The organism is Paenibacillus sp. OAS669, from assembly GCF_014873645.1.
Classification (GTDB): Bacteria; Bacillota; Bacilli; order Paenibacillales; family NBRC-103111; genus Paenibacillus_S; species Paenibacillus_S vulneris.
The window spans coordinates 1-57,671 of record NZ_JADBDR010000011.1 but is presented as its reverse complement, the minus strand read 5'-3'; the positions used below and the strand labels follow the sequence as shown (position 1 = coordinate 57,671).

The 57,671-nt window shown below is 47.6% G+C and carries 47 protein-coding genes and 1 riboswitch (1 of these 48 running past the window's edge); of the genes, 7 read left to right on the top strand and 40 right to left on the bottom strand.

The window, feature by feature from the left end:
• From GGC63_RS22390 to GGC63_RS22325, 14 genes are all read right to left on the bottom strand, one after another.
• A protein-coding gene (locus GGC63_RS22390; RefSeq protein WP_192704209.1) for an HAD family hydrolase crosses the window boundary here: on the bottom strand, positions 1–406 show its 5' portion. 365 nt of this gene lie to the left of the window's left edge; only the first 406 of its 771 coding nucleotides appear in the window; it begins with the start codon at positions 404–406; the stop codon falls past the left edge of the window.
• Positions 406–1,227, bottom strand: a complete 822-nt coding sequence (locus GGC63_RS22385) for a carbohydrate ABC transporter permease (RefSeq protein WP_079909494.1) — start codon at positions 1,225–1,227, stop codon at positions 406–408. The genes GGC63_RS22390 and GGC63_RS22385 overlap by 1 nt, the downstream gene beginning before the upstream one ends.
• 79 nt (positions 1,228–1,306) lie before the next feature.
• Positions 1,307–2,272 (bottom strand): carbohydrate ABC transporter permease, encoded by a 966-nt coding sequence (locus GGC63_RS22380; RefSeq protein WP_079909493.1) that lies wholly within the window; start codon positions 2,270–2,272, stop codon positions 1,307–1,309.
• Positions 2,273–2,351: 79 nt separating this feature from the next.
• Positions 2,352–3,659 (bottom strand): ABC transporter substrate-binding protein, encoded by a 1,308-nt coding sequence (locus GGC63_RS22375; RefSeq protein ID WP_192704208.1) that lies wholly within the window; start codon positions 3,657–3,659, stop codon positions 2,352–2,354.
• A 177-nt stretch (positions 3,660–3,836) separates the two neighbouring features.
• Positions 3,837–4,220 (bottom strand): VOC family protein, encoded by a 384-nt coding sequence (locus GGC63_RS22370; RefSeq protein ID WP_192704207.1) that lies wholly within the window; start codon positions 4,218–4,220, stop codon positions 3,837–3,839.
• A 66-nt stretch (positions 4,221–4,286) separates the two neighbouring features.
• Positions 4,287–5,645, bottom strand: a complete 1,359-nt coding sequence (locus tag GGC63_RS22365) for a sodium-dependent transporter (protein ID WP_192704206.1) — start codon at positions 5,643–5,645, stop codon at positions 4,287–4,289.
• A 211-nt stretch (positions 5,646–5,856) separates the two neighbouring features.
• Positions 5,857–7,029 carry a MalY/PatB family protein gene (locus tag GGC63_RS22360; protein WP_192704205.1) on the bottom strand — a complete coding sequence of 391 codons (1,173 nt, stop codon included), beginning with the start codon at positions 7,027–7,029 and terminating at the stop codon, positions 5,857–5,859.
• Positions 7,030–7,147: 118 nt separating this feature from the next.
• Positions 7,148–9,634: a trypsin-like peptidase domain-containing protein gene (locus tag GGC63_RS22355; RefSeq protein WP_192704204.1), complete on the bottom strand. Its 2,487-nt coding sequence runs from the start codon at positions 9,632–9,634 to the stop codon at positions 7,148–7,150.
• A 189-nt stretch (positions 9,635–9,823) separates the two neighbouring features.
• Complete coding sequence (locus GGC63_RS22350) at positions 9,824–10,627, bottom strand: hypothetical protein (RefSeq protein ID WP_144027786.1); 804 nt, start codon at positions 10,625–10,627, stop codon at positions 9,824–9,826.
• A gap of 198 nt (positions 10,628–10,825) precedes the next feature.
• Entirely contained in the window at positions 10,826–12,589 is a 1,764-nt protein-coding gene (locus GGC63_RS22345; protein WP_192704203.1) for a methyl-accepting chemotaxis protein, read from the bottom strand.
• A gap of 307 nt (positions 12,590–12,896) precedes the next feature.
• Entirely contained in the window at positions 12,897–13,073 is a 177-nt protein-coding gene (locus tag GGC63_RS22340; protein ID WP_179135926.1) for a hypothetical protein, read from the bottom strand.
• 106 nt (positions 13,074–13,179) lie between these two features.
• Positions 13,180–13,701 (bottom strand): hypothetical protein, encoded by a 522-nt coding sequence (locus GGC63_RS22335; protein WP_192704202.1) that lies wholly within the window; start codon positions 13,699–13,701, stop codon positions 13,180–13,182.
• 129 nt (positions 13,702–13,830) lie between these two features.
• Positions 13,831–15,288 carry a catalase KatA gene (katA, locus tag GGC63_RS22330; RefSeq protein WP_192704201.1) on the bottom strand — a complete coding sequence of 486 codons (1,458 nt, stop codon included), beginning with the start codon at positions 15,286–15,288 and terminating at the stop codon, positions 13,831–13,833.
• 193 nt (positions 15,289–15,481) lie between these two features.
• Positions 15,482–16,432: a D-2-hydroxyacid dehydrogenase gene (locus GGC63_RS22325; protein WP_192704200.1), complete on the bottom strand. Its 951-nt coding sequence runs from the start codon at positions 16,430–16,432 to the stop codon at positions 15,482–15,484.
• 341 nt (positions 16,433–16,773) lie between these two features.
• On the opposite strand from GGC63_RS22325, the gene GGC63_RS22320 reads away from it, so the two are divergent.
• Positions 16,774–17,010 carry a hypothetical protein gene (locus GGC63_RS22320; RefSeq protein ID WP_192704199.1) on the top strand — a complete coding sequence of 79 codons (237 nt, stop codon included), beginning with the start codon at positions 16,774–16,776 and terminating at the stop codon, positions 17,008–17,010.
• A gap of 255 nt (positions 17,011–17,265) precedes the next feature.
• Here GGC63_RS22320 and GGC63_RS22315 read toward each other — a convergent pair whose 3' ends face one another.
• From GGC63_RS22315 to GGC63_RS22290, 6 genes are all read right to left on the bottom strand, one after another.
• Positions 17,266–17,631: a rhodanese-like domain-containing protein gene (locus GGC63_RS22315; protein ID WP_179135925.1), complete on the bottom strand. Its 366-nt coding sequence runs from the start codon at positions 17,629–17,631 to the stop codon at positions 17,266–17,268.
• Positions 17,632–17,922: 291 nt separating this feature from the next.
• The gene (locus tag GGC63_RS22310; RefSeq protein WP_192704197.1) at positions 17,923–18,090 is read right to left on the bottom strand and encodes a hypothetical protein; all 168 of its coding nucleotides are present in this window, start codon (positions 18,088–18,090) and stop codon (positions 17,923–17,925) included.
• A gap of 103 nt (positions 18,091–18,193) precedes the next feature.
• A riboswitch (cyclic di-AMP (ydaO/yuaA leader) is annotated at positions 18,194–18,344 on the bottom strand.
• Between the two features lie 158 nt (positions 18,345–18,502).
• Positions 18,503–19,093, bottom strand: coding sequence for a GNAT family N-acetyltransferase (locus tag GGC63_RS22305; protein WP_192704196.1), 591 nt, complete (start codon positions 19,091–19,093; stop codon positions 18,503–18,505).
• Positions 19,094–19,122: 29 nt separating this feature from the next.
• Positions 19,123–19,704 (bottom strand): hypothetical protein, encoded by a 582-nt coding sequence (locus GGC63_RS22300; RefSeq protein WP_225948417.1) that lies wholly within the window; start codon positions 19,702–19,704, stop codon positions 19,123–19,125.
• Between the two features lie 230 nt (positions 19,705–19,934).
• Positions 19,935–20,705 carry an AAC(3) family N-acetyltransferase gene (locus GGC63_RS22295; protein ID WP_192704195.1) on the bottom strand — a complete coding sequence of 257 codons (771 nt, stop codon included), beginning with the start codon at positions 20,703–20,705 and terminating at the stop codon, positions 19,935–19,937.
• A 194-nt stretch (positions 20,706–20,899) separates the two neighbouring features.
• Positions 20,900–21,967, bottom strand: coding sequence for an FUSC family protein (locus GGC63_RS22290; RefSeq protein WP_079909475.1), 1,068 nt, complete (start codon positions 21,965–21,967; stop codon positions 20,900–20,902).
• Between the two features lie 195 nt (positions 21,968–22,162).
• Here GGC63_RS22290 and GGC63_RS22285 point away from each other — a divergent pair, with 195 nt between their 5' ends.
• The gene (locus GGC63_RS22285) at positions 22,163–23,185 is read left to right on the top strand and encodes a HoxN/HupN/NixA family nickel/cobalt transporter (protein ID WP_192704194.1); all 1,023 of its coding nucleotides are present in this window, start codon (positions 22,163–22,165) and stop codon (positions 23,183–23,185) included.
• A gap of 144 nt (positions 23,186–23,329) precedes the next feature.
• Here the strand turns inward: GGC63_RS22285 and GGC63_RS22280 are convergent, their stop codons facing one another.
• The 9 genes from GGC63_RS22280 to GGC63_RS22240 all read right to left on the bottom strand — a co-directional run bounded on the left by GGC63_RS22280 (position 23,330) and on the right by GGC63_RS22240 (position 39,210).
• Complete coding sequence (locus GGC63_RS22280) at positions 23,330–24,037, bottom strand: YoaK family protein (RefSeq protein ID WP_192704193.1); 708 nt, start codon at positions 24,035–24,037, stop codon at positions 23,330–23,332.
• A 189-nt stretch (positions 24,038–24,226) separates the two neighbouring features.
• Entirely contained in the window at positions 24,227–26,569 is a 2,343-nt protein-coding gene (locus tag GGC63_RS22275; RefSeq protein WP_192704192.1) for a PHP domain-containing protein, read from the bottom strand.
• A gap of 82 nt (positions 26,570–26,651) precedes the next feature.
• A complete protein-coding gene (locus GGC63_RS22270; RefSeq protein ID WP_192704191.1) occupies positions 26,652–27,338 on the bottom strand; it encodes an ImmA/IrrE family metallo-endopeptidase in 687 nt (228 codons plus the stop codon).
• A gap of 5 nt (positions 27,339–27,343) precedes the next feature.
• Positions 27,344–27,682, bottom strand: coding sequence for a helix-turn-helix domain-containing protein (locus GGC63_RS22265; RefSeq protein ID WP_192704190.1), 339 nt, complete (start codon positions 27,680–27,682; stop codon positions 27,344–27,346).
• A gap of 132 nt (positions 27,683–27,814) precedes the next feature.
• Positions 27,815–32,287, bottom strand: a complete 4,473-nt coding sequence (locus tag GGC63_RS22260; protein WP_192704189.1) for a DEAD/DEAH box helicase — start codon at positions 32,285–32,287, stop codon at positions 27,815–27,817.
• Positions 32,288–32,407: 120 nt separating this feature from the next.
• Entirely contained in the window at positions 32,408–33,547 is a 1,140-nt protein-coding gene (locus GGC63_RS22255) for a phosphotransferase (RefSeq protein WP_192704188.1), read from the bottom strand.
• Between the two features lie 350 nt (positions 33,548–33,897).
• Positions 33,898–35,853: an ABC transporter ATP-binding protein gene (locus GGC63_RS22250; RefSeq protein WP_225948431.1), complete on the bottom strand. Its 1,956-nt coding sequence runs from the start codon at positions 35,851–35,853 to the stop codon at positions 33,898–33,900.
• Positions 35,854–35,981: 128 nt separating this feature from the next.
• Positions 35,982–37,742, bottom strand: coding sequence for an ABC transporter ATP-binding protein (locus GGC63_RS22245; RefSeq protein ID WP_192704186.1), 1,761 nt, complete (start codon positions 37,740–37,742; stop codon positions 35,982–35,984).
• A gap of 478 nt (positions 37,743–38,220) precedes the next feature.
• On the bottom strand, positions 38,221–39,210 hold the full coding sequence (locus GGC63_RS22240; protein WP_192704185.1) for a zinc-binding dehydrogenase: 990 nt from the start codon (positions 39,208–39,210) through the stop codon (positions 38,221–38,223).
• A gap of 135 nt (positions 39,211–39,345) precedes the next feature.
• Here GGC63_RS22240 and GGC63_RS22235 point away from each other — a divergent pair, with 135 nt between their 5' ends.
• A complete protein-coding gene (locus GGC63_RS22235) occupies positions 39,346–40,212 on the top strand; it encodes a LysR family transcriptional regulator (protein ID WP_192704184.1) in 867 nt (288 codons plus the stop codon).
• Positions 40,213–40,297: 85 nt separating this feature from the next.
• On the opposite strand, the gene GGC63_RS22230 is transcribed toward GGC63_RS22235, so the two are convergent.
• Together GGC63_RS22230 and GGC63_RS22225 are read right to left on the bottom strand one after the other, a co-directional pair.
• A complete protein-coding gene (locus tag GGC63_RS22230; RefSeq protein WP_079909465.1) occupies positions 40,298–41,041 on the bottom strand; it encodes a DUF975 family protein in 744 nt (247 codons plus the stop codon).
• 767 nt (positions 41,042–41,808) lie between these two features.
• Complete coding sequence (locus GGC63_RS22225) at positions 41,809–42,771, bottom strand: hypothetical protein (RefSeq protein ID WP_192704183.1); 963 nt, start codon at positions 42,769–42,771, stop codon at positions 41,809–41,811.
• Between the two features lie 226 nt (positions 42,772–42,997).
• On the opposite strand from GGC63_RS22225, the gene GGC63_RS22220 reads away from it, so the two are divergent.
• The gene (locus GGC63_RS22220) at positions 42,998–43,999 is read left to right on the top strand and encodes a hydroxyacid dehydrogenase (RefSeq protein ID WP_192704182.1); all 1,002 of its coding nucleotides are present in this window, start codon (positions 42,998–43,000) and stop codon (positions 43,997–43,999) included.
• A gap of 58 nt (positions 44,000–44,057) precedes the next feature.
• On the opposite strand, the gene GGC63_RS22215 is transcribed toward GGC63_RS22220, so the two are convergent.
• Positions 44,058–44,663, bottom strand: coding sequence for a metalloregulator ArsR/SmtB family transcription factor (locus tag GGC63_RS22215; protein ID WP_192704181.1), 606 nt, complete (start codon positions 44,661–44,663; stop codon positions 44,058–44,060).
• Positions 44,664–44,922: 259 nt separating this feature from the next.
• On the opposite strand from GGC63_RS22215, the gene GGC63_RS34585 reads away from it, so the two are divergent.
• Positions 44,923–45,015, top strand: a complete 93-nt coding sequence (locus GGC63_RS34585; protein ID WP_225948416.1) for a YjcZ family sporulation protein — start codon at positions 44,923–44,925, stop codon at positions 45,013–45,015.
• Positions 45,016–45,248: 233 nt separating this feature from the next.
• On the opposite strand, the gene GGC63_RS22210 is transcribed toward GGC63_RS34585, so the two are convergent.
• The 3 genes from GGC63_RS22210 to GGC63_RS22200 form a co-directional block, all read right to left on the bottom strand.
• On the bottom strand, positions 45,249–45,842 hold the full coding sequence (locus GGC63_RS22210) for a YdeI/OmpD-associated family protein (RefSeq protein WP_079909461.1): 594 nt from the start codon (positions 45,840–45,842) through the stop codon (positions 45,249–45,251).
• Between the two features lie 336 nt (positions 45,843–46,178).
• The gene (locus GGC63_RS22205; protein ID WP_192704180.1) at positions 46,179–46,397 is read right to left on the bottom strand and encodes a hypothetical protein; all 219 of its coding nucleotides are present in this window, start codon (positions 46,395–46,397) and stop codon (positions 46,179–46,181) included.
• Positions 46,398–46,518: 121 nt separating this feature from the next.
• A complete protein-coding gene (locus GGC63_RS22200; RefSeq protein ID WP_192704179.1) occupies positions 46,519–47,301 on the bottom strand; it encodes a helix-turn-helix domain-containing protein in 783 nt (260 codons plus the stop codon).
• Positions 47,302–47,431: 130 nt separating this feature from the next.
• Here GGC63_RS22200 and GGC63_RS22195 point away from each other — a divergent pair, with 130 nt between their 5' ends.
• A complete protein-coding gene (locus GGC63_RS22195) occupies positions 47,432–49,681 on the top strand; it encodes an FAD-dependent oxidoreductase (RefSeq protein WP_192704178.1) in 2,250 nt (749 codons plus the stop codon).
• Positions 49,682–49,828: 147 nt separating this feature from the next.
• Here GGC63_RS22195 and GGC63_RS22190 read toward each other — a convergent pair whose 3' ends face one another.
• The 5 genes from GGC63_RS22190 to GGC63_RS22170 form a co-directional block, all read right to left on the bottom strand.
• Positions 49,829–50,683, bottom strand: a complete 855-nt coding sequence (locus GGC63_RS22190; RefSeq protein WP_225948415.1) for a carbohydrate ABC transporter permease — start codon at positions 50,681–50,683, stop codon at positions 49,829–49,831.
• A gap of 22 nt (positions 50,684–50,705) precedes the next feature.
• Positions 50,706–51,587 carry a carbohydrate ABC transporter permease gene (locus GGC63_RS22185; protein ID WP_192704177.1) on the bottom strand — a complete coding sequence of 294 codons (882 nt, stop codon included), beginning with the start codon at positions 51,585–51,587 and terminating at the stop codon, positions 50,706–50,708.
• Between the two features lie 83 nt (positions 51,588–51,670).
• Complete coding sequence (locus GGC63_RS22180; protein ID WP_192704176.1) at positions 51,671–53,002, bottom strand: ABC transporter substrate-binding protein; 1,332 nt, start codon at positions 53,000–53,002, stop codon at positions 51,671–51,673.
• Positions 53,003–53,373: 371 nt separating this feature from the next.
• Complete coding sequence (locus GGC63_RS22175) at positions 53,374–54,150, bottom strand: response regulator (protein WP_192704175.1); 777 nt, start codon at positions 54,148–54,150, stop codon at positions 53,374–53,376.
• Positions 54,151–54,158: 8 nt separating this feature from the next.
• The gene (locus GGC63_RS22170; protein WP_192704174.1) at positions 54,159–55,916 is read right to left on the bottom strand and encodes a sensor histidine kinase; all 1,758 of its coding nucleotides are present in this window, start codon (positions 55,914–55,916) and stop codon (positions 54,159–54,161) included.
• A 207-nt stretch (positions 55,917–56,123) separates the two neighbouring features.
• Here GGC63_RS22170 and GGC63_RS22165 point away from each other — a divergent pair, with 207 nt between their 5' ends.
• Positions 56,124–57,485, top strand: coding sequence for a hypothetical protein (locus GGC63_RS22165; RefSeq protein ID WP_192704173.1), 1,362 nt, complete (start codon positions 56,124–56,126; stop codon positions 57,483–57,485).
• Positions 57,486–57,671: the final 186 nt, after the last annotated feature.

Here is a 57,671-nt window from a genome sequence, read left to right as displayed (position 1 = left end):
GTCCTAGCTGCCGCATGACCGGATATTGATATTTGTAGAAGCCGTTCGTGACCGTTGCCAGCGAATATCCCTTCTCTTTCAGCTGCCTTAATACTGCGATGGAATCTTGCTCGAGCAAATAGATTTTGGGCTCTACGGAATGCTCATGAACCAATTGCTCTACGTTAATCTCCAGGTTGAGCCCCAGCCCGTTCAGCAGCTGCCTTACCATATCGTCCCAATCATAGGCTTCCACCGTGCGGTTCTGCTGCATGCGCAGCTCATGCTCGCGTACTAGCGCTTCCGTTGACTTGAAAGGTTTGTCTAAGGCATTGGAGATCAGCTCTTCGATCACAGGGAAAATCCATTTGCCGAACGGATTCTGCATCAGCGTCCCGTCCAGGTCGAATGTAATCCATTTTTTCATTATTTCACCGCTCCTTGCGTCATTCCCTCAATGAATTGTCTGGAAGCAAACAAGAATGCCACGATTAACGGCAGTGAGGACAGAGTCAAGCCGCAGAACAGCAAGTTCCAATCCGTATCGTATTCACCGAACAAGGTAAGCATTCCGAGCGGGATCGTCCCGAGCTCCGTGCTTTTAATAAAGATCAGAGGGTAGAAAAAGTCGTTCCATATGCCGATTGAGTCCACAATACTGACGGTAGCCAGCGCCGGTCTCATCAGCGGCAGTACAATCTTATAATAAACCTGAAAATCGTTGCAACCGTCGATCCGCGCGCTTTGATCCAAATCCTTGGGCAGTGTCCGGAAAAAACCATAGAAGACGAACACGGCAAAGGAAATATGTCCCGCTACATAAACGATGATCAGCGAGGTATGCGTATCCAGCAGCTTCAGCTTCAGCATCATCATGTATAACGGAGAGATCGCCAGCTTCATGGGCAGCATAAGCCCTAGCATAAAGAAGAACAACACGAATCCGTTCCACCGGAATTGGTACCTGGCCATGTAGAATGCCGCCATGGAGGAAACGAGCAGCACTAACACAACCGACAAGGCAGTTATATACAAGCTGTTCAGGAAATACTCGGAAAAATGTACCTTTTCCCATACCGTCACATAGTTTTCGAATGAAAAGCTGGTCGGCAGCCCCAAAGGATGGGTTGTTATTTCCTGCTTCGTTTTAAAAGACGAAGTCATCATTAGAAAAACGGGATAGATGGCAATGAATGAGAATAAGATCAATATCCCATATTTTACGCTTTGCTGCAGTCGAAGTGCCATGAGTTACCTCCGATGTAGTTTTACCACGTTCCTAAGTTACAAGAGAGCATATGTTAGTGAGTAACGGTCAACACCAGAACTAGTGCTCGACTTCCTTGCGCTTGAAGAAGAACATCGAGACGGCCGTTGCCCCTGAGATCAGGAGCAGTAAGATCACTGCCAGCGCGGAGCCTAAGCCTATCGATTCCCCTCCGCTCACAGAGCCGAATGCCAAACGATAAAAGTACAGACCCAGCACATCCGTTGAAAAATAAGGTCCGCCGGAAGATCCCTGCATAGCGAAGATCAGCTCAAAGGTTTCAAACGCGCCGATAAAGGTCAGGATCGTCATGATCATGATGGAGGGCATAGCCAGTGGAATCGTAATTTTCCAGATCATTTCAAGGCCCGAAGCTCCGTCGATTCTCGCCGCCTCATAGATTTCAGGAGAGATCGCTTGAAGTCCGACAAGGAAAATCAGAATCGCAAAGCCGAATCCGTACCAGCTGTTCACTAATATAATCGTATAGAGCGCTGTATTGGGATCTCCAAGCCACGGTTTGGCCAGCTCCCCCAGCCCAATAGCGTTCAAAAACGTATTAAGAGCCCCATAGGTCGGATTCAATATCAGGCTGAACAAAAAGCCGACCACAATTACGGAGAGCAGCTTGGGTACGAAGAACAGCGTCTTGAATAACTCTTTTCCCCGTATTTTGCTGTTAATTAGCAGAGCTAACAGGAAGGCAACGACAAGCTTAGAGAGCATCGTCCCGATAAAAAACACCACATTATGCCCAAGCGCGCGGATAAAGGTCTCCTTGAAGGGAGATTCGGTAAACAGACGGACGAAATTTTCCAGACCGATAAATTCCCCCCGCACCAGCCCTTTCCATGAGAAAAAGCTGTTCAGTAGCGCTTGAAATATGGGATAGATCATAAAGCCAACGTAAAAGATCAACGCCGGAAGCAAGAACAGATGAACCAAATGCTTCTTGAAGCTCCTTCTCTTCTTGGCTTGCGACTGCAGAACGGTCCTTTCCTCGTGTTGAACACTTGTACCTGTCATAGTTAGCTCCTTTGTCAAATGACGCGCAATCGATGCAGCGTTAATCCCTCAGAGGGGCAGGTTGAGCATCGGCATGTCGTTATTTTTGCGGCTTAAACCATTTGTCGGCCGATGCCTGTGTATCCTCTGCTACCTTCTCCGGCGTCAGCTTGCCGATGTACATGCCCTGCAGCGAGTCCTCAAATGTAGTCTTGGTTGTAGGTGTGCCTTGGCTGAAGCTGGTCAACAGCAGGTACGGCGTGCTGTTCTTCTCGCTGAAGGCGGCCATTTTTTTGAGCTGCGGATGTTTAGGCTCCACTCCCTTCACAGGGCTTACGCGGGTAAGCTCATCGCTGAACATTTGGCCGAATTTCTTGGAGGCCAAAAATTCAATGAATCGGGTGGCTTGCTCCTGGTATTTCGAGCTCTTGGCAATCCCGTAGGAGCCGTCAACCCAGGTGGCGATTTGCGCCTGCTCCCCTTTTTTAGCGGCAAGTCCCGGTATGAATTCCACAGGGAACGACAGCTTATTCGCCTCAAATGTTTCCAGCCTTTGGCTGCCGTTAATGTACATGGCCGCCTTGCCGGTATAGAACAAGCCTTGCGCATCCTTATCTTCTATGGCAACAAAATCTTTGGGGAAATAAGCTTCCAGCTGCTTCATTCTCTTGATAGAATCCAGGAATTTAGGATCTTTGAAGTTGGTCGTTCCTTTTAAAAGCGCTTGCATAAATTCGGTTCCTCCGTAGGCGCTTGGACCAATTACCGTATGGGTGGTGGACAAGAGATAAGCCGCTTTGCCTGCCTGGGCAATAGGGATAATATTTTTCGCTTTCAAGGCTTCACAGGTTTTCACGAATTCATCCCATGTTTCCGGAGGCTGGAGGCCGTTATCATCAAATAGCTTCTTGTTATAAAAAATAACTGCATTGTTCAGCATTAATGGAATGCCGTAGACCTTCTTATCCGAGCCTCTGGCTGCATCCAGATAGCTGTCAGCAAAATTTTCAATCCCCTTCACCTTATCGAGCGGGGATAAATAATTGGCATCCGCTAGAGCTTTGGCGCCGTCATACGGACGAAGCTGCAAAATATCGACTCCTGTACCGGACTGCAGCGAGTTAGCAAGGATCGTATTGTACTCCGTCGCTTTGAATGGCTTGAACTCCACCTTGATATCCGGATTATCCTTCTCGAATTCCGCGATAAATTTGGCGTAGCCATCCTTATCCTCCGGTCTCCAGCTGTACATGACGAGCTTTACCGGATCTCCCTTTGGCTTCGTTACTTCTCCATTCGCGGCAGGGTTGGTATCCGTCGTCTTGGTAGCGCTTCCACCGCTGCATGCACTTAATATAGTGCTTAAAAGAATCAACATGGAACTAAAGACCAGTGGTTTTCTTTTCATTGTATCATGCTCCCTTAGTTATATTTACAAAATCTTAACAAAATTATATTAAATTTTATGTCATAATGTAAACCTTTTTTTGAAATTTTATTTCACAAATCTAAAAAAAGCATAGAAAAAAGGAGCCTGCATGCAAGCTCCTTCCATTTCGCGAAGAATAATTGACACTTTATTGCCTTAGAACTGTCCCAATTGAATAAGATTGCCGCAGGTATCCTTTAATAAGGCGATAGTGACAGGCCCCATGGCAGTCGGCTCCATCGTGAATTCGACTCCGAGTCCCTTCAATCGGTCATATTCCTTGTGGATATCCTCGACGGCAAAGGATGTTGCCGGAATTCCCTGTGCGAATATAGCCTTCTGGTAGGTCCCAGCCGCCGGATTATTGTTCGGCTCCAATAACAGTTGCACCCCATCAGGCGCTTCGGGAGAAACCACGGTAAGCCAGCGGAACTCCCCGGCAGGGACATCCACTTTCTTAACAAAGCCAAGCTTGTCGGTGTAAAACTGCAGCGCCTTTTCCTGATCGTCAACAAATACGCTAGTCAGATGAATTCTCATCCTATACCTCCATTGGTTTCCATTCAGTAAAAAGTATGCCCACCATTTGGTGTTTCACTGCATGAATTAAAAGGAAATGATACCGATGGAATACAAGAAAATCAGCAGGATCAGGATCGGATTCACAATTCGCATAAGGAACATCCACACTTTGTACCAGAACCCTGTCAGCCCTGCTTCCTCTCCGGCCCGTTTCCAGGCGTAGCCGGTAAACAGTGTAATGATAAGGCCTCCAAGCGGCATCAAGATATAGGATGTCGTGAAGTCGACCATGTCAAATATCGTCTTCTCTCCGAACTTAAACGGGTTCAACACGCCTGATACCGACAGCGCACAAGGAACCCCCACCAAAAAGCAAAGAATCGACGTATACAAGGTAGCTTTCTTTCGGTCAAGCTTCCATTTATGCATAACATAAGCAACGGGAACTTCCAAAATCGATACGGCCGAGGTTAACGCGGCTATAGCTAGCAGCAAAAAGAATAATCCTCCGAAGAGAAGGCCGAACGGCATCTGGGAAAATGCAACCGGCAGTGCCATGAATGCCAGCCCTACCCCTTCTCCCGGCTGAAGGCCATAGGAGAATACCGTAGGAAAGATGACCAGTCCGCCGATAAAGGCATATATCAAATCTCCGAGTCCGATAGCCAGTGTAGCTGCACCCAAGGATTGCTTCTTATCTACGTAAGACCCATAAGTCAGCATGCAGCCAAAACCAATGGACAATGAAAAGAAAGCATGTCCGAGCGCAACCAGCGCAGCTTCCGAGTCCAGCTTGGAGAAATCCGGCTTCAGGAAAAAACTCAGCCCTGCCTCGGCGCCGGGAAGCGTTACTGAACGGAACATCAGGATGATCAAGATGATTAAAAAGCCGGGAATCAAAACTTTATTGAACTTTTCGATTCCGCCGGAAATGCCTCGGGCCACAATCCAGCCCGTCAGCAGCATAACAATTCCCTGCCATACAATCGGCATGGAGCCGCCTGCAAAGCTGACAAATTTGTCCTTATAATCGATTCCGGGCATATACAGCATCCCGGTGAAGGATTCAACGGCGTAGTGTATGGTCCAGCCTGCCACAACCGCATAGTACGACATCGTCAGGAAGGCGCACACTATAGGGAGCAAGCCCAGTGCACCCCAGTATTTTTTACCGCTCAAATTGAAAAGAGAGCTCGATGCATTGCTTCTTCCGCCGCGTCCAATGGTCATTTCTGCAAGAAGAATCGGAAGGCCGACAATCAGCAAGCAAATAATAAACAGGAGAAAAAATGCCGCACCGCCGTGCTTACCGGTAATGTATGGAAACTTCCACATATTACCAAGTCCGACAGAGCTTCCTATCGCTGCAACAATAAAGCCTGAAGTGCTAAACCGATCTTTGGTTCCTTTCATTTGAGATTTCTGTGATGAATGATCGCTCATGATGTAATCTCCTGTTCTTGTCTTTCATGTATGATGGTCTAAGAATGCTTGTAAGGTTTTCCTTATTATGCGCAGGTTATGCTTCCTGAATCCCCCCTAAGCCCTGATCAGCCCGATCCGCACGTTGAAAAGACGGTTCAATATGAACCGTCTCAAGCAACCCTATGAAACGAAGCCCTGCTTGTCTCATTCTAAGAAGTCGATACCGGCACTAATGGGCGTTAGCCGCATCACAAAATTGTTTCAGCGCTTGCTCCAGAATGGACCTAGGGCATGCCAGATTCATTCTAAGCCAGCCTTCACCCTCGGTACCGAATACCGAGCCTTCGTTGAATGCGACCTTCGCCTTATGATACATGAGGTCCTTTAATCCTTTAATATCCAATCCCAGCTCCCTGCAATCCATCCATAGCAAATAAGTGCCTTCCGGACGCAGCGGCTTCACTTGAGGAAGATGCTCGGCCAAATAAGCTATCGCATAATCGAGATTCCCTTTGACGTACGCCATCATTTCTTCAAGCCATTCGGCTCCCTCCCGATATGCAGCTTCAACCGCATCCTGGGCAAAATGCTGAGCCATATGCAGGCTGAGCGTTTTAAGTCTATGCTCGATTTTCCGGCGCAGATTCGCATTCGACGCAACGATGTAGGAAGTATGCAGACCCGGCAGGTTGAATGTTTTGGTTGCCGCGAGGCAGCTCACGGTAATATTGGCCAGCTCCGGCGATAAGGAAGCGAATGGAATATACGTATAGCCGGGAAAGGTCAAGTCGCAATGGATCTCATCCGAGATGACGGTAACTCCGTATCGTAAGCACAGCTCACCCAGCTTAAGCAGCTCTTCCCGATCCCATACGCGCCCGCCTGGGTTGTGAGGACTACAGAACAGCAGCAGCTTGGCACCGTCTTTGAACAACGACTCCAGATGGTCGTAATCCATTTCGAAATGTCCATTCCGCAGAAGAAGCGGATTTTTGGCTACTTTGCGCCCGTTACTTTCAATAACATCGTAGAATGGATAATAGACCGGCGTTTGAATAACAACAGGGGCCCCGGGCTCACTGAACAGCTCTACGGCCAAGCTCAATGAGGTTACGATACTTGGCGAATCGGTGATCCAGCCTGGTTGAATCTCCCATTGGTGACGTTCACGAAACCATTGAACAATACTGTCAAAATAGCTGTCCGTGCGAACAGCATAGCCGTACAAGCCCAGCTCCGCCCGCTTCTTCAGAGCTTCCTTAACGGCAGGAGGGCTTGGAAAATCCATGTCGGCTACCCATAACGGAAGCACATCGGGTTCCCCGAACAGCTTCTCGCTTTGATCCCATTTATAGGAACGGGTGTTGCGACGGTTAATAAATTGATCAAATGAATAACTCAAGACGAACCACCTCAAATGTATATTGTATGACCGGGATAGTAGATTGAATTGTACCTAATGTAGTACTTTTATGAGGTATTTGTCAATGAATCGCTTGAAATTCGGCATGAAAATGCCGTTATTTCACTGAAAATTGGATGGAATTCAAGACTTCATTTAACCGCTGCCATTGCTTGTCCGTCTTCACCGCATCATTAATTCTCAGGCGAATGGTGTATACGATACCGTTTTTCTCAAAGACGTACTCGTTCAGCGTATACGGGATGTTTTTGCTTTTATATTGAACGGCAAACTTCTTTACATCCGTGCCGAACAAGGATTCATCGGTTTCCGTATATTTATAATTCGCGTCATTTTCCGAATTTTTCTTATACTCCTGCTCAACCCGGTTCAACACTTCATCCAGACCCGAACGATCGTCGGCGGATAGGGTCATGCTGCCGCCCGTGAACGGGAAGAACTTGCTCGGATTATCGGAGCTTCCGTCCAGCTCGCCTTCAAACCAGAGCTCAGGCAGCTGTAAGGAGTAGCCATACTTATTGTTCGTGTAGGTAACTGTCCTGTCCGGATCGATCAAGTCGTCCTCATCCTGAATGATTCCTAACGACCGGTTTAAGCCTTCTTTGGAGAATTGAATCGAGCCGGTCCAATCGGAGATCTGCTTCTCCAGCGTCTCATTGTTGGATGCCTTCGGGTAAGACATGGTGAGCTCATATTTATACTTGTCCTTGATAATATAATATACGTATGTTTGCTTCCATTTATCGCCCATGGTCCAGCTGTATGTATTCTGAATGGCAGGAACGCCGCCAACGGTCGTCTCTTTCGGCCCTTGAGTCTCCCGGTATTCCTCCACGTAAATGTTCTTGAACTCCTTTTCCTGCCGTGCCGCCCAGTCCGCCAGCGTATCCCCTGACGCAGCAGAGCTGATTCGCACATAGATCCTCTGCTCTCCGTCCTTGCTGCTGTAGTCCATTTCCGAGCCGTAATCGGATTTATTCCATTCCTGCGGCAAATCAAAGCTCAGCCCGTATTCGGTCGTCACGGTATGTTTGTCTTGATATACCGAAATATCCTTTAACGATCCGTTCTTCGCATCGTAATCGAGCGAGAAGGAATCGAGCACATCGATAATGCTGTTACGCTGCGCCGCGCTGCTTTTGTTATCACTCGTATTTACTATTAACGTCACCATATAAATTTTATCGTCCTTTAAAAACGCGCGCGACTGGTAATACATGACATTGGCATTTTCACCGACCAGTTTAGCATAGGGCCGGGTACCGGAGCCGTCATTCACATATCGTTTCTCCAATATGGTATCGATTTCGGCCTGTCCATCCAGCTTTTTAAGTAATGCCAGAGGAGACAGGTCTTTGCTTTGTTTCTCTTGAACACGAATCATCACAGCATACTGCCCTTTTGCATCCGAGAACATCACCTTGTCCCCTGTGGACGACTGGTTCGTCTGAACCAGACCTGACGGGTATTTCATCGACCAGCCGAAATGGCTGTCCCCTATCATCGTTTTGCCTTGATCCGCATCAATATAGGAGCCGTCCGAATCAAGCGCAGAATTGGAGCTTCCGGACTTGTCTTCTCCAAGGACAAAATCAATTGTCTTCGTGTCGGAGCCCGATTTCAGCTTCAGCTGTACTTTATCCTCCGGCAAATATTTCTTCAGTGCTTCGTTATACTCCACCATATTATGTATTTGAACGGAATTGATGGCGAGCAGTGTGTCCCCTTGCTTGATCCCCGCCTTCGCCGCTGTCGAATCCGGTTCCACATAGGTAACCTCGAGTCCGCTGCTGGTTGGGAGGCCCACTACCGCTTCCCAGCTTTCTGCCAGCTCCAAATGTAACGTTGGACGCTTCACTTTGCCATACTTAAAAAATTGATCCAAAACATATTGCACGGTGTCAACCGGGATCGCAAAGCCAAGACTATCCACTCCATACTCGACATATTTCATGGTATTGATCCCAATTACCTCGCCCTTCATATTGACGAGAGCGCCGCCGCTATTCCCCGGGTTAATGGCCGCATCCGTTTGAATCAATCGGTACTTGGATTGTACCGAACGTTCCATTCCGCTTATGATCCCTGACGTGACTGAATTCCTTAATGCAAAGGATAACGGGGTACCGATCGCCATAACCGACTCGCCGACATGGATATCCGAGGCAGAAGCAAATGTAGCCGGGGTAAGTCCCGTTGCTTCAATTTTTACAAGCGCCAGATCACTTTCTTCATCGTAGTGAGTCGTTTTTCCAGAGTAGGATTTACCGTCTGAGGTCACAATGGTCAGGTTGCGCATGTTTTTTACGACGTGAGCATTGGTTAAAATATACCCGTCGTTCCGAACGATGACACCTGTCCCATGAGCAAGCTGGTATCTATCCGATTGGGATATTTTTTTGTCATCGCTCGGTCTGCCGATGATAGCCACAACGGAGGATGTGGTTTTCTCTACCAGGGTGGGGATAGAGGTCCCGTTAGGCAGTGAATCCGCGTATACCGGTGTTGTCATAACGGCAGCTGCAACCATGACAGCCATGGAGCCTTTCATAACTCCCTTGCTCAATGTTTTCAATTTCTTCATGCTGTTTCTCCTATCAACAGTTTGCATATCCCCTAAATCTTACCTACTCTATTGCCAGAGTGCAAGAAAAAAATAGTAGATTCTAGCAGCAATGACTTAACCTTCCGCATAAGAAAAACGATCCTATCACCAGCATAGAATGCTGAATAGGATCGTGAGTACGTTGACGCTATAGATTCCGCTATTGAATTAACTGCTAGAGCTGCTGGAGCTGCTGCCAATACCGCCTTTGGAAGCCGATGATCCACTCGATATGCCGCTGCTCGATGACTTGCTGCTCGAAGTTCCTGTACTGCCCGAAGAAACAGAGGAGCTTTTGGATGTCGTTGAGCTTGACGATCCCGAGGAGCTTGTAGATCCTGAGCTTGACGTACTTCCGGTACTCTTTGGAGCGGCTGTAGAGCTTTTATTTGTGTTATTCGTTGCGGCAGACGACCCTGACGTAGTAAATGAACCCGTACGATTGGAAGTCGAAGGTGTCGGTGCCGGAGTAGCCGTTGGAGTGCTGGTAACGGCAGGCGGGACGTTTCTGACATCCGTTGCGGTATTCGGCCGGGTATTGGTGACAGGCTGTTGTCCCGATTTGCTCAAGCTGCCTGCAGCCGCACCGATGACTGCTCCCGCTATCGCGCCTGCAAGTAGTCCGGAAGAAATCGAGGACTCCCGCCCATAATATGTTCTTCCGTCATGAGTGTACGCGTAATCCTTGTTATACGTATCGCCTGAATCATCACATTTATTGTCGTTATTATCATCCTGACAATAGTCCTGGGCCGTTCCGCCGTAAGGAGGAGCGTCAGGATCTGCCGTTTGCTGGCTCGGGGCCGGGGACTGGGTAGCGGCTACCTGCCCGTTCGATGCCACCGGTGCCTGTGGAGGCTCTTGACCGCAGCCGGCCAGAGCTGTCGCCATAAATAAAGATACTACCAATGCGGACTTGGTAAGTGGTGCACCCTTCGCTTTGTTGTCGTTGGTTTGTTGTTTTTGTAACAATGTAATTCACCTCATTTTGACGTCTGACGATACCGTCGAACACCTTTTTCGTAACCATTGTAACGATTTTTACACTTTCAAAAAAAGAAAATTACTATTATTTTACTATAAATCTACAAAATAGTCTCGTGTTAGAAGAAAATTGACATTTTGTCGGCCGATTACGTTGTCGTCTTATGGAGCCATGATGATGGGTTTCTACACTTTGATTTGTTTTATAGCTTCTCTCATATCCTGGGTCATTTTATTCAAAGCAACGGCGGAATCCGCCATTTGCCGGACCACATTCAGCTGACTGTCCGTCAGCTCGCGAATATGACGCGTCTGGTCGGACGATACCTTGGCAATATCCGCTATGCCCATTACCGAGGCGGCTACTTCCTCAGACCCCGCGGATATTTGTTCCGCAGCGGCGGAGATATCCTGAATCTGATCCGCTACAAAACGGAATTGGTCCACGATCGCGGTCAGATACTCTTCGGCATGCTCCGAAAGAACGGTTCCCGTCTGCACTTCCTGCGCCCCTGTGCTCATCGCTTCATGGATGCGCTCTGACTCATTCTGCACATTATGGAGCAGGACGCCGATGTTCAATGCAGAGCCTGCCGCATGCTCCGCAAGCTTCCTGATCTCACCCGCAACTACGGCGAATCCGGCACCATGCTCACCGGCCCTTGCAGCCTCGATGGATGCGTTAAGTGCCAGAAGTTTCGTCTGATTCGCAATGTCGGCAATCCCGCTTAGCGCGCTCTCAATCTCCTGGAAATAGCCTTGAAGCGCCTCCACTCTTTGTGCGGCTTCTCCTGCGGCGGCGGAAATCGTATAAATTTGAAGATTCATTTGATGTATCGCCTTTTTGCCGGATTCTGCATGGTTGAGCACCTTGTGGGATGCGTCCGCTGCGGTTAGTGACGCCTCGGAGATTCGCTGAATCGCCGTCGTTATTTCTTCCATAGAGCGGCTGCTTTCATCCGTGCTCAGGCTTTGGGCTTGTGCCCCTTCCGCTACTTGGCTGACTGCACGGTTAGCCCTCGTATGGATCTCGAGAACCTGCTTCGCGTCGGAAGTGAATCGGTCAGAGGATAAAACCAGCTGTTCGGATGTCTGGACAACGCGGGATACCATCCGGCCAATGATCGTGTTCAAGCTGACGGACATTTGAACCATGGCCTGATAGACCGCACCAATCTCATCCGAAGACCTGACCGGATGATCCGTTAACAAGCGGTTGGCATCGGCGAGCTCTCCGGATGCGATATGCCTGGACGCCGCTACAATCCACTGAAGCGGCCTTAATGAACGCACAAGCACCCATGTAATCAATAAAAGAATCAGGATCAGTATCCCCGCCATCAGGCTGTAGAAGGGAATACTTTGACGAATCAAATCGCGGCTTATAGAATCCGTAACCGAAGCTTCCGTATCAATGCCAAGGACCCCGATCATCGTGCCGTCCGCTCTTTTAATAGGAGCATAGGAAGAGATATACTTTCCATACTGCGGGTTGTCTATAATAGACGAGCTGGCTGTTTCCCCTGCTAATAGTGCTTTTACCGCCTCTTCCGGAATATCCGTCACCTCATTGATAGGGGATGCCGATTCCGAGCCTCTAGGTTGACCGTCAATCACGATAAGCGGTCTCTGGCTTTCGTCAACCCTAACAATGTATACGTACAATGCGCCAATTTGTTCCCGAAATTCATTTAGCTCCAGTCGAATAGACCAATAACTGTCGTTTTCCTGCGGATTTTTCAAGAACGGTTCAATCCGGGAGACATCCAGCTTCTTGGCGTAGCTGTCCGCCATTCGGATTCCGTAGCTTGTAATAACTCCTTGTGCTGCTGTCTTAACGTTGCTGATCTGCAAATAAACATACCCGGCGGATAACAGGATCATCGCGGCCATAACTACGGCGGCAATCCTCAATGCCAGGCGATTTTGAAGCCAATTCGAACCCCTCATTTTATCTAGCCCCTTTGGTAAATGACTCTTTACGGCACATTGCGCCGACATGCCTCTTTTCTTTTCGACAAATTTTTCCTCTTCCCTTCCCGGAATGAGCATTTTTTCCTATAAAAATTAATTAAGCCCCACAACTGGGGCTATGGCTTCAAAGCAGATTCAGGTATTTCGTAGGAAGACACGAAATGTATGAATCCAGATATATCAAAAAAGTGCTTCCGCTAAAGTCGCAGAAGCACCCCTATTGTCTTAGTTAATTGGAACCATATTGGGACGTTGCAAGTCATATAGACGAAGCTGGAATAGACTATTGCTTCAGCTTCTTGACGATGAAATCGGCAATACCGGTCAGCATAATCGTGATGGACAATGCTCCAAGCGCATAAGGAACGACTAGCGGAACGACCCTGTAGTCACTAATTTTAACCCAATGCAGAAATAATGGGTACAATAAGAGCAGCGCAAAGAACACGATCATCTTCATTCATCCAGATCCCTTCATGCAGTTTCAAGATTAGTTTACATGACTCCCCCGCTCTTTTCAAACCTTAAACTGCACTTGGGAATGAAGCATAACCGAACATACGGATTCAATCACCCGGCTTACTCTCGTCTCCACGAATTTGATATTCGATTGCACACAAGGTGCCGATTGGAATCATTTCGCTTAAGTAGCTTCCGACAAGCTCCTGTTCCCGGGAATCGATAGGTCGTTCCGTGTAAAATTCAAAATGCAGCGTTCCTGTTTCCGCGTCATAATCGACATAATCCAATTGTCCAAAAGGGATCATTTCATTCATGGTGTCCATGATTTCGTCTTGATCCAGTCCCCGGCTGAGCACCTTCTTCTGCAATTCATCCGGCAGCTCCGGAAGCTGCGGCACCTCGTCATCCTGCACCAAATGGTACGGTTTAATCTTGAAGCAGACGTAAGGATTCAAATATTCGGAGGCGTATTGCTTCAGGTTACGGATATCGTGATCCGGGAGCTGCAGATCTTCATTCCACGCATAAACCGTCACTTTATGCCTCCCCTCCGAGTGAATGCGGACATATCGAAGATGCGGAAACCGCATTTTTATCATTTGCTCCGATAGGATGCGAGCTCTCATCATATCACCTCTTTGATTATGATTCTCCGCCTTTGTGATAACGCTTACATTAACTTGCGATGTAAGCTATCCATTGATAAAAAGAAAGGCAGCGTTCCTCCACAAGGGAAAGGGCTGCTGCCGCTTTCATTAATTGGCTTCCGGTACTCTTAAGCCGAGTCCTTCCGCTATACGTTGTCCGTACTCCGGATCCGCTTTGAAGAAATGGCCGATTTGTCTTAGCTTAATCTCGTCGCTTTCCACCGGCTTCATAGCCGCGACAATGGTTTGCACAAGCCGTGAACGCTCCTCTCCGTTCAGCAGCCGATACAAGTCTCCAGCCTGGGTATAGTGGTCATCGTGATCATAAGGCACGCTATCCGCTTCACCATGAATCTCAAAAGCGGCCGGTTTATCCGATTTGGACTCCGAGGGTCCTCCGAAGCTGTTCGGTTCATAATAGACGGAGCCGCCGCCGTTGCCATCAAACCGCATTTGACCATCGCGCTGATAATTATTCACTTCATTACGCGGACGATTGATCGGCAAGGACTGATGATTGGCCCCTACGCGATACCTGTGGGCGTCATGATAGGCGAATAAGCGCCCTTGCAGCATTTTATCCGGCGATACCTCGATCCCGGGCACCAATGTTCCTGGAGAGAACGTAGCCTGTTCGACCTCCGCGAAGTAATTTTCCGGGTTCCGATTTAGAACCATCCGCCCAACCTCGATTAAAGGGTAATCCTTCTGCGACCATACTTTGGTGACATCAAACGGATCGAACCGGTACGTCTTCGCATCCTCAAGCGGCATGATCTGAACATAGAGCTTCCAGGAAGGAAAATCTCCCTTTTCAATCGCATTGAACAGATCCTCCGTATGGTAGTCCGGGTTTTCAGCTGCAAGCTGAGCCGCAAGCTCCGCCGATAAGTTCTGTATGCCTTGTTCTGTTTTAAAATGATATTTTACCCATACTCCTTCTCCCTGAGCATTGACCCATTTGAACGTATGGCTTCCGAACCCGTGCATATGCCTATAGGTAGCCGGGATTCCGCGGTCCGACATCAGAATGGTCACCTGGTGCAGTGACTCCGGAGATAACGACCAGAAATCCCATATCGCATTCGGATTCTTCAGATGAGTTTGTGGGTGACGCTTTTGCGTATGGATGAAATCCGGGAATTTGATGGCATCGCGGATAAAAAAGACAGGGGTATTATTACCTACCAGGTCATAATTTCCTTCATCCGTATAAAACTTGACGGCAAATCCCCTTGGGTCCCGTACCGTATCTGCCGAGCCACTCTCCCCTGCAACGGTCGAGAAACGTACGAATAGCGGTGTTTTCTTCCCAACCTCAGATAAAAAATCCGCTTTCGTATATCTCGTCAAATCGTTCGTAACTTCAAAATAGCCGTGCGCCCCAGCTCCTTTGGCATGAACGACCCTCTCCGGAACCCGCTCACGGTTAAAATGCGCCAGCTTTTCCAGGAGATGAACGTCCTGTATGAGGGTCGGTCCCCGTGATCCGGCCGTAATTGAATTCTGGTTGTCGCCTACCGGAGCGCCCCAGCTCGTTGTAAGCTTGTTCTTGCCCTGGCTCATCCTTATATCACCTCATTAATAGTTTTGAAGTAGTACCCATTAAAGCGATCGCTCAGGATGTTCTCGTGAGAGTTGTCTACTTATATGATCTATATGTATTCATCAGGTGTACAGTTCATTCGCACTCCGCAGCATACGAAAAATCCCCTGTCCACTGTTCAAGTGAGCACGGGGATATTATCTTTTTGTTTATTTAGTAGCCTCTTTCCCGATTAACGATGCCTAGCAGCCTCTCGCCTTGTTCATACAACCTGATGTTGTTCAGGAAAAATCTCCCTACATCGGCCGCATGGCTTTGTCCCGACAAATGAGGAGTGACAAATACGTTAGGCAGCGACCAGAATGGATGCTCTGGATCAAGCGGTTCTTGTTCAAACACATCCAGAATAGCCGCTTGAAGCCTTCCTTCCCTCATCACTTCTACCAAATCGGCTTCTGCTATGAGCTGTCCGCGGCCAACATTCACCAGCGCCGCTTCAGGCTTCATCAAAGACAGGATATCTTTGTTAACCGCATATTGCGTTGCAGGAGTTAATGGCAAGGTGAGCACCAAATAATCCAGATCTTTGACAAACAACGACCATTCCTCTGCCGTATAATGTTCGTCTACCAGCTCCGCATTCGCTCCGTTGAAGCTCAAACCATGTACCTTCATATCAAACGCCCGAGCTTTTCTCACCACTTCTGAACCGATCGAACCCAACCCTGCTACGCCGATAATTTTATTGTTTAATGTATCCACTTTGAAGGGATCCCAATGTGAGCGCTTCTGAGCCTCAAGCATATTCGGGAGTCCTTTGGTTATGTACAGCAAAAAGGCAAATACGTATTCAGAGATCAATCCGCCGAATTGATCTTTAATTCGGGTAATCGTTATCGATTCCGGAACGCCCGGGTCTGACACCAAGTCATTAATTCCTGCACCTGTGGACTGAATCCACCGGACGCTGGAAGCCTCGGGCCTAGTTAATAAAGCGGTTGGAAATTTCCAGCCTAATATGACCTCCGTACCCTGTAAATGGCTTAAAGCCTCTTCTATGGAGGAAGCAGTCTGTATCGATGTATACCCATGCTCACGCAGGAAATTGGCGTAGGTATCAGCCTCATGATGGTATACTAAAATATTTGGATGATGCTTGCTCATACCTTGTTCCTCCCCATATTCGTGTCTTTTATGGCCTCTCTTAGTAAGCCTTGTCCAACTGAAGTCTAACACACCCCTGCGGTTTGCGAAACCATCACTCCCATGCGGGGGTCAAAAATATTTGCATTTCACAAAGGTATAATTCTCATCCATACTCATACTTTTTCTTAGAAGTATGATCTTTGAATGTTTTGTGAATGCTTCAAAATCGGTAAAAAGGGTAATAAATCCCAGATGGAACACTTGCTCTACTCTTACAGTACTTAGAACCAGTATAAGGAGTGATTAGGATGAAAAAACTCAAAACGAAATAATCCATCATTACCATTGGTGCATCGCTTATGCTTCCCGCCGCCGTTGGCGCTGCAGCTCCAACAGATACACAGAAGCCTTCCACGACCGATCCAGGAACCATCGTTATCTCACAAACCGTGCAAACGAAGGTCAATGGTACTTATGTACCCGGCATTTATGTCACCAATAAAGATTCTCTCGTTGCTTTTATTCCTGGCGGAGTAGGCTTGGTAGTCGTAGACAAAGGAACAGCTCTTCCAAAAGGCGCATATTACGTTAATTAAGCATGAATTACCTGCACTGGGTGACTCAAAAAGTGAGAAGTGACTTCGAAACGGATGCATAACTTTGCGTGGAACCTCCAATGTATTGCCTTATATGTCAAAAAAACATTAGCTGATGGGCTAATGTTTTTTTTGATTGTTCTTTTCATTTCCTTGCTCTTCCCCACACACTCCGTGTTTAGATGAACAAACAATCGTTGTTTTCTCTTTTGCTTCCCAATTGAATCCCTTTTTTTAAGCATAGGATTGAATTCGTTATGTGCAGACGCAGGGATTGCCTACATGTAACGCAGCCAAATGGGAATACCCCGATTTTTTCAAAATTCTTGCTGCTTTCTTGCTGTGGTATTTGGAATCGGAGATGACGATGATACTAGCCTCTTTACGTAACTCCTTCTTCTTAACAAAGGGCAACCGGCCTAATGAAATATGAACGGCTCCATCCAAATGTCCTTCATAATAATCTACCGAGTCCCGTACATCGAGTAGAATGACCGGCTTATCGGAGCTTTTCGTAAAATTGCCTAAGTCTCTAGCATCCAAATATTGTAATCCCCTCACTGGTTTAATGCGTTGATACATCAAGATAAAGAATACAAAAAGAGCAAGCATAAAAATCATGGGCATCCTCCCCCGTTAAATCACTGAAATGGATAGCTTCTCTATAAAAGGTTGCACCTCAGCATCAGACTGCACAACATACCCTATAGGGTATATAAATAAACAAAAAAAGATGCGGTCAATTTCAACCACAATATATCGTGCATACCCGGTATGGGTATACTCATACTATACTTTTTTTTCAGCCTTGCGTCAACTCAGCTTTGACAAAAAAACGACCGTATTCGGATGATTCCGAAAATACGATCGCTGTCGGGTTTTAATTAATAAACTCACATTCATTCGTTACCATCAATCCGGCACTACATAATAATGCTTTCCGTATATATTAATAACCTCTTCATTAATTATTTTCTTCCCGCTGCGATGAGCAAGGTATTGGATGAATTCGATGGCAGCCCTCTGATCTCGTTCGTTCAACCCATCTAACAAGTGAAACAATTTTTCTTTGCTGTCCATAATAATCCTCCTCTCAATTGTACAGTGCTGAGATGGAAAGACTTTTTTGCTTTTGGGAGCACGAAAAGCACAAGGCTAGACCTTGTGCTTTAATAAGCAAATCTATCCTTCCCACAGTCGCTTACGAGGTTAGCTGTCGGATTCGGGCGGTGAGAATACGCCCTACAATAGGCAGCTTGCCGCTGCATATCGATTCACCCCAAATTACTTGGTTCCCCCGTTTTTCTAAAAAGAAAACTCAGCGCTTTAAATATAGAAATTATACCATATATTATACCTTTTATTGATGAATAATGTAAAGCCTAATTTGACTATTGGTTAATAAGATCCTCCCTCTAAATGGATTACAATCCGCATCTTTATTCTATTACCCATAAATTAGTTTATGTAATCTGAATTGACTTCCTTGTGATCATTCTGAACTCCCAAATTCAAATCCGCGAACCTTCGCAAAAACCATCGTATCCATCAAAGAATCATCTGTCCTTCGCTCATCGCAACGAAGCGTACCTTCCAGTGTAAAGCCTGTCCTGACCGCAACTTGAATGCTTCGTGCATTAATTGAATCGCATCGGATCTCTATACGATTAGCTTGCAGCTGGGTTATAGCAAATTCTGTAATCCCGTTTACGGCTTCCGTAATATACCCTTGTCCGAGGCAGGATGTTCTTATCCAATAACCGATTTCAAATTTTCTTGCTTCCCAATCTACCCCATGAAGACCACTACATCCGACCAGCTTCCCCGTATTCTTATGCAGCAGGTACAGCCTGAGATCGGACCGCTCCAAATAACGAAGCCTTGCCTGGCGTACACCGGTCTCGGATTGCTCCAGCGATGGAGCTTCCTGGGCCCAGGGCAGCCAAGGACGGAGCTGTTCAATACTTTCATGAATAGCTTCATACACCATCGATCCATCCCCCGCCTGGGGAGCGCGAATCATAAGGCGCTCTGTTTCCAGGCTTTCGGGGATATCGAGGAGCAGTGGGTTAACCGTGCTCATTGGCCATCTCCCCTCGTATTCCAATTGGTTTACCAATAGCAATTCTCCGCAACCAGCACTTCGTTCAGAAACTGCCCGGTTAAAGAAGCTTTGACTTTTGCCACTTCCTCAGGAGTGCCGCTCGCAACCACGGTTCCGCCGTTCTTCCCGCCTTCGGGTCCCATATCGATAATGTGATCGGCCACCTTGATCATATCAAGATGATGCTCGATGACGATAACGCTATGTCCCGCGTCGACCAGCTGTTGAACGCAATCAATCAGCTTTTGAATATCCTGAAGATGCAAGCCTGTTGTGGGCTCATCCAGAATATATAAATTATGAGCTCCCCGCTTCAGCTTACTAAGCTCGGTAGCAAGCTTGATTCTTTGCGCCTCCCCGCCGGACAAAGTCGTGGCGGATTGCCCCACTCTTAAATAACCGAGCCCAAGCTGATTCAGCACATTCAGCTTATGCAGGATATAAGTCTGGTCGGAGAAAAAGTCCACCGCTTCTTCAATACTCATTTCGAGCACTTCAGCAATGTTTTTGTTCTTGATTCGAACATCCAGCACTTCATCATTAAAGCGGGCGCCTTTGCATACAGGGCAGACCGATTCGACATCTGGCATAAATTGCAGCGGAGTCGTTACAATTCCTTCCCCTTGGCAGTGCTCGCATCGGCCGCCATTTTTTTGGTTAAAACTGAAATCGTTCTTGCCAAGCTCCTTACCGGCTACGGAGGCTGCCTCCGCATATCTTTCGGCCCCTTTTCAGCAAGAATACTCATTTTATTAGAGTAAGTACAACGATCTCATCCTGTTCGAAGAAAGCATTCACCCATACAGAATGTCAATAAGATTTAGAAATAAGTTCCACTCAGCGGTTCGTTATCCGAGAATAACTCCGGGTTAATCTTCAACATATGAGACAGGATCTCATTCAGCTTGACCGTGTCACAAATACGAACATCCGCATCGCCAAGCTTGCCCATTCTTACAGCACCATGCTCCAGCAGCACATCTTCTACTTTCCAGAAATGCATCGACCAGGATAAGCCGCAGTGCCTTCTGGATGGTACGCGGATTTCAGTGCCGTCACCCAGCACAGTAAATAGCTCTTCATGCCCGTCGGTTAAGCGTCCAGGAATGTCCATCCATTCCTCAATCCCATGAATGAATGTATTTCTGCGTAAATCTACCCCTACAAGGATAATGGTTGCTTCACGATCGAGCAGCTTTCCCCATGCCGATTCCCGATGACACGGGGTATCGAAGCGCTCATCCCCCCGCACAAATTCCTCTGCATCCCTGCCGAGAGCGGCTACGGAATGGGTCGGATGGTAAGAACGGAGCACACCCGGGCGCTTGCGGAACAGCTCAGGCAGGATCCCGACGCAAGACGGTGATGACTCCAGGTAAAACCTCGGATTGCTTGCAATGATATACGACCATGTATGCGTCGGCAGCACAAGCAGGCCATCCTTCATGTATTCCGACAAAGCATCAAGTACCGTATCGGCCCCCTGTTCAACTGCTCCAATACTTTTCATCGATGAATGCATCAGGGTTGTTCCTTTAGGATCAATGCCCATCCTTTCAAGATCGTACATTAAACTGGCTTTCGTATGCACTGCATATAGTCCCCTTTCATTGATTCAAGTTATCTAAGTCATCACACGCATATTCTTAATAGTTTACTACATTCGATAGTCGATTAACAAAGCGAGCGTTCGCGACACTTGCGGTCTGCTCACTCTATCATGGGTAAACGCCCCACATGGTAAAAAAAGCCAACAGCTTCCACTGTTAGCTTCTGTCATTAGGTTCATTTTCTTTTGAAGCTTTTTAGCAAAAGGTCCATCGGCTCTTTCATATCGGAATCACCGCGATGGTAATGCTCCAGCAGCTTATCCAGACGAGCGACTTGATGGCCATAATCATACATGGCTGCAGCCACGACCGAAAGCCGTAGTATTCCCGAAGGCTGGTCTTGATAACGTTCAATAAGCGTAGACATAAACTGTTCGTTATCCGCCTCAATATCCAGGCCTTCCGAGCTGTCCGCTTTAAGCTTGTTATCAAACTTGAGCAGCACATGCTCGTGGTACTTGATCAATTTCTCCAAATGTCCATCAAAGAAGGCATCGGTCTGCGGACCCCGGTTCGCCTGAAAAAAATGTTCGTCTACCGTGTCCAGAACCTCAAGTCCCTTGGACAGCGTTCGAAGCATTTGCTTGTATATGACCAGATGGCGAATCATGCTGAATTTGCCGCGCTTAAGCTTCTTGACTTCCTCTTCCATAAGCTTATATTTGCCGGCCAAAAGCTGCAGGGAGTTTGACAGCTCCCCCTTCTCTTCCCGGAACACCGTTTCTTTGATTTCGTCGGAAATGACCGTACGAAGAAGAAGTGACATTTTGCTAAATACAGTATGAATTTGCGCTTCGAACTGGTCCTTCGGCTTGGGCGGGAAGAATAAAACATTGATCAAGAAGGCGCTCCCTATGCCGATGAGGCTTAATAAGAAGCGGTTCACTGCAAATTCCCATTCCCCTGAAGCTTCCATCACGGCCACTACCGTTACTAATGTAAGACCGATTGTTTCTTCCAACCCCATCCTCAAACAGATCACGATGACAAGAATACAGACAATCCCGATCGAGATCACATTATTGGAAAAAAACGTTCCTGCAAGCAACGCCAGTGCGGCTCCAAGCACATTGGTTTGAAGCTGCTCCAAAAAATATCGCCACGATCGGTAGATCGAAGGCTGCATTGCAAAAATAGCTGCGACTGCCGCAATAACGGGAGGAGTAAAGTTTAACAAAGCACTAAGATATAATGCCAAGGTCACTGCAATTCCTGTCTTCCACACGCGTGCTCCGAAAACCACATAGCCTCTCCTTCCTTATCATGTTATCCATCTTATCTTACACGGCCCAAGCCCAGGATGCAAAGGCTTCCTATTAAATATTTTAGAAAAAAAACTCTTCACATCAACGTATTTTGTGTTACTATTTGTACGTTGAGTAGCACGGGTTGGTTGAATAAGAGGTAAACAAGGCATGGAGCAGGAGGAAAAATGCGGATGTTACGGAAGATTTGGGAGAGCAAGGCCTCATGGGGAGGGTATTATCTTGTCATTTTGGCGCTGCATGTTATAGGTATTGCAGGTCTTATGACAGCCGCCCGCAGCGATGCTGCGTTTTGGAGTCTTGGGCTATTGGCTTATGCTTTTGGGTTGAGGCACGCGTTTGATGTAGACCATATTGCGGCTATCGATAATACAGTTCGTAAGCTGATTCAGCAAAAGCGTAATCCTCTTGGGGTAGGCTTTTACTTTTCACTAGGGCACTCCTCTGTTGTATTTCTCATGGTGTTAATCATTGCTTTATCCATGAAGTGGGCTCAGGACGCGATGCCTCAAATGCAGGAGATCGGCGGGCTTATAGGAACTACCGTTTCGGGAGCGTTTCTTGTTATCATCGGTTTGATTAATCTCATGATCTTGTTGAATTTGCTTCGAGTGTTCCGAACCCTAAGGCAAGGACGATTTTTGGAAGAACAGCTCGAGGCTCTTCTTGACTCCAGAGGCTTTTTCTCCCGATTATTAAAACCGATGTTCCGGTTCATTAGCCGGAGCTGGCATGTGTATCCTTTAGGCTTTCTGTTTGGTCTTGGCTTTGACACAGCAACAGAAATCGGTTTATTGGCTATCTCGGCCGGTGCGGCCAAAACATCAGTACCCGTATTCGGGATCATTGCTCTTCCCCTGTTATTTGCAGCCGGCATGAGCTTAATGGATACGGCCGATGGAATGTTCATGACCAAGGCCTATCGCTGGGCTTTTACAACACCTGTTCGAAAGCTGTATTACAACGTAACGGTAACGACAGTCTCTGTCATTGCCGCGCTAATTATTGGAATGGTCGAATTAATACAAGTATTAACCGATAAATTCAACCTGCAAGGCCCGTTCTTTGCATGGATTGGTGATTTGGATTTTGGAGATCTGGGTTATCTGCTAGTAGGTTTATTTATACTGGCATGGCTGATATCCGTAACCGTATGGAAGGTCATGAAAGTAGAGCACCGGTATAAGGCTGTATAAGACAAGAAGGACGGCATCGTTCGGTTACCCGAGTGATATCGTCCTTTTTTTCGACATTTACTTGATAAGCATACGGAAGAGCCGTAGTTCCCACCGATGGGATTTGGTATTTTTTACCCAGTATGTACGTTCCCCGATGCACTGCTACTTGTAAACTGCGGGTTCATTCCGAAACTGAATTCTTACCGTTACAATAATAGCGGCAAGAACGGCTACGGGTACCCATATGATAGCAAGCGGATGTGAAGTTTCGGCAATAGTCCCGATAATAGCACCAAGACAATAAATTACAATAGCTAGCAGCCGCAGCAAGGATTCCTGACTGAACGTCATCTTCGTGTCCCTGCCGAACAATAAGCGCAGCTGTTGAATCCCGTCCTCGATTACATTCGCCAAATTATTTGTAAGTACCGTTGTCGATATCCCGGCAATGCCGAGTCGCCTTGCGGCCGTGGTTTGCATTCCCATAGCCACGCTTAGAAGAATAATCAGGAAATAAACGCCAGAATCCGTTTCTCTAATCCAACCGGAAGTTATGGCAAATGCCACAAGGATCATCCATTCGATGCTAAGTGCGGTTGTGACAGCCCTTGGCCATAGCGAGGGGGTCTTATCTTTGTTTACAATAAGTGCGGCTAAAGCCGTGCCTGCAATAAAGCCTACTAATGCAATAACGGACCGAAGAACGGCAAGACCTTCCACACGGCCAATGGATAACCCCATCAAAACTATATTGCCCGTCATATTGGCTGTAAAAACATGGCCTAAGCCCAAATAACCCACGACATCAACAATCCCGGCTGTCATACAAAGCAGTAGAATGATGATATGGCGATACGTGGAAGTGGACATTCCCATACAGCTCCTTTCTAGCGAGAGGTTCATTGGTTTCATTAAAGCATAACACAATATTCCTCATACTGTAAAAAAGGCTGTTCATGTCCTAACATACTGCACAAGTTCATTTAGAAGGAAATTTAATGGAAAAAGCAGCTTATTCGTAAAATCGAGATGAACCGCTCCTGCATGTTCAAAACTTATTCAAAACTGGTCTGATACTGGAATAGAAATCCGGTGTTGATTATTCTCGACTGTGTAACCGCCTGTATCAGGGTCTTTCCCAAACCACATTCCTCTGGCATGCATTTCTGCTGCAACCAGGAATATAGATTCCTTAATAGCCTCCAGATCAGACAAACGCTGCTTTTCCAACTGCTGAAGCTTCATCTCTATTACTTCCAATCCTCCCATACAGAGCTCGAAATCGAAGTAATGTTCATTCATAGTAAAATAAACAGCATAAAATTCCAAAGGATGATTCAGTTTGTAATAGGCATAGCGTATAGCAGCCCTCACATAAATAGCAGCTTGAGCCTTTGGGAACAAATACTTGATTTTCTTGCATGCATCAAAGAACCATACGGGAATAGGATATTGTGCTAATCCTTCAAGCTCATTCTCTGGAATTCCTTGCCCTCTGCGAACATGCTCAGAAATTCGATATGCCAGATCTTTGGTAATCCCCCATTCGATCAGCTTGGACATAACGTCTTCTCTGAACGCAAGGACCGACTGAAGCTTCAGGTCGCTTGATCTTAGCAATTCTTGAGCATTCCCCTCCCAAACCCCATTTCCATGCGAAAGGCCGCAAATTTGTAATAGGTCATTGTACGTAGTCGGTTGAAGCTCCCCCAGCATGGCCCTAACAAAATCCACTTGCATCTCCGGGATGCCATAGACGGCGGCTCCAGCTTGTCTTTGATGCAAACGGGTGCCCAGCGTCTCGGAAGAACGAAATAAGCTCAGTACGTTCTCATCATTCATCGGAATCATCGCCGGATCTACGCCGGTTAGCTTGCTCATTAATGTGAAGAATCCTGCATTACGATGCTCCAGAAGATCCAGCTTAAACAGCACCGGTTCCAACTCCCTGTAATCAAAATAACTCGTTTTCCTCATCTGACCCTGACACTCATCTATAATAACCGGAGTTAAATCCTCTGTTTTCCTATTGGCAGGGAGAATAAAGATGCCATGATAGTTAAGAGTACCCGCATAAAGAATTCGTTCGTTCCCAAACTGTTCTTCCAATAACCGAAGAATTCGGGCCTGACTTGTTCGAGGGATATACAAATCCATATTGGGAGGACGATCATACGACAATCCCATAAACATCTCACAAGGGATAGCATGGCCGTCCCCAACCATAGTTTCCCCGCAACGGGGGCAAACCTTATCCGGCAAATCCGCGCCATTGCCCGAAGCATCGTGTACCCACTCATTATGCCTGCATGCATTGCAACGATAATGCGGCAATAAGGGATTTATTTCCGTTAATCCGAGACAATAGGCAACCAGGGAGGATCCTGCGGAGCCCCGCGCTGTGACGGTGTCACCCCATGACTTCACATGCTTCGCTATGTCGCCGGTAATCAAATAAGCGGATGCATAACCGTTGTCGATAATCCCGCCTAGTTCAAGCTCTAAGCGGCTTAAGACCGGGTCCGGCAAGCTGCTCCCATACATCCTTGCAGCAGAGGAATAACATAAGGAACGAAGCTGGGCTTCTTCTCCCTCCAATGTGGGATAAAGCCGGTGTCTGGGGATTATCTCAACCGCTTCGAATTGAGCAGCCAACTGGCAGGTGTTGGTGACGACAAGCTCAAATGCTTTCTCTGGACCAAGATGCTGAAACTTGTCCAGCATGACTTCAGTAGAGTCGTATTGCTCTCCGTTTCCTACTGCAATGACCCACTTGTTAAGGCGTTCCCCGGCTTCGAGTAACCTCCTTTGTGCCTGTTCAATCTGATCAAATGAATAGGTAACACCGTCAATTATGAAATGGTTATCATCAGCTATGGGGTGAAGCTGAATAATGTCGTAAAATCCGGCAACATCCTCGACTTCCTCCTTCGCTTTGGTCAAAGCCGCCTTCATAAGTTCATTATCCAGTCCTGTATTGGCGATAAGCAGTCCTTCACGACTCCTGGTTAAACAATCTTTTCTAATTGGCGAAGAGAGTTGACCGTCAAGAGACGATATAAGCTCAAACAAATGCCTTTTCCCCGTCTTATTTAACACATAGAAGATGCAGGATGTTTCTTGGGTCTCATTCCATATCGTCAATTCAAGCCCATACAATAATTGAAGCGGTTCTTGCCGGGCTATTTTCTCCGCTGCAATGAAGGAGTGTACCTCCCCTCGACCGACAATGCCTATACGCTTTGTTCCCTGATCAGTAGCTTGCTTAATGCAGCTATCGAAATGCATCCCGCGCTCTTCACAATGATCCGCACCATATAAACGGAATTCGACTCGAGTGGCTTGTCCATACCCTGAAGCCGCCATGGCTTTATTGTTTCCCTGATTTGTGGAATTGTTCACAGCTATTCCTCCTATTAATCGTCCTTTATGTAAAACAAGCAATTTGAGTTGATATTCAACTCAACATTTAGACGTAACGAAATTAGAACTCTATCGAAAGCTGTACATGCTCCGTTCTGTCTTGCGCGCCCCAGAAGTATATGCGTCCATTGGAATCGATATGCAATAGTTGTGCTTGCGTTAAACGAACCGTCAGAGCGGATATGGATACGCGAAGCCCTTCTGCCAAACGATACAGATGCGACAACTGAATGAGTCCAATCCTTCTTAATTGCGTAATTGCACGCTCCAAAATAGGCCGAGGCATCAATAAGCATCCCGCGAACAAATCGGCTTGCACTTCCACCATAGGCTTCTGAGCGAAACTGCGGCAATAAAATGGGGCTGCGGTATGGGCAACGGACAACTCCACCCTAGCCTTGGACAAACGAGTCCAATAAGGAGTTCCCTGAGCATGAAGCACCCAATGGCCTAGTTCATGAGCAAGTGTAAAATGATAGGTTCCTATTTTCTCCTCGAATAAATCGCGATGCGTCTCATTTAGCACAATCTGCTTTTCTGTTGGAAATATCGCCGCCATGACCATTCCCTGCTGATCAAGGTGATCAATCGGTTCCCAGCCGATGTTTAAATCAAAATGAAACTCTATAATTTCCTCAATCGGTACAGGCCGAATCATTTTATCATAAGGATCAAATCCATAATCCATTAAGATCCGCTCCGTTAATTCTTCCATCTGCTCTAGAGAAATATATCGGGCTGCCTGCAACGCTCCTACCCCCTTTCGTTTTCGCCGATGATATCTTTAATTTGCTTCCATTGTGCGGGCGAAAGCTCAGATGCTTTTCTTAAAAATACGGGTACATCCTTATTTTGCGTTATTACCTTCTGAAAGCTGCTGGGTACCTTGTTGGCGGCTAAAATAAGCTCGTCCGCCTCAACATGGAGAATATGCGCCATCTTAATAATCTTGTCTTCAGCCGGAGGGTCCATCGTGCCGCTCTCAATCTTGCTGATGTAAGTAAAATCGATCCCGACCCACTCGGCCAGCTCTCTCTGTGTTATTCTGTTTTGCTTTCTGAGCTGTCTCAAACGTTCGCCAAATTCACTCATGATGTCCTGACCCCTTTTTTATTACCAGTATTACCCATGTTGAGTAGTTTGTCAACAAAAATCGTTAACTTCTCTGTTTGTCTTATATGACAGAAGAATTGGAGCACCTGCACGGAGCAGATGCTCTTGGAGTTACCTTAATGAGCTGGGCCAAATGACAAGAGACTCCCGGTCCCTTTCCGCGCCAAGCTTGTACAGCACATCGGCCAGTTCCGTTTGAAGCACGGGGTGCCCGTTCCACTTTTCTATGGAAAGCTTGCGTACTGCCGAGGATTTCAAATAACCTTCGAGAGTGGAACGGATTATACCTGGAAGTTCGTTGTCCGGAATATCTTCCATAGCACATATTCGCTTTCCATGATTCTCTGACCAGAGCAGCCAGCGACCTTGATGGATGACGAGGTCGTTCCCTTTTTTGCGTGAGAAGCTTATGCCTTCCTTATCAGGCCAATCAACGATGATTCCGAAGGGGTTGGCAGGGTCGATAGATGGAAGCACGATGGGGCTTGAATCCCCGCTCCATTCTTTTCTTTGCAGATTCTCCACCTGGTCCTTGGAGGCAAATTGTAATGTCGGGATCTCTTTCACCCACAATCCCCGTGTCAGCATCCCCCAGGTTTCGAGCTGCTTCAAGGCAGAGTAAATCTCTCCCCATTCCCAAGGCAGATGCAAATCCGCAATAGGCTTGGTAAGCAGCCCGTAGCTTTGCAGCAGATGCTGTATCCATGCCAGAAGCCCCTTCTGCTTGTCGCAGCCGCTATCGTCCTTTAAAGAGCTAACAGGGTACCAGCGTCCGAGCCCTGATTGGAAACCCTTCCCTCTCACTGCCTTGCTGGCCGTTCCGCCATTCAATCTCAAGGGAGCAAACTGATCATTAGAGACCAGACCTTTCCAGGATAAAGCTAACAGATCAGCGGTCAGCTCCGAAGGGATACGGCCGGTTTCACGGCTTAAAGCGCTTAAGAAGCTGGCTCCCTTACGTTCAAGAAGCTGAAGCAGCTCATCACTATTGCGAGATTCTTCAGAGGTTTGAGCTACTGCTTCCAATTCATCCTGTTTGCCTAACTGCTGCTCATTATGCGCGATTAGCGGGCAGTAAAGCTCCTTGGACTCGGCCAGGAAGAAGGCTACGCGGCCTTCCTTCTCCCCTTCCTGCTTTCGGGCCAGCCATACAATTTCTCCTGCCGCACACAATCGGTCCAGCATGTCTTTCTTATAATCGTGTACCCGCAAAGGAAAAATCGAGGCTTCCCACTGCGATAAGGGAAAATAAAAGCCCTGAAGCTTCCCAATCACTTGCAGAAGGCCGTTCTCACCCTGCAAGCGGGTATGCGGTAAAAGATTCTGGAAGGACATCATCTTCAAACAATAGCTTATCGGATCTATGGAGCCGGCTCTCTTTTGCAAAGCCAATGCTTGATTCCGATGATGGCGCGCATCTGCCTGAAGGTTCAACCAGACCTTCCCTGTAGCTTCATATGATTCGGACAGAGGCTCGATACGCTTCTCATCTTCCAAGGCTCGAATGATTTCCTCCAGCCGATTGTCATCCAGATCGTATCGCTGCCGTATTTCCTGCTCAGTGATCGTTTCGCGCCGGTTGATGAATCGAACGACAACAAATCTGTCGGCAAGCGGATCTATCCCCAGCCTGGAGTAGGTATCCGCCTCATCCGCACAAATCCAATAGGTTACGGAAGAACTGCCAAGCCGTACCGGCACTATTTTGTTATTCAACTCCAGCTGCTTAACCAGTTCCTCCCATGGAGGACCCAACCGGTTGCTGAGCTCTTCTTCCGACATATCTCCGGTGCGTTTGAACTCCCTTAGCAGTTCGTCCGGTTCGAGAAGCTTCGTTTCGTCAACAGGGCGTTGCTCCTCCTGAACGCTCTCGGCCACCGGCTCTATCCCGAATCCTTCATAAGAATTGGATGCATTGGGAAACCACTGCCCTGCAAGCGAACGATCCAAGCCGATCAATCTGGATTGGAGATCCCTGCTTAGCGTATCGGATTCATACATCTGAGTTTGAATGACGTCTGCCAGGAACAATGCGGCAAACGGGGACGGAAATGCCGCTTGCCTCTCGATCACTTCCATTTGGCCGGATTCTATCTGCTCCAACACTTCACGAACATGGTTAACATCCAGATCTTCATGCAAGCAGATCCGTAGTGCTTCACGGATAAATGGAAATGTCTCCGCGTAGGGCAGCGATTCCCTAAGAAGCTCTTCACTTCGCAACCTCTTCTGCCATGACGGCATCCGGTTAAAGCTTCGGGATAAGAGCAAGGAGGTCTCGGCTAATCTGCGGAAGGCGATTCCGAACTGCGGCGACGACGGAATAGCCTGCTGCAGCAGAGCTTCGAGCCGATCTGAGGTGACTTCGCGAAGCAATGGCAGCAATCGAAGCGCCTCTCCGCTTCCTCCATCCGATATTACAAATTCAATCCCGTTATCTTTGGCGTTCGCATAAATGCGATATGGAATATGCTGTTCCGCATGAGCCTGGATAGCCAATTGCCAGGTCCGGTTAAATTTCCTGCCAAACCAGCTATGGATAATGAGCCGATGCTGTTTGTATTCATCCTGGAACTGCTCGATAACGATGCGGCGATGTGTGGGAAGCACCGAGACGGCCTTCTGGGAATGAAGCAGCTGCAGCAGCTCGTCCGCAGACGTATCGTCCAAGTAGTAATCCTTCATCAGCCATTCCAAAGTTACATGCTTGTTGTGTTCATCCAATCGCTTGTCAAGCTGCTCAAGGAAATGCCCGATTTCCGCTGAAAATGAAGCCGATCTTCCTTGCCCTTCGCCGCGCCAAAACGGAATTTCGCTGTGCTTATTGCCTGACTCTTCCACAACATACACCCTATCGTTCCGTATAGACTGGATTCTCCAGGAGTCTGTTCCTAATTGAAATACGTCACCGACGCGGCTTTCAAAAATATATTGTTCATCCAACTCTCCCAGATGAATATGACTTTGGGCGTGATAGACAGGATAATCGCTTCCTTGGGGAATCGTCCCCGCGCCCATAATTGCAGACACAGCGGTAGAGCTGCGTCTTGTCAATAGATCCGTTGACCGGTCCCAGTCAATTAGTGGTCGGACAAACGGATAGTACCCGGATAAGACTTCGAGAATCTCCCTCAGGCGTTTCATCGGGAACCCGTGATAGCCATAGCTGCGATTAAAAAGCAAATGTAGTCTGCCAACATTCCAGTCATCCGCCGCAACCATGGCCGCCATTTGCTGGCATAAGACGTCAAGAGAGTAACGGGGAATCTGAATATTTTCTATGTTCCGATTTACAATGTTTTGGGCAAGGACGGCGCACTCGGGCAGCTGCCCTCTGCTCCTCGCTATAATAATTCCGCAGCTTCGGTCGCCGACGGAATGTCCCGCGCGGCCAACGCGTTGAATTCCTGCTGCGGCGCTTTTGGGAGAATCGATCTGCAGCACCAGATCAATATGCCCTACGTCGATTCCCAATTCCAAGGAAGAGGTAGCCACCAGGCATTGGAGCTCCCCCTCCTTAAGCGCCCTCTCGACTTCAAGCCTTTGCTCTCTCGAGATACTGCCGTGATGGGAACGGGCCATTTCATAGCCCATATGATCGTTTAATCGCAAGGTAAGCCGTTCACACAATCTTCGATTATTAACAAAGATTAGAGTGGATCGGCTGCCTTCGATAAGCTTGACGATGTGTTCAATCAATGGCTTCCAGATTGTTTCCTGCTTATCATGTATAATGGTTGCCCTATGAGGAAGCGTAACTCTCAGCTGAAACACTTTGTCCATCCGGCTTTCGATGATCTCCACCGGCCGGGGACTAAAGGACACTTCATCCTTTTCACCAGAACTTCCAGCTTCTATCGTTCGTGTATTCCTTGTTCCTTCACGCTGCTTGGCCCCAGTCTGTTCCGCTTCCCAGCCTCCTAGAAATCTGGCCACAAGCTCAATCGGCTTCTGTGTTGCCGAAACGCCGATCCTCTGGGGGGACGAGCCTACCCACTCGGTCAATCTTTCCAGCGTAACCGATAGATGCAGTCCTCTCCTGTCGCCGGCCAAATCATGAATCTCATCGACAATGCACCATCGGACATGCTTCAGCATGTTCCTTGCCTTGGAAGAAGTTAGCAGCAGGTAGAGCGATTCCGGAGTCGTTACCAGTACATCCGGCGGGTTGCGGAGCATCGCTGCCCGTGAGCTCTGTGTCGTATCTCCTGTACGCACTGCCACGGACAACCCTTTCCAGCTCTCACCCTGTTCTTCCGCCAGACTTTTAAGCTGGGCGATATATCCGATTACATGATGATGAATATCGTTATTTAGTGCCTTGAGCGGCGTAATATAGAGCAGCTTCACATAGCGGGACTCAGAGGCGGCCGGGTCCTCCTCCTTGTCTTGAATAATACGGCTTAGACACGGAAGCAGCGCGGCCAAAGTTTTGCCGGAGCCTGTCGGTGCTGCTATCAAAGTATGGATCCCCGATTGGATCGCCTTCCATGAACGGCTTTGAACATCCGTCGGACGGCCATATTGCGTCTTGAACCATTGAGTGATTAACGGATGAAAGCCTGCCGCTTCCAGTTCACGCATCTCTGTCACCTACTTTTGCATTCTCTATCGGTACCAACCCATTATACCAAATATAGGAATGCTCTCCTAACGTCTATCCTTTGAATCCGCTTCCAGCATCACAGGCATATCGCTTAAAGGCTAGATAATTTGATTCAAGCTTCTCCTGAGGGCCCATGCCTCTTCTGCCATATCTAGCATAAGCTGGAGCACCGTCAGCAAATGATCGCGTTTGGTTACGCTGTAACCCGGCTTTTCAACGGCTCGGAGCAGCTTATCCATCAGCATGACGAATCGTAATGATGCGGATACGGCAAAACCGTATTTAATACAGGCAGCATCTCCGTCCCAGCCGGCTTCTTTTAAGCCAGCCATGTAATGCTCTACTAAAGCATTTTTCATATTTTTAATATCATACCTGGCCGGGTCTGCAGGCTTCCTTAACATAAGGCCAAACATGCGTCCCAGCTCTTCTCCGACACCCGATAGGCTCGCGAATTGCCAATCAATCACAACTATCCTGTTCTGCCCGTTGGAATGCTCGATGTAGACGTTACCGCTATGGATATCCTGATGAGCAAATACCCTAGGAAGACCGCTCAGTGACTCCAGTAATGGCCTTATTCTTGAACTGGCGGTTACGAACCGTTCCCAACTCACATGAGGGTTGACTTCTTCCAATCGATGCTTATACCAAATGGCTTCCTGTTCTCCTCTGCCCAACGAATAGTCCTCAATGGTTTGTACCCAAGAGTCCATCCAGCTCCGACACAGAAAAGAACCTGTCGGGAGGGAATTGCATGTTACATATGCCCCGTTGAATTTTCCAATCTCATAGGCTATGCGCAGCTGGTCTTCCTCCGCCCATTCTTGATCCAATCGCTTCTCATCCATATCCTCCAGCCAAATCCATATACTGCCGTCGTGACGTTCTTCAATCAGGTAACACAAAGGTGCACGAACTGAAAGAGGCAAATGCCCCAAGATGCCGGATTGGTACACTAGTGCTTCACGCTTCCAATAATAATAATGCTCTTCAACTGCCCTGTTGGAATCTGGTCTCAGAATTTTTAAAATTACCGTACACCGTGAGCTGGCGCTGCCAGACATAAAGGAGCAATGAATACGATGCACTTCACTCTCCGGCTTTATCTTGCCAATCGGTCGGATGTTCCAGGATATAATATGGTTGGAATCCATAGGAAACTTCTTGTTTAACACGCTCTGGAGCGTAGTAGAATCGATAGGAACCGTTGCTTGCTTTCCAGTTAGGACAGTCATGGAACCCCCACTTTCCTTGATTAACTCAAGTTGGATCAATCAGCAATCCAAACAGGTAATTCCCATGATATGGATAATCCCGCCGCCAATCAAACTCCAAATTAGCCGATTTTCAAGAAGCTGTATAGAAATATGTTCGCTTTGCTAAGCTGGCCACCGGCGTTTTCTGAAAACATATGTTCCCATTTTCTCGTTTTTCCTCATGAATTCACCGTTTCAAAAAAGAAAAAAGGATACCGGAATAATCCCGTATCCTAAGACTGTTGAAAAACCAAAAGAGCTTGAACAACTTCCAATAACTCCATATGTGGCATAGTTCTCACAAAAAAGGTTTTTCAGCTCAAAACAAGCTATGCTTTGCTTCCGACAAGCTTGCCTTGCTGAATTTCATACATTTGACGATATCTGCCGCCAAGAGACATCAGTTCATTATGGTCTCCCCGTTCTACGATTTCGCCCCGATCCAGTACCAGGATCAGATCAGCGTTCTTCACCGTGGATAGCCGGTGGGCAATGACGAAGGTCGTCCTCCCTTGCTTCACTATGTCAAGCGCCTGTTGGATGACCGTCTCTGTCTCTGTATCGATGTTGGAGGTTGCCTCATCCAGAATCAGGATGGCCGGGTCAAAGGCCAGCGCCCGGGCAAAGGAGATCAGCTGTCTCTGACCGGCAGACAAGGTGCTGCCTTTTTCAATAACCGGTTCATCTATTCCTTGCGGCAATTGCTCCAATAGAGATTCGGCACCGACATCCAGTAACACTTTACGAATTCTTTCCCGGGTAATGCCGGGGTCATGAAGCGATACGTTCGTAGCAATCGTACCCGAGAATAGAAAAGGGTCTTGAAGCACAATGCCCATATGCTTGCGCATCGTTTGACGCGGCATTTGCCTCGTATCTTGTCCGTCAATCGTGATCTTCCCCTTATCCGGGTCATAAAAGCGGAACAGGAGGTTTAAAATCGAGCTTTTTCCTGAGCCTGTGTGTCCGACGAGCGCGATGGTCTGACCCGGCTTGGCTTCAAAGGTAATCCCTTTCAGCACGGGCTCGCCGCTCTTGTAGGAGAACCATACCTGGTCAAATCGGACATGCCCCTGATAACGCAGCACTTGCTGATCCGATACGTCTTCCCCCTCCTCATCAACCAGCTTGAATACACGCTCCGCTGACACAAGAGCACGCTCGAGGTTCGGCAATTGGTTTACGATGTTGACCATGGGCTGAAACAACCGGTTTAGGTAATCGACGAAGGCATATAGCACTCCCAAGGATACGGCTCCAGCCGCTCCATTCAGGGAAGCCCCGCCAAAATACCATATCAGGGCGACTAAAGCGATGTTCCGGATAACGGCAACCAAATTATATCCGGTCCATGAATTTAAGCTCAGCAGCTTATTTTGAACGTGGAACAGCTTGTTATTGTACTGTTCAAATTGGTCTTCCACCCGCTTTTCCTTGCGAAAAGCCTTGATAATGGTCATTCCCTGTATGGACTCATTGATAATTCCATTAATTTCGCTCACCGTCGAACGAATGATGCGGTTGAAGGTTTTCGCCATTTTGCCATACACGATAATCCAAATAATCAGTGCAGGGATGACAAACAGGCAAATCGCTGCCAAACGGACGTCCAGTATAAATAAGGCCACATAAATGCCAAGCATATGAATGAAGCCGGTCGTAAAATTGGCAAGAACGTTCACATATAAATCCCGAATCGATTCCGTATCGTTCGTCACTCGTGAAACGACTTTTCCTGCTGGCAAGTTATCGAAATAACGAATAGGCAGCCGGTTAAGCTGGGCAAATACGTCGGTCCTCATGCGGCGAATGATACGATTGGCTGAGCTTTGAAGAAAATAACGCTGACCATACGTAAAAATCGCTGAAATAACCGTTAAGCCCATATACAGCCAGCACAGCTTCAGCATTCCCGCCATCTCTGGACGAAAGAAGCTATACAGCTCCTGCCGGTTCAATTGCTTTCCCGGGTAACTGCTGCTCTCAGTCCCTTTCGAAATAAGAACCGTCCCGTTAACGGCTTGCCGTTCGCCGTCGAAGGCTATAGGACCGCCTATAAAGTAATACTCGCGGTCAATTTGAAGCACTCTCACTTCGTTGCCCCGCTGCTCCCCTTCTACAAAATGGTCGGATCGCTTATACCGCTTCCCGTCATATAATACCGCGTATTCTCCGCTATCTGCTGTTTCATACCAAGGCTTTTCGATACCGGAAATATGCAGGTCGATGATTCTCTTAGCGATAAGCGGTCCGGCCAAATCGGTCACGACGGCAACCGTCAGCATCAGCAGCGCGAGAATCAGCTGCAATTTGAATTGAACCGCATAGGCTACCAATCTTCTGACGATGTTGGTCTTGGATACTGAGCCTGCTTCGGTGTCAATATCATAATCTATGGTTTCGCTTGCATCGCTCATTGGATTGCCTCCTCTCCTTCCAAAATCGCTTCTATCTGCTGGCGGTCGTATTGTTCCTTGTACCAGCCGCCTTTGCTAAGCAGCTCCTCATGAGTCCCGCGTTCGACAATTCGCCCGTTATCCATCACAAGAATAAGGTTAGCGTGCTGTATGGCCGACAAACGATGAGTGGCAATGATCGTTGTTTTACCGGATCTCTCCTTATGAATATTGGCAATGATCTCCGCTTCGGTACGGGCATCAACGGCTGACATCGCATCATCAAGGATTAAAATTTGCGGCTTGGCAATCAAGGCGCGGGCCATCGAAACCCGCTGTTTTTGCCCGCCGGATAGCGCTACCCCTTTCTCTCCTACCAAAGTGTCCATGCCGTCCGGAAGAAACTTCAAATCCTTGCTGAATGCCGAGACGGTCATTGCAGCCTGCAGCTCCTCCTCAGAAGCATGCTCGTTGCCAAAATACATATTGGCTCTAATGGTCTGGGAGAACAGGAACGATTCCTGAGGAACATATCCGATCCATGACTTTAACCGATCCATGCCGATTCGTTCTATAGGCATTCCGGCGACCAACAGGTCCCCTTCTCCCGTCGGATATTCTCGAAGCAGCTGTTTGATCAATGTTGATTTGCCGCTGCCGGTACGTCCCACGATTCCTAACGTTTGGCCGGAAGGCAGGCTGAACGAGACGTCCTCCAGATTATTGAAGGAAGACGACGGATACCGGAAGGTCACATGATGAAACTCAATGCTTCCCGGATGTTCCGGCCACGCAGGGTCAGCGGGTTCCTTAACGTCCTGTTCATAACTCAGGGTTTCATTAACCCGATCTAACGAGGCATTTCCCCGCTGCATAATATTGATTAATTCACCGATCGCGAACATCGGCCAAATCATCATTCCCAGGTACACGTTGAAGGCTACAAGAGAGCCGATAGTCAGCTCATTGTGGAACACAAGGTAGGCACCATAGCCCAGCCCTGTCATATAGCTGATGCCGACAAGAATCTTAATCGTTGGGTCGAACAGGGAATCTATTCGAACGACGGCCAGGTTTTTATCCAGAACATCCTGCGTGACGGCAGCAAATCGCTGCTCGGCCGCTCGCTCCTGCGTATAAGCCCTGATGACCCGAATTCCTGAAATGGTCTCAAGCACTCCTTCGTTCATATCTCCGAAAGCATCCTGGGCAGCCATATACCTTTTATGTATCCAGCCGCCATAGTAACTGACCAGCACAGCCATGATAGGCAGCGGAATCACTGCGGCAAGTGTCAGCTTCCAGGAGACGAAGAACGTCATCGTAACAAGCAGTGTCCCCATCCAAAGCGTAGAATCCAGCAAGGTCAAAATTCCGAACCCCGCTGTTTGCGCTAATGCCTGGAGATCGTTCGTTGCTCGGGCCATCAAGTCTCCAGTACGATTGTTTTCGTAGAAGGTCGGTGTCATTTTCAGAAAATGACGCATCAAGCGTCCTCTCATGATTTTCTCTACGACAAACGCTCCTCCGAACAGCTTATATCCCCATATATAAGAAATGATATAAGCTGCTATCGTGATGACAACCAGCCAAAATAACGTATTCACAATATAACCCCAGGTCATATGTCCGAGGCCAATCGTATCAATCGAACGTCCAACCAGCATCGGCGGAATGATTTCCAGAATTCCTGCAATTACAAGCAAAACGATGGCTATGGAATATCGTTTCCACTCCTGCCGGAAAAACCAGCCCAGTTTGGTCATGATTGAAAACATGGTCCTTTTCTCTCCTCTCCCTACCCCGCAACATCCCAATTGTATGCCCGCAACCAAATAAATAAGCACACTACCCGCGGGCAATGTGCTTATCGTTTCGACGCCAAGCGCACACTACGCTAGAAGGTAGAATGGCCGGCGCGAGCTATGAATAGAGCATACCATGAATCCGCTCGCTCTTCGTTGTCGCTCAGTCGCTGGGGAGGCCATATGTGTCATATGCTATCGTTCCGTGCTGCCGGTTGATCCGATATGCATTTGGGGACATGGAAAGCCTCTCCTTTCTTCAATTGGAATTTTCAGGGCACACCAAGAACGTTAGCATGCCTCGCTAATTCCTGTCAATGAGAACCAAGTCGATAAATTGATTATAATCAAATTTTCTTGTTGAGTGATCAGTCACTCCATAATGTCTGGAATATCGATGCACGAAAGCCATTTTGGCATGCACTGACAGACTTGTGTTTTTCAAAACTACTTACTCTATTTTTATCGAAATATTGCCCAGCTGTTCCCCTTGCTGCATTCGGCGGAAGGCCTGAAGCGTGTCTTGTAAAGGATGGACTCGATCAATAATCGGGTGAAGCGAGTGATGTTCCATAAATTTCAGCATATCCGCAAACTCTTCCCTGCTTCCCATGGAGGTGCCGATGATACTGATTTGGGGGAAGAAAATGTCACGGATTGGAAATTCTATCCGATCCCCCGAGCTTGCTCCAAATGTCACGATCCGGCCGTTTGGTTTTATGACATCAAAGTATTTGGGAAACGTTGCAGGTCCGATGCTATCAAGAATGAGATCCACGGTGCGTCCGTTCATCCTTTCCTTCCAGTTGCTATGGGTATCGAACGCAAAATGAGCCCCTTGTGCGAGGGCGGCTTGTCTTTTCTCTTCATGTCGTGATGTGACACTGACTCTTGCCCCTGCCGCTAATGCCATGAGCATCGCAAAGGTTGCTACCCCGCCTCCAATGCCGGGAATAAGAACATGCTCTCTCTGCCGCAGCTGTCCTTTAGTAAACAATGCCCTATAGGCTGTCAAGGCCGACAAAGGCAGGACGCCTGCTTCTTCCCATGACAAGTACGCCGGCTTAATGAACACATTTCGGGAAGGAAGGATGATGTACTCCGCGAACGTGCCATCCGACGGCCCGCCAACAATAGATGGAACCGAAGGAACTTCATTTGGGGATTCCCACCCGATACACGGATTTATAATCACTTCAGAACCCACTGTAAGACCAGTTACACCTTCGCCTATCTCTACAATCCTGCCGGCTCCATCCGAACCGATAATCAGGGGAGCATCCTGCTCTCCTCGGCCTTCCATAACGAACAAATCCCGATGGTTCAAGCCGGCTGATTTCAGCTTTACTTTTACTTCCCCATATCCAGGCTGTCTTTCAATAACGTCTTTATAAGCTAATCCGTTCAAGCCTCTTTGGCCGGAATGTACGATTGCTTTCATCTCTATTCCTCCCTCACATCTGAATCTTATTCTGAAGACCCACAAAAAAATTGTAATGGGAGGATAAAATCCTGTAAAATGATCAAAATCGAATGTGACTATCAAAAATGGTCATACCAAGCAGGTGATATGGAAATGGAAATCAGTGATTTGAAAATATTTCAAACTGTCGCTCGTGAAGGCAGCATTACAAAGGCCGCTAAAATCTTGAACTATGTTCAATCAAATGTAACCACCCGGATACAGGATCTTGAGAATCAGTTAAAAGTCCCCCTTTTTCACCGGTCCAATCGGGGAATGACGCTGACACCTGCCGGCGAAAATTTATTGAAATATGCAGATCAAATTTTGTCTTTAATGGACGAAGCAATAAAATCCACACAATACTCGGAGCATCCCACCGGTCCCTTGCGGTTAGGTTCCATTGAAACGGCAGCGGCCTCTCACCTGGCCCCATTATTGACCGAGTATCACTCCTATTTTCCCGATGTTCATCTTTCGCTTATCACAGGGGAAACTCACAGCCTTCTGCATAAAGTGCTTAGATATGAGCTTGATGGTGCGTTTGTGTACGGACCCGTCGATTTGGCAGATATAGAGCATGTTGCCGCTTATACAGATGAATTGGTGCTTATCTCGGAACCGGGGAACCATGACGTCCATGATTTGCTTACCAAACCAATGCTGTTCTTTGACGTCGGCTGCTCTCATCGAGCAAGGGCTGAGCATTTTCTAAGGGAAAGCGGATTGACCTCCATAAACATTATGGAGTTTGGAACGCTGGAGGTCATTCTAAACGGGGTATCTTCTGGCCTCGGTGTGTCTTTATTGCCAAAATCATCGATTTCCAAAGCGGAAGAGGCAGGCTTGATCGCTTCCCACCGCCTTCCCGAAGGGTATCGGGAATTGCAGGTTTGGTTTGTGTATAAGCGGGAATCGGTATACACCAGCGCACTGTTAAAATTTGTTCAATTCATTGAGTCATCCAAGTTTTATAATTAGCGATCAGGGCTGGTCCATCAGACCCCAAAAATTTAGATATTTTAGAGTGCAAAAAAAGCTGCCGATCGCTCGACAGCTTTTTTCCTTACTCCAGTTCCGATCTATCGATGATTCCATCATCCATGGCCCGCTGGCGAAGCTCCAAATACAGTTCCGCCTGCGTGGCATTCACATAAGGCAGAACGAATAATACCCCAATGAACAAGGCGATCGTCCCCAAGAGGTACCAGCCGAGGAAGGAAAGGTCCAATACGAACATTCTCCACTTGTGGCCTCTCGTCATCCTGTTGCTCAGCTCTACAGCACGCTTGGTTCCGAGATGAGGCTGATCTGCCAACAGGTACGGTGTCATACTATAAGCGTAGTATTTCACGATACCCGGAATAATGAGCAGCAGGTACCAGAGGAAGTTAAGGAACATGCGCCAAAGCATCGCTTTCATGATGACAACGTAGTTCCCTTTCGAAAAGCCGTAGCCCATGTAGTTCATGTTGACATCCTCTCGGGCCGACTGCGTGAAATATTTCCGTATGCCCACCTCTAAAGGATTACAAACGAAAATTCGAAGAGCTATCGAAATAAGAACTACGATAATAGCAACCACAATAATGCCAACCAGAATAGCATACATGAAGCCGTCAAATTCATCGCCAAGATTTCCGGAAAAGAAAGGAAAGTCCTGATTTTTCCCGCTTCCTCCGCCATTGAATGAACAGCTTGGAAGTCCGCCGGTTACAACGCCCAGCAGGAGGCTGGCTAGAAACGCCTTCCAATACGAAGTTCTAAGTACGTTCTTTGCTCTGTCTTTCAGTTGTTTGCGAGTCCACATCCCTGCAGTCTCCTCCCTTTTCATAATATCATTAGTCAGGGGTGGTTATCCCCTAGCAAATCTCAGGCATGTTAGATTCCGGTTGCCGATCTATCATTCAGTGCCATTCGGCTTTCCTTGTCCCCTATAAGAATGTTCGGCCCCGACTATCATGTTATGCCCCCGAAGGAAGGCGTAGAACTCAAGCATTCGCCGGGATTCCACTAAGGCACCATCGTTTCACCTGCCAAAAGTAAAGGATACAAGCCTCTTGCTGCCTTCCTTTCAAATCCATTATCCTCCTTTTTTTACAAGTTCGTTGTCATTATAACGATGTCAGCTCCATAACCACAGGGACCAGAGTCACGATTGTTTAGGTCATTCATCACGCCTATGTTGATTGAAGCCTCAGAACGCTGATCTGGCCGCCTCCCACCTATTGTCCGTTATGTACATGAATTGTCCATTATCAGGAATTTTCGCAACGAACTGACCTTTCTAAGTATAACGAGTTATCCAACATTTGTTAACTATTTTCCAGGAAAGCTCCAAGACGTGACCTATATCCCATTGACATAGGGGGTTGCCGTCGACGGAAATCAGTGGTAGCCCGATTGGAACTCTGAGAACGGACTTAGTATCCGTACTAAACAAAAAATGTACATGACTGGAATCATGTACAACGATGAGAACTGTTTGTACGCTAGGGTTCAAAACTCCGGGAGGTTCATGCAAGGACGAACAGCTGCTGGTTCAAGCCTAACAATAAATTACGTAAGGGCAACCTGTCAAACCCACTCATAAAACCGGTCTTCCTGATTGCCGCGAACCAGTACCGCATTGCTGCAAGAATCTACGAACATACAGACAATCGGGTAGATTTGCGGCTTTTGGGTCATTGAATACTCGAATCGTTGTCCCGAGGCGCCATGCTGCTTGATCAGCAGCTCGCATAGGGTGCGTGCGCTGGATACCCCCTCCTGCAGCATCTTCAATATCGCCAGCTTCTGCTTGTCTGTCAGCTGGTCTGTGGAACCCGAGCCAACCGCACTGCTCTTGACAGCTGCTTCAGGTGATGCCTCCTCCATGGCAAATAGATCAAGTTGAATAATGTCATCCTCTGCCTGAGGCGGCACGTGGGAAATGTCTTTCTTTGCTGTTTGCATGCTTCTGGACACGATTTGCTCATTGGCCAGCCTGCGAAGGCGGGCTACTTGGCGTGCCAGCAAGGGCAGCTCAAGCTCCAGATGGGTTTGTATATCCTTCGGAAGCTCAAGCTCCTGCAAGTCGGGAAGGCGCTCCTGTTCAATGGTCCACCCGTTCTCCACTTTGGCTAGAAGCTCGTCCAGCTCGAAGTCTATCGCGTCAAAGCCTTTCAAGATTTCTGTCACAATTTTGGCGTCAATTCCGGTGTGCAGCTGCAAATGATCGATACCGAACTTCTTGATCGTTCCATCTTCCTTGTTTTGTACAATATGCTGGTACCTCAAGGCTCTTCCGCATTCGCATTTCAACTCGGAAGTTACATGACCCGCATCGATATAATTCATATAGACCCATGAAGTTAATAACTGTTCAATATCCTCGAACGAAGCGTCTTCAGGAATAAAATATCCTTTTTGACGGGACATCACGTTCGCAAAAACCGTTCGGCGTCCTCTCAGCATATCCTCGTGCAAATACCGCCTTTGCCGGTCATTCAGTCTGGTCAGAAGCGAATCCCTTTCCTCCACGGTATAAATCTTCATCATCGCTACACATCCTTACCTGTAAGTCAAAATTACATTCTGCTCTAGTTTCTTCCATTATAACAAAAGAGAACGATGTATTGGGGGAAGTTTGCGATACGTACCTATTTTCCAAAATAAATAGCTCACATGACCGATACTATTCCGACATTCTGATGTATAATCAGGGTTAGTAGCAGCTACGACCAGCCTCTTGTGACCATACGTATTTCTAGGGCGGTGGGATGAAGTGAAGAAGCGAGCTATATTTATAGGAAACGAAGCAAGAATCCACGGGGTATATAACAGTCACATTCAGGAAGAACTTCGCACATTGGCGGATTTCTATCCGGCCATCATTCACAAGGACATTTTGGAGGAGCATGCTGCGGCTTTGAGAACGATCGAAGTCGCTTTTTCTACTTGGGGGATGTCCTTGCTGACCCGCGAAGAAATTCAGCATTACCTGCCTAATTTGAAAGCGCTATTTTATGCAGCGGGCAGTGTACAGTCTTTTGCAAGACCTTTTCTCCATCAAAATGTTACTGTAGTGAGCGCATGGGCCGCTAACGCCGTTCCGGTTGCCGAATATACGGCGGCACAGATCGTGCTGGCCAATAAGGGCTTTTATCAAAGCGCCCGGATGTGCAAATCGAATAGACGCGAAGCCTCGATGTATGCCAAGACGTTCCCCGGTAATTGGAATGCCCGCGTCGGAATTCTTGGTGCCGGCATGATCGGCAAGAAGGTCATTGAACTGTTAAAGCCCTATCAGTTGAACATCGATGTGTTTGATCCTTTTTTGCCCGAAGCTGCGGCACATAAGCTAGGTGTTCAAAAGAAAGAGCTCACCGCAATATTCTCTGAATGCCACACCATCTCGAATCACTTGGCTAACCTCCCGGCAACGGTCGGTATGCTAAATAAAGAGCATTTTGACCTCATGCTCCCCAACGCAACCTTCATCAACACTGCACGGGGCTTGCAGGTCGTTGAGGAAGATTTAGCCCGGGCCCTACGGGATGTGCCGACCAGGACCGCGGTGCTGGATGTCACTTATCCCGAGCCTGTTCGGCCGGACAGTGAACTGTTGCAGCTGGATAACGTGATATTAACTCCTCATATCGCGGGAAGCAACCCGTCTGAAGTCACACGCATGGCGCAATATATTGTAGAAGAGTTTCGACGTTACTTGCATCAGGAAGCGCTTCAATATCAAGTTACGCTGCCAATGCTGGAAACCATGGCCTGACAGAATAGAACCGGGTGCACTTTGCAGGGCATCCGGTTTCTTTACAGCTCCTCTGTCCTTATGCGAGCGTCTCCCACTGAGCCCACAGCTCACGCGGATTCACTTCGTAGACCTCATTTTCTCTATATAAAAATTGATGCATAATAAACTCTCTGCGGATCGTAGCAAAATCATCGTGATACGTTTTGATAAATTCATTCACTTCTTTCTCCGAATACCGGCGCCCCTGCTCTAACTGAAGCACCAAATGCTCAAGTACGATCAGCTTTTTCTTTAGCTGTGCCGGGATATGCTTCAATTTTCCGTCGGAGGTCATAAAATTTTTGATCACCGAAGCCGCCAAACGCTTGTTTTTCTCATCCATAGGTTCCGTCCCTCCTGTTCCCATCTGTTTCTTATAAATGAAGTCGACCGTTGCCATTGCATTGCTTTTGATAAAGTAATGATTGAGGGAGAAGTAAATCGTATTCTTATCTCTTCGCTCATTGATCAATCCCGCTTCTCTCAGCTTGGCTGCATGATGAGTAATCGTAGCCGCCGATAAGAAGCATTTCTCGGCCAGTACTTGGCCGTTCAACTCCCCATCCGCAAGCAGGAGCAGCATCTTGATACGCGTTGGATCTGCAAGTGCCTTGTGGTAAGTGACGAGCTTATCTAACTGCATCCTAGTATCACACCTTTTAATTTAAATATTCATCTAATTAGATATTGATTAAAATACAATTTATCCCATTTCAATACATTTGTCAATGGTTTTTGTTCGTAAATAGGTGCCAGGATGAAAGACATCGCTTGGTATTGTTTCGAGCATTTTCTCAATGATAAATGTGACCCCATGACAAACGTCCAAACATTAGATATGTATCCCGCATAACCTGATTTTGGGGTAACAACCTCAAGACAAATTGGAAGGAGGATTCAAAATGGGTGGTGTAGGTGGAATCTTTACAAGCACTGGAACTATATTGGTTCTTTATATTCTGTTAGTCATTGTCCTTTGTGGCTGTTTTATCTAATTTTTTAGCCCATGCTCTTAGTAACTGGAACATGGGCCGTCTCCCTTTTTATTCAACTTACTGTATACGGGGCTCTCTGATTCGCCTAAGTCTCTTGACCATCTAGGCCCCTTCATGACATCCGGGTACTGCATAATAAGTGCGGCATCCGGTTTTTAGTCCGTCTTCATTGTATTCTCTTTGTCATAATTTGTGTAAAGTTTGGAACGATTTCTGATTCTTGTTCATCTGTCTTAAGAGGATGAAGGATAGATTTTTTTGCCTTCCTCCAACATTTGAATGAACTGCCGGATCCGCTTTTCTCGAGTTTCTTTCTTTTTGGCATTGTGAATTCGAAACAAGATCGCGTATTTATTTTGTCTGTCAAGCGTATCGTAGAACGCCTTAGCCTTGGCGCTGCGCTCCAACTCGATTGCGAAGTCCTCAGGCAGTGAGGCGATGCTTTGTGATTCGTAGGCCTTATCCCAGTTCCCGTTCTTTTTGGCTTCTTCAATTGCCTTATATCCTGGAGTCTTCATTCTCCCGTTTAGGATCAGCAGTTCCGCCTTGTCTTTATTGACTTTCGACCAGATGCTTTTGGCCCCGCGCGGAGTGAACCGCTGCAGCCATGTTTTCTCATCGAAAGCTTCTTTCTGACTGTCTATCCATCCATAACATAAGGCAACTTCGAGCGCTTCGTTATAGGAAATGGTTACGACGCCGGAGTTCTTTTTCGCAATCTGTAATCGGATGCCGGGTGAGATTTCGCAATTCACTTCGAGCCAGCTCTCAAAAGACAGCGGATCGGCGAAGGAAATGACCGGCAAGTCACTTGATTTTTTTACCACATGGATCGCCTCCTAATCATTCAAGCGGACACAAACCTCATCCATTTAATCCACTTCAAGTGTGCACTACCCCACCTTGCGAAATAAGTCTTGATCTGTATTATCCTATCAAAATCGAGAAAACCTGTATTGTAAAAACACGATACCTTATCATTGCTTGTTTTTGGCAAACCATTCGTCATTGGATTCCGGATAATCACTTTATAAAAGTAAAAAACCACACTATGTGCGGTCACCAGTTTGTTTTGACAGACTATGAATCGGCTATTTCGTTCCAAAAATCGTTATTTTTATGTAACTCTCCATTTTCCTCCAAGTTCGAGTGGCGCCTTCCCCCTAATCCCCCCGTCGGATTCTTACAACGAAACGGCTCAAGCTATAAAAGACAAGAACGGCAATGAAATAGGCGGGAAATAGGATCAGGCCTACAGCCGTCGCAACTACAATCCAGGTCATCATCAAATCGTCATAGTCATCACTGAAGACGAAGGCGCAAAATAAACATAACAGCCATACAAGACAGCCGATATACCCTATTTTGTATGGAAGCCTCAAATCACTCACTCCTTTTGGTAAGATTCTTAATGCGAGAACCTATTCTCAAGCTCGTAAATCCCAGTATATACCAAAGGGGATTATCTTTCCAATATTGTCGCCGCCTTAAAACCATTCTACCCTACACCCTGTACAAGCTCCGATATACAGATGGAGGCATTCCGGTTTTCTTCGAGAAAACCCGGCTCAAATAAAATCCGTTCTCATATCCGCACTGCTCGGCGACTTCGTCCAGCTTCAGCGTCGTCCCTTCCAGCAAATGCCTGGCTCGGGTAAGCCTGATTTCGTTCAGCAGCTCTGATGGAGTTTCACCAAAGGCTTTGCGGAATCTGCGAGTGAACTGTACCGGTGTAAGCTTAAGCTGATCCGACAATTCCTTCATGGAGAAGCTGTTGTAGGCTCTTTCGGTCAACCTTTTTCTAGCCTCATCCATAAGTGTGTCGCGTTGAGTTCTCCCAACATCCCGGGCACCCTGCTCCAGGATAACCAGCCTCAGCATATCGCTCAGCATGTGCTGCTTATGCAGCATACTTTCTTCATCCCACCCGGTTATTGTCCTCAAATATTTGTAGTTAGAACTCAAACGCTCCGTATCTCTTACGGTAAGCTTGCCATTCCATCGTCCTTCTGCCCAATAAGAAGGCTCCATCAGCCATACAAATTGAAGAAAATGAAAGGTTAAAGGCTCCAGCGTTCTTCTGACAAAAGGCATATTAGGCGGGCAAAGAACCATATCGCCAAATCCGGCCTCTCCACTCTCCTCCCCTATTGAGTAATGAAATCGTCCGTCCTCTGCCGCAAACAAAGTCCAGCAAGGATAAGTATCGGATGGGAGCATGAATTCGGGCTTTTGGTACCAATACACATGCGAAACCAGCTTTAACTCCATATCGCGGAACGACAATGCAACCACCTGCTTATTATGAAATAAAGTATATGCCCATTGTAACTCCATGTATGTCAAAAGAAAATGATGTATCTTACAATGAAATCAAAGATATATACTAATTCAACAATGAGGTGTTCTCGGAACTATGCGATATGAAACCGTTGTCTCGGATATTACAGTGATTGGTGGAGGGTTGGCCGGTGTTTGTGCCGCTATCGCTGCGGCGCGACTTGGTCAAACTGTCTCTCTCGTGCAAAACCGTCCCGTCCTGGGCGGGAATTCCAGCAGCGAGGTGCGGGTTTGGGTTTGCGGCGCAACCTCCCATGGCGTTCATCGGTATGCTCGTGAAACCGGTATTATGGGGGAGCTGTTTGTGGAAAATCAGTACCGCAATATCGATGGAAACCCGTATCTATGGGATTTGGTCATTTTGGAGAAGGTGAAGGCGGAAAGCAATATAACCCTCTTCCTTAATACGGATGTACATGAAGTGGAAGCGGCCGGTGATGAACACAATCGCACGATCACATCGGTTACCGGCTGGATGATGGGATCGGAACGGAACATTCGCTTTGAAAGCAAAATGTACCTCGATTGCACCGGAGATGGGCTCGTCGGATTTCTTGCGGGGGCCAATTACCGCATTGGCAGAGAGGCTCAGGAAGAGTACGAGGAAGAATGGGCACCGTTAGTAAGTGACGGGATTACGCTAGGCAGCACCCTCTTGTTCTATACGAAGGATGCCGGGCATCCGGTGAAATATATAGCGCCGAGCTTTGCCAAGGATATTACCCAAACTCCGATTCCCTTAAACCGTGTCATTCGAAGCGGCGATAACGGCTGCGCCTATTGGTGGATCGAATGGGGTGGAGAATTGGACACCGTTCATGATAATGAGCGAATTCGTGACGAGCTGTCTTCGGTTATTTATGGCATTTGGGATTACATCAAAAATTCAGGGCGTTTCGATGCCGACAACCTAACATTGGAATGGATTGGCTCCTTACCAGGCAAAAGAGAATATAGACGCTTTATCGGTGACTACGTGCTGAATCAAAATGATGTGATAGTTCAGGCAGAGTTTGAGGACCGCGTAGCCTTCGGCGGATGGTCCATCGACCTTCATCCTCCGCAAGGTATGTACTCGACCTCCAAGGGGTCCAAGCATATGCATATGGATGGAAGCTACCATATTCCTTTCCGCTCCCTCTACTCCGCCAACGTAAGCAATATGCTGATGGCAGGCCGCAATATCAGTGCTTCCCATGTGGCATTCGGCACGACCCGGGTTATGGCAACCTGTGCGGTCATGGGAGAAGCAGCGGGAACCGGGGCCGCGTTGTGCTCTATGAAAAATATTACTCCCCGTCTTCTACACGCCGAGCACTTGCACGAGCTTCAGCAGACGCTGCTGCGCCAGGATGCATCCGTTCTCGGCCTGAAGAACACCGATGCGTCAGATTTGGCGCTTCGCGCAGAGGTGAATGCTTCTAGCTCGCTTACGCAGCTTGAGTTGGTACAATCCAAAGGAGCGGTTGCAATGACTAAGGACTCCGGCTTGATCGTACCTGTCGATCCCTGCATGGAAGGTATCGCGCTGCTTGTCGACGCTGCATGTGAGACTGAGCTGCAGCTTGAACTGTGGAGCACAGGCAAGCCTCAAAACTATGTCCCCCATACGCACGTAACCTCCGTCAAGGTTAGCGTTGCTGCAGGTGCTAAGCAATGGATTGCGGCGGATCTATGCTGGAATCCGGAACAAGCACAGAATGCTTTTATCATCATTAAGCATAATCCGGATCTATCGCTGCATTTGTCGGATCGCCCGCTAACTGGCGTGCTTTCCTTCCAACATGCGATGGATGCACAAAGCTCTCATGATTTCGGGGAGATGCACCACCATCAACCTGTTATCGAGTGGAGCGGCAAATCCTTCGTTAGAAGTCCGTTTTGCTTCAAGCTTCGTTCCCCTTCCGATGCACTTGCCGCATCCAAAGCGACAGACGGCTATCTCCGTCCTTACGGGGGGCCGCATATGTGGTCGTCACAGCCTATGACGCAAGGCAAGCCGGAATGGCTGGAGCTGCATTGGAAGGAGCCAGCCAGGATCAGCTGCATACACATCACCTTCAATGACGACGTGAATGAGGACTTAATCAATCTTCACCATCACCGTACCCCGTTCGAAGTCATTCCAGAGCTTGTCAAAGATTATCAAATACAAGCATGGGTTCAGGAGGAATGGATTACGCTAGTGGAAGAGCAGAGCAACCATATCCGCAAAAAAATCCATAGACTCCCTGCCGCCGTAACCACCGGCAAGCTTCGGATCGTGATAAGTTCAACAAACGGCAGCGATCGGGCGGAAATCGTCGAGGTTCGCTGCTACGAGTAAACTAATCAGTTAATAGATTAGGCGCCCTTATGAAAAACCATAAAGGGCGCTTCCTTTTATGCAGCCCCTCATGTTACTGCATGCATTCCGCGCATAACGCAAAAAATCCACTCCTTCTGCTATTGCACCGGAGTGGATCTTTACGCTTTATCCTTTTACCGCCGTATTGGATACGCCTTGAATAATATACTTTTGCCCCAGCAGGAAGACAATCAGAATCGGGATGATTCCTGCCGAAGTTGCAGCCATCATGCCATTATAGTCAATATTGAACTCCAGAATGAAATTTTGCAGTCCTAACGGTACGGTAAACAACTTCCGGTCGATCAAAAAGACGATTGCGTTCTCATAATCGTTCCAATGCCATGAGAAATCAATAATGGCCAGGGTAGCAAGAGCCGGCTTCGCCAATGGCAGCATCAGCTGCCAAAAGATTCGAAAATGCCCTGCCCCGTCGATAAAGGCCGACTCCGATATTTCCTTCGGAATCGAGATCATAAATTGCCGCATCAGAAACACACCTAGAATCGTGAACATACCGGGCAATATCAATGCCCAATGCGTATTATAAATGCCGAACCAGTTAAACATGATAAATTTGGGTACAAAAAGCACCTGGGGAGGCACCATCATCATGGATAAATAAAGTACAAACAATGCATCCCTGCCCCTGAATTCCACCCGGGAGAACCCGTAGGCGGCGAACGCCGATAGGAAGGTTGCTCCCGCCGTAGATACAATCGCTATCTTGAGCGAATTCAAATAGTACCTGATGAAGCTGTTTTCCCCGAGCCATATTTTTTCATGATGCTCCATTACCCAATGCTTCGGAATCCAAGATATCGGGTAATCAAAGACTTCTGCCGGCGTTTTGAAGGAAGTGCTGATCATCCACAAAAAAGGCAGTACGGTTGACACCGCCAGAACCAGCATGATTAGAGTTAAGAGCAGCTTCCCTATAGGAATGGATTTCAATTGCAGCCTTTGTTGTCCGCCCATCATTTTATTGCTTACCCTCTTTCCGTTAATAATGAACCCATTTTTTCTGTCCATACCACTGGATCAGCGTGATAAAGAGAATAATAAGAAACAATGCCCAGGAGATCGCCGAGGCATATCCCATTTCGTAGTATGAAAAGGCGGTTTTGTAAACGAACAATGATAAAATCGTCGTGCTGTTCCCAGGACCTCCTTGCGTTGTCGCTTCAATAATGCCGAAGGTTTTGATCGTCATAATCAAGCCCGTAATCAGCAGCAGGAAGGTAGTAGGACTTACGAGCGGGAACACAATCCTTCTGATGATCATCCAGCTATGTGCCCCGTCTATCCTGGCCGCCTCCAATAAGTCACCCGATATCTCCTGCAGAGCCGCCAAATAAATAATCATGTTATATCCGAGCAGAAACCAGATCCAGATCACATCCATCGCATACATGGACGTTTCCATTGACCCGAACCATTGCGGCGGATGCTGTATTCCGATTTTCGTCAAAAACTGGTTGATCGGCCCCTGCGTCGGATGAAACAGAAGCATCCAGACGAACCCGATGGCCACACCGCTTGTAATATACGGCATGAAGTACATGGCCCGCAGCAGTCCTTTCATATACACCATGTTGTTCAAAATAATGGCGACGATAAAGCCAAGCAGCATAGACACAGGTACGGAGAGCAAAAAGATCGCCGTATTCTTCAATGCTATATAAAACAACTCGTCATGAAGCAGCCGTTTGACATTGTCCAGACCAATGAAATGAAAGACGGGGTTCCCGAATTTCCAATCCGTAAACACAAGCCCTAGCGAGAATAGAGCAGGCAGTATATAAAAGGCGAGAACGCCCAGCATGTTCGGCGCAATAAACAGCATCCCGATATTTCTCTGACGTTTCATCCAGCTGTTGTTCATGTGATGACCTCCCGGCAGTTCTGAATCTATCCTTCATTTAGAACAAAAGGAAGCTCCTGCATTGAGCCTCCTTTTGCGGCTTTCTACTTTTTATTTTGATTCAAAAAATCATTATGACGTTTGGCCATCGTATCCAGGGTCCCCTTAATGTCCTGCTTGCCCAGGAAAAACTTCTCATACTCTTCTCGGCGCAGATCAAGAACCTGCTGCGGCAAATCGCGGTTATACGTATCGAATTGTCCGAACACGACTTTATTGAGCGATTCCTGATCGTAGGTGTCCGCAGCATTTCCAAGCAGAAGCTTCGTCGCTTCGGCTACGTTGGCGTCTTTGGATGCGGGGAGCCGTCCTCCGGATGCCATCGGCAGCATCCCGCCGTCCGCATACCATTTGAGAAATTTCCAGGCCGCTTCCTTATTTTTACTTTTGGCCGCGATAGAGATGACATCTCCCAGGCCTCCGCGGATTTTGAAATTCGTTTGATCCTTGGACACTTTAGGCACCGGTGCGAAGGCAATTTTAAACTCTCGAGGATTCGCTTTCCTATCGTTAGAGCTGCGGAATATCCATTCTCCTGCATTGAGCATCGCTGCATCCCCTTTGAGGAAGACAGTTTCTACCGGCATCTTGGTCGTCAGCTGCTCTCCGAGAGGCGGCGTTGATTTGCCATCCTTCATCATTTGGTTCAGCGTTTCCAGCCATGTACCGACAATCGGGTTGTTGAAATCGGAGGTACCGTCTGCTTTGACATATTTGGAGGCTGCGAGCGACCCATCCATTGCATCCGGGTAAACCTCGGTACTTTGGACCAATCCATAGCGTTTATCCGTTTTCAGCTTGGCCGCATAATCCTGAAGATCCTGCCATGTCCAATCCGTCGGTACTTTTAATCCCGCTTTGTCCAGCGCGTCCTTGTTGAGCCACATAAAAAAGATATTCCGTTTGGTAGGAACCCCATAGTATTTTCCATTAATTTTCCATTCAGCTGCTTGCGGGCCCATTTTCTGATCAATGTTATAGTCGGTAAACGACGATAGATCAAGCGCAACGCCGTTGTCGATTCTTTTTTTCAAAGCGGGTGTCGTGTAATTTACGAAGATATCCACTCCCTGCTCCGCAATCAAGGCGGTATCCAGTTTCAGGTTCCCCGCATCATCATTGACATAGCGCTCATACTTCACTTGAATGTTTGGATTTTCTTTGTTCCATGCGTCAATGACGGCCTGCGGGCCATTCTCCGCCGGTACGCCGCCCCAGAAGCTAAGAGTGATCGGCTTGTCAGGCGGTGCCGTTGCTGAACCCCCCTGTGCCGTCTCTTTGGGCGGCTCTGTCTTCACCCCAGTGCTGCATCCTGCAAGCATACCGGCCGCTAGAGTCAACGAAAGCATGGAAAGCGATAGGTTTCTTTTGTTCATATTGCGTGACCTCCCTGGAAATTCAAGTCGTTCTCGATTACATAGCTAACTATAGCAAAGCCGGAAAGCTGCGATAATGAACAAAATCCATTGCTTTATAGACCGATTTCTTGCATTTATTTCAAAAAAAATAGAACAAAATCTTGTTCTCAGGTTGTTGAGAAACCCTTTTTGCGTGAACTATGCTACATAGGGAGGTGGGGTTTGCCTCGGAGGAGTTTACGTCCGCCTTTGAAACCCGTGAAAATACCGCTAAATAGAATCACCTTTCACGGGTTTCAACAGCGGCCGGAGAGGGATACCCCACCGGAGTATATTGGCAAAGTACAAGCTCTATAGGTTTCTCAACAGATTCAGAACAAAATCTTGTTCTATTCCATTTCCCTGCTCTGCTGCTTCAGCTTCCGGTAATTTTGAGGGGTCATATGACAAAACCTGCGAAAAATTTTGATAAAATAATTATCGTTCAGAAATCCTACCTTCTCCCCTACTTCACTTATCGGCATCCGGGTCGTCTCAAGCAGCTTTTGGGCCTGCTCGATCCGCAGCCGGTGCAAGTAATGGACGAAGGTATCGCCGGTTTTCTTTTTGAACAGCTGGCTTACATACTTCAAGTCCATAGCAACAAATTGTGCTAATGTCCCTAACGAAATGTCCTCATGGTAACGTTCGTGAAGATACGTCAATATTTTGTTCATCTCCGGGTGATCGGTTAGAACGCATGTCTTCTCAGGCGCATTGGGAGTCCGGTAGGCTTCCCGCCGGCTTCTTATATTCAACTCATGCTCCACCTTCTCCAAAGCTTCATACAACGATTGAACCTTCATGGACAGCTTTAAAATATAATTCGAAGCGCCGTACTCCATGGCCTGCCTGACATAATCGAAGTCACTCATACACGAGAGCATGATGAAGCGGGCATCGTTCCCTTCCTCCCGTACCTGCTTGAGCAGCTCGACCCCATTCAACCGGGGCATTATGATATCGGAGATGACAACGTCCGGCTTATGCTCCCGAATCAGACTCAACGCCTCTTCACCGTCGCCTGCTTCGCCTATGACGGTAAACCCCAACTTCTCCCAGTCGATAATACGACGAACGGATTCGCGCACGAACACCTCATCCTCTACTAACAACACAGTCCTCATAGAAACCGTCACTCCTTCCCATAGGGCATGGACAGCAGCATCGGCAGACAGAATTGAACCTGGGTGCCTAAAGACAAGTCATCCACCTGAAGACCGGCCTTATCCTTGAAGAGCAAATACAATCTTTGCTTCAGGTTGCTGAGCCCGATGCCGCCGCGCCGCTGGGACGGCTTCTTATCCTGTTCCGCCCGTCTCCTTCCAAGCCCATTATCCTCCACCTGCACTACAAGGCTGCCGCCGTCCTCATACGCCCTGATCCATATTTCCCCATGCTCTCTCATGCCTGCAAAACCGTGCTGGATGCTGTTCTCGACCAGGGGCTGAAGGCTCAGCTTAGGTACAAGAGCGAACTGCAGCGAATCTTCGATCTCAAAATGCACCGTATAGCTTTGCTTATACCTGTAGCTTTGGATATAAATGTACGATTCGACCAGCTCCCGCTCCTCCTTCAAATGAATCAGATCGACCTCCGAGTTAAGACTTGCTTCAAGCAGCTTGCCGAGGCTAATACAAATTTCTGCAATCTCTTCATCCTGTTTGCCGAGTGCAATCCATTTGATTGTGTTTAAAGTGTTCAGCAAAAAATGCGGGTTCGTCTGCGACAGCAGCATTTGAAAATGCACCGCTTCCTTCTGCCGCTCCTCCGACTTCAGCCGGGCTATCAAATCATTCATATCACCTACCATCTGGTTGAAGGTTTGAGTCAATTGCTTGAATTCCCCGCGATAGCGATCCTCCGGCAGACGGACCTTCAAATTTTTGCGGACCATTTCCTGCATTTTCTGCTGAATTTGCTTCAGCGGCTGGGTAATCTTGGCCGCTATCAAGAACGTTATCGCGATAAATGCCATCGTAAATGCAAAGAACGAAATAAAGAAAGAGCGCTTCAGCTTATCGATTTCCGCATAGACAATATCCTTCGGAACTTGCTTGATCAAATACCAATCCAGCATGGGGATATAACAATAATTCAATATATAATTCTCATTCATATCGTAGCCGCTCTCGAAGGAATGACGAGCCAGTGCGCTCCATTCACCTGCATCAAAAGGAGTAGAAGCGTTCTGGGCGACAACCTGCCGCTTCTCATCAAGCAGCAAATACTCCTGAGAGGAGGTGGTTGTCGCGGTAACCGAGCGGAACCAGTCCAAATAATCGATGCTTACCTTGACATAGGCGAATACGCTCCCGTCGCTTCGTTTGAATGTCGTAGAGACACTAAGAAACTGCGGGCTGGTGGATTCATCCTTATGAACATAATTTTTCTCCAGGGACCATTGAAATTTTTGCGGATTTTCCAACAGCCCTCGATACCAGCTCTGACCGGTAAAGTGCTTATAATCCAACATTTCAAGAGGCTTATATGATGTATAGTAATGTCCCTTCGCATCCAAGACCGTGTAATAGACCGAAGGACTTCCCAGGAAAATACTGCTTGTAATCGCTTTAAATTTATTTTCCAAATTTGCCTGTGTATCGTAGGCATCGTATTTTTGCGGATCGATCAGCATGGAGGAAATGTTCGGATCCTGTTCAAGCAGAGTGAAGGTACGGAAGGTCGTCTTCATCATTTCTTCGAACGATCGCTTCATCCTCTCCAGCTCCTCCTGGCTCTGCTCACTTACCTTGAGACGGAGAACCCCCTCCATCTTCTTGAAGTTATACACGTTGAGAATGGAAAACGGCAGCAGAATCAGCAAAATAAATGCCAAAAACAGCTTATTTTTAATTGTTGATGGGAGAAAGCGTGTAGTAGGGAAACGCATAGGCGATGCTCCTCATTGTCATTGTGGGTGAAACGACCGGGCTGAATTATACTTTATCAAGGAAATCGCCAAGCGTATAGTAACAAAATCAAGAATTTCAATAGAACATTTTCTTGTTCTTTTTATTTGTCTTACGATCCGCTAGAACTGAAACCATTTCTGCGGAGGCTGCGTCTAATTGGTATGAAAAAAGGAGTGACGGAAGCTATGACCCCCAAACGATCTATTTTCACCTTCACCATTGCCGGAAGCTTACTTCTAGGCGGCTGTCAAGCTAACCCGGAAGATTTTGCGGTACAGCCAACCGCTCTGCCTAAGTCTCCGGAGACAGCGCAGCAATCCACGAATACAAGTACAATTACACCGGTACCGGCGCAAACACCTCAACCTTCTGCTGCGGCGACCCCCGAACCTGCTATCACGAAGTCGATCACTACGGAAGCGTTGCCGTTAGTTACGGTCGTCCCCTCCTCAACGCCCGGTACGGCAGTAACGCCAGCACCAGCTTCATCCCCGGTGGAGCAAATCCTTTCTATGCCGCCGCAGCAATCCCAGACTGGACCTATTGCCTATATAACAGGCATGGGCGGTAATGAAGGCTACGGGGTTTCGGAAGGGAAACTCATGCATACATGGGACTCCGGGAAATCGTGGGAGTTGGAGGAACCTGATGGTGTAAGTGAAGAAGATCAGCTTCTTAAGGCTGAATTTCAAAATCCTATGACGGGGTTCGCCTTCTACAGAACGGCTTCAGGACAAATTCTCGTTACTCATCCTACCGAGGATGGCTCCGGTACACGTACGGGTTGGGAAACGACACCCCTGCCTATCACCGAGGCTTGGGAGGGATCTCCGGATGTAACGGTTCAGAGCAATGCAAATTACTTTGATGCCAGTTACGTCCTCGTAACCTCCTCCCCTGCTTTGGGCCAGATGTACAAAATGCTGTACAAAACCTCAGACAGAGGCAAATCATGGAGTCAGGTCGGAGATATTACGGACAAAATCAACGGGTATCCGACAGGCCTATCTTTTCGTGTTCCGCAGGAGGGCTGGATCACTGCAACCTATCACGGCCCGGATACCTTTCCGTTATTCCGCACCAAAGACGGAGGAAAAACCTGGAGTCTACAGCATGTTGAGATCCCTGATGAATTCAAAGACGGTTACGCCAATACACTTCCTCCCGTCTTTGATATAGAGAACAATAATCATGGTCTCTTTATCGCGGAATTCGTCAAGGGAGAGAATCGGGCCTACGTGCTTTACGAAAGCCGTGACAGCGGGGACAGCTGGCAGCCTCTCCCTTACCGCTTGAAGGATGTGCAGGCTCCGCCGGTGCTTCATTTTGATTTGCTGATTAACGGCCGGGCGATTTCCGCTGACGGGAAAACGATCTATACGATGGATGTTTACAATAAGGAAGATTGGAAGCCGATCGAAACGGACACAAATCTGGAAGAAACAGAGCAATTTTTCTTACGATCGGACGGGTACGGTTGGATGCTGCGGAAGGGCCAAACGATCATTACCCAAGACGGAGGCCAAACGTGGACGGAGCCGGAGTAAGTCTCGTTGTTCAAAACGAAACATAGTGAGCCAGGCTTTTTGAATTACCAACAGCCTCCCCCCTCAAAGAGAAAAGGCCCTGCTCCCCGCACAATGTCATTAAGTTAGGCATAGAGACAAGACCGCGAGTAAAAATAATATCTGAAACGGCACGGGAAACAGTCCTGTGCCGTTTGTTTTTTATCC

What these genes read in the sequence shown, in the direction of transcription:
- GGC63_RS22385 (WP_079909494.1), bottom strand. Translation starts at nt 1,227, where the DNA reads ATGGCACTTCGACTGCAGCAAAGCGTAAAATATGGGATATTGATCTTA.
- GGC63_RS22380 (WP_079909493.1), bottom strand. Translation starts at nt 2,272, where the DNA reads ATGACAGGTACAAGTGTTCAACACGAGGAAAGGACCGTTCTGCAGTCG.
- GGC63_RS22375 (WP_192704208.1), bottom strand. Translation starts at nt 3,659, where the DNA reads ATGAAAAGAAAACCACTGGTCTTTAGTTCCATGTTGATTCTTTTAAGC.
- GGC63_RS22370 (WP_192704207.1), bottom strand. Translation starts at nt 4,220, where the DNA reads ATGAGAATTCATCTGACTAGCGTATTTGTTGACGATCAGGAAAAGGCG.
- GGC63_RS22365 (WP_192704206.1), bottom strand. Translation starts at nt 5,645, where the DNA reads ATGAGCGATCATTCATCACAGAAATCTCAAATGAAAGGAACCAAAGAT.
- GGC63_RS22355 (WP_192704204.1), bottom strand. Translation starts at nt 9,634, where the DNA reads ATGAAGAAATTGAAAACATTGAGCAAGGGAGTTATGAAAGGCTCCATG.
- GGC63_RS22345 (WP_192704203.1), bottom strand. Translation starts at nt 12,589, where the DNA reads ATGAGGGGTTCGAATTGGCTTCAAAATCGCCTGGCATTGAGGATTGCC.
- GGC63_RS22340 (WP_179135926.1), bottom strand. Translation starts at nt 13,073, where the DNA reads ATGAAGATGATCGTGTTCTTTGCGCTGCTCTTATTGTACCCATTATTT.
- GGC63_RS22335 (WP_192704202.1), bottom strand. Translation starts at nt 13,701, where the DNA reads ATGAGAGCTCGCATCCTATCGGAGCAAATGATAAAAATGCGGTTTCCG.
- katA (WP_192704201.1), bottom strand. Translation starts at nt 15,288, where the DNA reads ATGAGCCAGGGCAAGAACAAGCTTACAACGAGCTGGGGCGCTCCGGTA.
- GGC63_RS22325 (WP_192704200.1), bottom strand. Translation starts at nt 16,432, where the DNA reads ATGAGCAAGCATCATCCAAATATTTTAGTATACCATCATGAGGCTGAT.
- GGC63_RS22320 (WP_192704199.1), top strand. Translation starts at nt 16,774, where the DNA reads ATGCTTCCCGCCGCCGTTGGCGCTGCAGCTCCAACAGATACACAGAAG.
- GGC63_RS22315 (WP_179135925.1), bottom strand. Translation starts at nt 17,631, where the DNA reads ATGATTTTTATGCTTGCTCTTTTTGTATTCTTTATCTTGATGTATCAA.
- GGC63_RS22310 (WP_192704197.1), bottom strand. Translation starts at nt 18,090, where the DNA reads ATGGACAGCAAAGAAAAATTGTTTCACTTGTTAGATGGGTTGAACGAA.
- GGC63_RS22305 (WP_192704196.1), bottom strand. Translation starts at nt 19,093, where the DNA reads ATGAGCACGGTTAACCCACTGCTCCTCGATATCCCCGAAAGCCTGGAA.
- GGC63_RS22300 (WP_225948417.1), bottom strand. Translation starts at nt 19,704, where the DNA reads ATGCCAGATGTCGAATCGGTCTGCCCTGTATGCAAAGGCGCCCGCTTT.
- GGC63_RS22285 (WP_192704194.1), top strand. Translation starts at nt 22,163, where the DNA reads ATGTTACGGAAGATTTGGGAGAGCAAGGCCTCATGGGGAGGGTATTAT.
- GGC63_RS22280 (WP_192704193.1), bottom strand. Translation starts at nt 24,037, where the DNA reads ATGTCCACTTCCACGTATCGCCATATCATCATTCTACTGCTTTGTATG.
- GGC63_RS22265 (WP_192704190.1), bottom strand. Translation starts at nt 27,682, where the DNA reads ATGAGTGAATTTGGCGAACGTTTGAGACAGCTCAGAAAGCAAAACAGA.
- GGC63_RS22260 (WP_192704189.1), bottom strand. Translation starts at nt 32,287, where the DNA reads ATGCGTGAACTGGAAGCGGCAGGCTTTCATCCGTTAATCACTCAATGG.
- GGC63_RS22255 (WP_192704188.1), bottom strand. Translation starts at nt 33,547, where the DNA reads ATGACTGTCCTAACTGGAAAGCAAGCAACGGTTCCTATCGATTCTACT.
- GGC63_RS22250 (WP_225948431.1), bottom strand. Translation starts at nt 35,853, where the DNA reads ATGCTGACGGTTGCCGTCGTGACCGATTTGGCCGGACCGCTTATCGCT.
- GGC63_RS22245 (WP_192704186.1), bottom strand. Translation starts at nt 37,742, where the DNA reads ATGTTTTCAATCATGACCAAACTGGGCTGGTTTTTCCGGCAGGAGTGG.
- GGC63_RS22240 (WP_192704185.1), bottom strand. Translation starts at nt 39,210, where the DNA reads ATGAAAGCAATCGTACATTCCGGCCAAAGAGGCTTGAACGGATTAGCT.
- GGC63_RS22235 (WP_192704184.1), top strand. Translation starts at nt 39,346, where the DNA reads ATGGAAATCAGTGATTTGAAAATATTTCAAACTGTCGCTCGTGAAGGC.
- GGC63_RS22230 (WP_079909465.1), bottom strand. Translation starts at nt 41,041, where the DNA reads ATGTGGACTCGCAAACAACTGAAAGACAGAGCAAAGAACGTACTTAGA.
- GGC63_RS22225 (WP_192704183.1), bottom strand. Translation starts at nt 42,771, where the DNA reads ATGATGAAGATTTATACCGTGGAGGAAAGGGATTCGCTTCTGACCAGA.
- GGC63_RS22215 (WP_192704181.1), bottom strand. Translation starts at nt 44,663, where the DNA reads ATGCAGTTAGATAAGCTCGTCACTTACCACAAGGCACTTGCAGATCCA.
- GGC63_RS34585 (WP_225948416.1), top strand. Translation starts at nt 44,923, where the DNA reads ATGGGTGGTGTAGGTGGAATCTTTACAAGCACTGGAACTATATTGGTT.
- GGC63_RS22195 (WP_192704178.1), top strand. Translation starts at nt 47,432, where the DNA reads ATGCGATATGAAACCGTTGTCTCGGATATTACAGTGATTGGTGGAGGG.
- GGC63_RS22190 (WP_225948415.1), bottom strand. Translation starts at nt 50,683, where the DNA reads ATGATGGGCGGACAACAAAGGCTGCAATTGAAATCCATTCCTATAGGG.
- GGC63_RS22185 (WP_192704177.1), bottom strand. Translation starts at nt 51,587, where the DNA reads ATGAACAACAGCTGGATGAAACGTCAGAGAAATATCGGGATGCTGTTT.
- GGC63_RS22180 (WP_192704176.1), bottom strand. Translation starts at nt 53,002, where the DNA reads ATGAACAAAAGAAACCTATCGCTTTCCATGCTTTCGTTGACTCTAGCG.
- GGC63_RS22175 (WP_192704175.1), bottom strand. Translation starts at nt 54,150, where the DNA reads ATGAGGACTGTGTTGTTAGTAGAGGATGAGGTGTTCGTGCGCGAATCC.
- GGC63_RS22170 (WP_192704174.1), bottom strand. Translation starts at nt 55,916, where the DNA reads ATGCGTTTCCCTACTACACGCTTTCTCCCATCAACAATTAAAAATAAG.
- GGC63_RS22165 (WP_192704173.1), top strand. Translation starts at nt 56,124, where the DNA reads ATGACCCCCAAACGATCTATTTTCACCTTCACCATTGCCGGAAGCTTA.